Origin of the sequence: Streptomyces aureocirculatus (assembly GCF_000720475.1) — a bacterium.
GTDB lineage: Bacteria > Actinomycetota > Actinomycetes > Streptomycetales > Streptomycetaceae > Streptomyces > Streptomyces aureocirculatus.
In genome coordinates this window covers 1-49,404 of record NZ_JOAP01000055.1, presented here as the reverse complement: position 1 = coordinate 49,404, position 49,404 = coordinate 1, and the positions used below count along the sequence as shown (strand labels likewise).

Below are 49,404 nucleotides of genomic sequence, written 5' to 3'. Positions count from 1 at the left end.
GGGTGGCACAGGGCGCCGGAAACTGTTGGCGGGCTGGAAACGGGCGGGCGGGGGGGAGGGCTTTTCGCCGCGGTAGCGGCGGTGACGAGACGGCGGGGCGGCCGCCGAGGGACCGAGGGCGGCACAGGGCGCCAGAAGCCCACGCCGGGCTGGAAACGGGCGGGCGGGCGGGGAGGAACCCGGCGCGGTAGCGCCGGACCCCGCAAGCTAGCGCAAAGCGACCCGCATCATCGCCGAAGCAACAGGCGCCGCAAGCCCATTCCCGCTCACTTCGGACCGCGCCGCATCGGAAGACTCCACGATCACCGCGACAGCGACCTCCTTGCCGGACCCGCCCTTGGCGTAGGAAGTGAACCAGGCGTAGGGAGTCTGGGAGTTGTTCTCGCCGTGCTGGGCGGTACCGGTCTTGCCCCCCACCCGAGCCCCGCCGATCCGCGCATTGGCCCCCGTACCCTCCGCCACCACCGTCTCCATGGCCGACTGCAACCCCTCGGCGGTGGCGGCACCCACCACCCGCCGGGAGCCCCCGCCGTCGAAGTCGCGCAGCACGTTCCCGTCCGCGTCCGTGACCTTCGAGACCATGTGCGGCGCGGCCAGCTCCCCGCCGTTGGCGATCGCGGCGGACACCATGGCCATCTGCAGCGGCGTCGCCGTCACGTCGAACTGGCCGATGCCGGTCAGCGCGGTCTGCGCCTTGTCCATGCCCGAGGGGTAACCGCTCTTCGACGCGCGCACGGGCACGTCGAGCTTGTCGGCGTTGAAGCCGAACTTCTCCGCCTGCGCCTTCACCTTGTCCTGCCCGAGGTCGACGGCCATCTTGGCGAAGACGTTGTTGCAGGAGTACTGCAGGGCCGTGCGGATCGACGCGTCCTCGCAGGGCGCGGACGCGTTCTCGTTCTTGAGGACGGTCCGCGTCCCGGGCAGCGTGTACGGGTTCGGGCTCGTGGTCTTCTGGTCGACGGAGCCGTAGAGCCCGTCCTCCAGGGCGGCGGCGGCGACGACCAGCTTGAACGTGGAACCGGGCGGCAGCGGCTGACGCATCGCGCGGTTGACCATCGGCTTGTCCTCATCCGTGGTGAACGCCTGCCACGCCGCGGAATCGGTGGACCCGCTGATCTTCGACGGGTCGTACGACGGCGTGGACACCATGCCGAGGATCTTCCCGGTCTTCGGGTCGACGGCGACGGCCGCGCCCTTCTTGTCGCCGAGCGCCTCGTACGCGGCCTTCTGCACGGCCGGGTCGATGGTCGTCAGGACGTCACCGGGGTCGGCACGCTTGTTGGTCAGCGTGTCGAGCGGGCTCTTCAGCCGGTTGTCGGTGCCGTCGAGGAGGTCCTTGTAGATGCCCTCCAACTGTGTGGCGCCGTAGACCTGTGAGCTGTAGCCGGTGACGGCGGCGTACAGCGGCCCGTTCTTGTACGTGCGCTTGTACGCCAGGTCACCGCCCGCCGTCCGCTTCGAACCGGTGACGGCGTTCCCGCCCACGATGATGTCGCCCAGCGGATACGCGTACTGCTCGATAGCGTTGCGCCGGTTCAGCTTGTCGTCCGCGAGTGCCTTCGAGTCGTGGAACTGCACCCAGGTGGCCCGTACGAGAAGGGCGAGCACCAGGAGCAGCACGAAGACCGAGGTGTGCCTGATCGTCTTGTTCATCCCACAGGAGGACGAGCACCTCCCGGCATTCCGTTCCCCTCTTGCGCCGAAGTGTCCGTTTTCTCAGGAACTCCTCATGGATCCGGCACTTCATGAATTCCGCATGAATCCGGCCTCGTACGCCGCGATCACCGCCTGCGTACGGTCCCGCGCCCCCGTCTTCGCGAGGACCGCAGCGACATGCGTCTTCACCGTGGCAGGACCGACCTCCATCCGCCGGGCGATCTCCGCGTTGGTGAGACCCGCGGCCATCTGCCGCAGCACCTCGCTCTCACGTCCGGTGAGCCGCGCCACCCAGGGGGCCGTCGCGGTCTCGGCGCGCGCGTACTCGGCGGCGAGCGCCCGCACCGCCGCGGGGAAGAGCAGCGAGTCACTGCGCGCGACGAGCCGCACCGCCTGCACGAGCGCCTCGGCCTCGGCCCGCTTGAGCAGGAAGCCGGAGGCCCCGGCCCGCAGCGCCTCGTACACGTACGCGTCGTTCTCGAAGGTCGTGACGACGACGATGCGCGGCGGGTCGGCCATGCCCCGCAGGATCTGCTCGGTGGCGCGGATGCCGTCGATCTCCGGCATGCGTACGTCCATGAGCACCACGTCGGGGCGCAGCTCGCGCACGACGGACACGGCCTCCGCGCCGGTCGCCGCCTCGCCGACGATCTCCAGGTCGGGTTCGGCGGCGAGGATGGCGCGCAGCGCGGTAAGCACCATGCGCTCGTCGTCGGCGAGCACGATGCGCAGCGGAGCGGGGGAGTCGGTGCCGGTCATGGGGTGTCCTGCCTCTCAGGCGTGGGTATGGAGGGGCAGCCGCACGCGCAGCCTCCAGGTGCCGTACGGGTGGTGCGTGTCGTGCGAGCCGTCCGAGCCCTCCGGGTGGTGCGTGCGGTGCCTGTCGGGGAGGTCGTCGTGGGCGCCCGCCTCCGCCGTGCCGCCGAGGAGGCGGGCCCGGTCGGCGATGCCGCGCAGGCCGTGGCCGCCGCCGGGGCGGGTGGCGGGCGGCCGTGCCGTGTCCGGGAGCGGGTTCTCGGCGACGATCTCCAGGCCGGTGCCGTCGAGGCGGACGCACAGCGTGACCTCGGAGTCGGGGCCCGCGTGCTTGAGTACGTTGCTCAGGGCCTCCTGCACGATGCGGTAGCCCTCGCGGGAGACCATCGCGGGCAGCGCCGCCGCGCCCCCGGGCCCGCCGAGGTCGACGGTGGCGTCGACGCGCAGGCCGCCCGCGCGGGTGCGGCGAAGGAGCCCGTCCAGGTCGGCGTCGAGCGTGGGCGCGGGGGCCGCGTGGCCGTCGCGCCCGCGTTCACCGCCCTCACGCAGTACGCCGAGGACGGCGTCGAGCTCGCCGACCGTGCGGCGGGTGGTGTCCTCGATGGCGGCCAGGGCCTCGCGGACGAACTCCGGGTCCCGGTCCAGGAGTTTGCGGGCCGCGCTCGCTTGCAGTGTGACGGCGCTCAGGGCATGGCCCACCGAGTCGTGCAACTCCCTGGCCAGGCGGTTGCGGACCGCGAGGTCGGCGGCGCGCCGCTCGGCGTCGGCGAGCCGGTCGGCGGGCGTGGGCCCGAGCAGCGCGGGCGCCCACCGGGCGAGCAGTCCGCCCGCCCCCGCGGCGCACCCCGCGAGCGCGACCAGGGACACGGCGCCCACGACCGGCGCGAGCAGCGGCGTCCAGGCGTTGTGGAAGTGTTCGGGGAAGCCGATCCAGGAGTCGGCGAGGCCCACGGTCACGGGCAGCGCAAGCAGGAACAGGGCGAACGGCACCAGGGCCAGCGTCATCCCGCTGACGATCCCGCCGAAGCCGAGGTGCAGCGTGAACCAGGCCACGGTGCGACCGCGCGCGGCCCGCGACCGTGGCGGCCCGTCGGCGAGCGAGGCGTCCGGCACGTCGCACAGCGCCCGTACCGCCGCCACCGACATGGGCCGGGTCAGCGGGAACAGCGCGGTGACGGCGGCGAGCGGGAGCCCGAACGCGAAGGAGAGGAGCTGGGAGGCGAAGGAGCCGAGGATCACGCTGTCGCCGAGCAGCGGCCCGGCCAGGATCGAACCGACGAACACGTACGGCATGGAAACGGCGCCACCGAGGATCAGATGAACCCACCGCCGCCGCGCCCGCCGCCCGACAAGAACCCCCACGAACCGCCTCACGCCGCGCGTCGCGGGCCGTTCCTCGCCGGGCGTCGCGGACTGCCCCTCGCTGGGCGTCGCGGACCGCATCGCGCCGCGTGCCGTGGGCCGCCCCTCGCCGCGCGTCGCGGACCGTCGCAGGCCAGGCCTCGCGAACCGTCTCGCGCCCGGCGTCGCGGGCCGTTCCTCGCCAGGTGTCGCGGACCGTCTCACGACGGGCACCCATGCGCCCCGGCCGCACGCTCCTTGAGGAAGCGCACACCGATGGCGGCCACGAGCGTTCCGGTGATCATCTGCACAGCGTAGGCCAGGAGCAGCAGGGGCGTGGGCCGCTCGGCCACCCCCGTCGAGCTCGCGAACGACGTCGTGAACAGCCACGCGCCCCAGCACGCCACGGCCCCCGACCCGGCAGCGGCCAGCGCCAGCGGCACCTTCACCGGCAGTGCCCGCGGCCACCGGAACGCGAGCATCAGCGCACCGGCCGCGGCCGCCGTCAGGTAGCCGACTTCGAGGACCGACAGGACGGTGAAGTCGGCCGTGCGCTCCGCGGCCCGCGCCTCGTCGAGGCCGGACGACGATCCGGCCGCCCACAGCAGCCGCAGCCCCGCGGGGAACAGCGCGAGGACGGCCGCCACCACCGCGCACACTCGTGCCCCGCGCCCGCCGGACGGATCCCGCGGCAGGTCCCGCACCCGCCCCCGCCACACCTGCCCCCACCGGTCACGGGCGTACAGCGCGAACAGCAGCCCCAGACAGATGCCCTGCAGGATGAACCCGCCGTACACCACCCCGAAGACCCACTCGTCGAGGAACGGCTCACGCCCGGTGTCCTGCGCGCTGCGCGCCGATCCGCCGAGGGCCCGCACCGCGAGCTGCGCGGGGAACCCGGCCATGATCGGCAGGAGCAGCCCGGCGGCGGCCCACATGGGCGGGCCGAGCAGCCGGGCGGGGACGCGGCGCCCCCAGGGCCGGGTCAGCAGCAGTGCGAGGACGATGACGGCGCCGTCCATCAGGACGGTGAGGCTGTTGGCCGCAGCCATCAGACCGCGGTGCTCCAGGAGGGAACTGCCCTCGGGGATGCCGACGTGGCTTCCGGCGATCCAGGCGACCTTGAGGGAGAGGTACGGGAGGCAGGAGACGATGGCGACGGCACGCAGCAGCCGTCGCGGTCCGCCGAGGCGCCCGGGAGACCCGGGGAGCGGGCGTGTGGCGTTGCGCGCGGCGCGGCCTGCGGGCGGGGCGGGGACGTGTGCCTGGGTCATGCCTCCACGCTCGCGCGGCGCGGCCCCGCCCACCTCCTGCCTGCCGGTGAACCGCCTCCGCCGCGCGGGGGAGACGGTACCGGGACGTGACCGCACCGGGACGAGACCGCACCGGGGCGAGGCCGTACCGGGACGGGTCAGAGTCGACGAGTGGCCAGCGTCAGCCGGTCCCGCGCGTCGAACAGCGCGTCCTTGACCATCTGCTCGTGGGCGGGCGTGAGCCGCGCCACCGGCACCGAGCAACTGATGGCGTCGCGCGCGGGCGTGCGGTAGGGGATGGCCACGCCGAAGCAGCGCAGGCCCAGGGTGTTCTCCTCGCGGTCGATGGCGAAGCCCTGCTCGCGCACCGTGTGCAGCTCCTCGATGAGCTTCTCGCGGTCGGTGATGGTGTGCTCGGTCAGCGAGGGCAGGGTCTCCGGCAGCAGCTTGCGCACCTGCTCGTCGGTGTGGCTGGCGAGCAGCGCCTTGCCGAGCGACGTCGAGTGGGCGGGCAGCCGCCGTCCCACGCGGGTGAAGGGGCGCAGATAGTGCTGGGACTGACGGGTGGCGAGATACACCACGTTCGTCCCGTCGAGGCGGGCGAGGTGGATGGTCTCCGTGGTGTCGTCCGAGAGGCGGTCGAGGGTGGGGCGGGCCGCCGCGACGACCTCGTCGCCGTCGATGTACGACGTGCCGACGAGCAGCGCGCGCACCCCGATGCCGTACCGCGTCCCGGTCGCGTCCGTCTCGATCCAGCCCAGCTCGACGAGGGTGCGGAGCAGCATGTAGAGGCTGGACTTGGGGTACCCGACGGCCTCCTGGACGTCGGCGAGCGCGTGCATGCCGGGCCGGCCCGCGAAGAACTCCAGCAACTCCACCGTCCGCACCGCGGACTTGACCTGTGCGCCCCCGCCCGTCTCCCCAGCAGACATCGCCCTTGACCCCTCACGTCCGACGAGAAATAGTTCCACTGCCCCCGAAGATTCATCACCAGAGACAGCGTTCAGTATATCGAACGCCTCTCACGGGCGGCGGCAGATCAGGGCACACAGGCAAGTCGGACCAGCAGTCAGCAAGCCGGACCATCAGTCAGCAAGCCGGACCATCAGTCGGACGAGTCGGACCAGTGGAGGGACCCGCGGTGGCAGCAGCACCAGTCTGGAGTGTCGACCCCCGAACCGGAAAGCAGCGCGAGCAGGTCGGCGCGGAAGCCACCGTCCAGGACGTGGACCGGGCGGTCGGGGCCGCGCACTCCGCGCGTGCCGCGCTCGCGGACCGCACCGTCCGCGCGGCGTTCCTGCGCGGCGCAGCCGACCTCCTGGACGCCGCCAAGGACGACCTCGTGGCCGTGGCGGACGCGGAGACCGCCCTCGGCACCGCGCGGCTCACCGGCGAACTCGCCCGTACCTGCTACCAGTTGCGGGCCTTCGCGGACATCGTCGACGAGGGCGCGTTCCTCGGCGTCGTCATCGACCACCCCGATGACACGGCCACACCGCCCGTCCCCGACCTGCGCCGTTACAAGATCCCGCTCGGTGTCGTCGCCGTCTACGCCGCCTCCAACTTCCCCTTCGCCTTCTCCGTGCCCGGCGGTGACACCGCGAGCGCCCTGGCCGCGGGCTGCCCGGTCGTGGTCAAGGCGCACCCCGACCACCCCGCGACGTCCGAGCGCGTCGCCGCCGTGCTGCGCGCGGCGGCCGGGCGGCACGGGATCGCGGCGGACGTGGTCGGCCTGGTGCACGGCTTCGACGCGGGCGTGGAGCTCGTACGCCACCCGCTGGTCGCCGCGGCGGGCTTCACCGGTTCGGTACGGGGCGGCCGCGCCCTCTTCGACGCGGCGGCCGCACGCCCCGTACCGATCCCCTTCCACGGCGAACTCGGCTCCCTGAACCCGGTGGTCGTCACCGAGGCCGCGGCCGCCGAGCGCGGCGAGGAGATCGGCAGCGGACTCGCGGGCTCGATGACGCTCGGCGTCGGCCAGTTCTGTGTGAAGCCCGGCCTTGTCCTCGCACCCGTCGGCGCGGGCGGCGACCGTCTCCTGAAGGCCCTGACGGAGGCCGTCGGCGCCACCGGCGCCGGGGTGCTGCTCGACCACCGCATGCGGGACCACTTCGTCGCCGGGGTCGCCGAGCGCGCCCAACTGCCGGATGTGTCCGCCCCGGTGGAGCCGGGCGCGGGCGACGAGCACACGGTGACTGCGGGGTTCCTGACCGTCCCCGCCGCCAGGCTCGCCGCCGGGGGCGCCCACGACCTGCTCCTGGAGGAGTGCTTCGGGCCCGTCACCGTCGTCGCCCGGTACACGGACGACGCCGAGATCACGGCCGTGCTCTCCCGCCTCCCCGGAAACCTCACCGCGACCGTGCACCTGTCGGCCGCCGAGGCGGCAGGGACCGACAGGACCGACGGGGCCGACAGGACCGATGGGGCCAATGGGGCCGACGGGGCCAATGGGATCGGCGGTGCCGCCGGACACAGCAGGGGCACGCGGCTGCTCGCCGAACTGACCCCGCTGGCGGGGCGGGTCCTGGTCGACGGCTGGCCCACCGGTGTGGCGGTGGCCCCCGCCCAGCAGCACGGCGGCCCCTACCCGGCGACGACCAGCACCTCCACCTCCGTCGGCGGCACCGCGATCGAACGCTGGCTGCGCCCCGTCGTCTACCAGAACACCCCCGAGGCGCTGCTCCCGCCGGAGCTGCATGACGCCAATCCCCTCGGACTGCCCCGCCGCTACGACGGCCGCCTGGAACACTGACGGCATGAACGCCAAGCAGACCGGAAGCCTGACCCTGCCCGAACTCCCCTTCCCCCTGCGGTCGTACGGGCCCGAGGGGAACTGGTCGTACGACGACACCGAGGGCGTCCTCACCGGCTGGGCGGGACCCCGTCAGGACCGCTTCGTGCCGCCCACCGGCGAGGCCCTTGACCCGGCGTCGGACGCGCCCCGGCTGCTCGGCGCGCCGGAAGGTGACTTCCAGCTCATCGCACGCGTCACGGTCGGGTTCGCGGCCGCCTTCGACGCGGGCGTGCTCTATCTGCACGTGGGCGAGCGCGAGTGGGCCAAGCTGTGCTTCGAGCGCTCCCCGGACCGGCCAACGATCTGCACGGTCGTCACGCGCGGCCGCTCCGACGACGCCAACGCCTTCGTCGTGGACGGCTCGAGCGTCTGGCTGCGGATCAGCCGCACCGGTACGGCGTTCGCCTTCCACGCCTCGACGGACGGCGAGCGCTGGACGTTCGTGCGGATCTTCCAGCTCGGCGACGAGCAGGCTGCCGCCGCCGCGCTCGTCGGCTTCCTCGCGCAGTCCCCGCAGGGTGAGGGGTGCGTGGTGACGTTCGACGGGATCGAGTTCCGCCCGAACTGGCCGAAGGGCCTGCGCGACGGCTCGTGACCGGCAGACGTCGGGGCGCCCCGGCGCCGGACGTCCCGAGGTGGGGCGCCCCGTGCCGGACCGCCCCGCGTCACAGCGTCACGCGCGTGCCGGTAGCCGCGGCCCGCTCGACCGCGTCGAGCAGCCGCTGCCGCCGCGCGGCGTGCGCGAAGTCCGGGACGTCCCGCGTGCCCTCGCGCAGGTCGCGCAGGACGTGGGCGTACTGCACGCCGACGTTGTACGCGGCGGTGTCGCGCAGGTCGTCGAGCTCGGGCACGTCGAAGAGGCGCTCGGGGACCGGGAGTTCGGTGAGCCCGGTCGCCGAGCCGCGTCCGCCGCGTACGGTCAGCCGGGCCTGCTGGAGATGACCGTGGTCACCGGTGACGACGAGGTCGCCGTCGGTGCCGTTGATCTCCCAGTGGAAGTCGGTGCCCCGCGAGAGCCCGCCCCGGAAGTGCACGGAGGCGACGGCTCCGGACGCGAGCCTGCCGCTCACCGCGAGCTGGTCCTCGACGGTCATGGCGAGGGTGCGCCCGCCGCCCTCCTCCCGTACGAGCGGCCGCCGGGTCGCCGTCGTCGCCGACACCTCCGTGAACTCGCCGAGCACCATCGTGAGCGCGTCCACGGTGTGCCCGAACGGGATGGTGAGCATCGTGCCGCCGTTCCGCCGGTCGAGGAGATAGGCGCCCCCGGGCTCGAACGTGGGTCCCCAGCGGCGCCCGGACGCGATCAGGCTGGTGGCGAGGACCTCGCCCACATAGCCGTCGGCGACCAGGTCGCGCACGTGCCGCACCGCGGGCGCGGAGCGTGCCTGGAGCCCGGCGAAGGTCCGCACCCCGGCGCGTCCGGCGGCGGCCGCCAGCTCCTCGGCCTCGCCGAGGCCGTTGCCGAGCGGCCACTCCGACAGGACGTGCTTGCCCGCCGCGAGGGCCGCCAGGATCACCTCGCGGTGCAGGGGTACGCGGACGCTGACCACGACCAGGTCGACGGCCGGGTCGGCGGCGAGACCCGCGGCGCTGTGGTGGGCGCGGGCGACCCCGTACTTCTCGGCGGCCGCCCTGGCCGACTCCGGGGTGGAGGCGGCAAGGGCGCGCAGGTCGTAGCCGGGCAGGCGGGTGAGGGCCGGGAGGTGGGAGTGCGTGGCCCAACCCGAGCGGGCGGAGAGGCCGACGATGCCGGTACCGATGGTGCCGGTGCCGACGGTGCCGACGGTGCCGACGGTTCCGGCGCTGACGGTTCCGGTGCCGTGGGCGAGTGCGTTCTCGATCATGGCGAGAACGTAGGCCCCGAGGGCCGGTCACCCGCAAGGGCGGCAACTATATTCTGGAAACCATGACAGCTCAGCACGATATCTACGGCCTGCTGTGCCCCGGGCGGGAGGTGTTCGAGCTGCTCGCCAACAAGTGGACGGGCCTGGCGATCACCGCGCTCGCCGACGGACCGCGGCGCTTCGGGGAGCTGCGCGCGAAGCTGGAGGGGGTGAGCCCGAAGGTGCTCACGCAGACGCTGCGGCGGCTCGAGGAGTACGGGCTCGTACGGCGCACAGTCTTCGCGGAGGTCCCGCCCCGCGTCGAGTACGAGCTCACTCCCCTGGGCGAGGGGGCGCTGGAGCCCTTGGCCCACCTGCGCACATGGATCCGCACCAACACGCACCACTTCGGCTTGACCGGCCCGTGACGACCCGCAGACGCCATCCGGCCACGCGCGGCACAGGGAGCCGGAAGCCCGCGTCCGGCTGGAAACGGGCGGGGGGAGACCTTCCCCGGCGCGGAACGGCGGGGGAATGGATGACCTCAGGCACGGGTTGCACCAGGACGCGGAGGACGTCTCCGCTTCGTACGATCCGAGGAAGAAACAGATGCGCGTCGAGATCTGGAGCGACATCGCCTGCCCCTGGTGCTACGTGGGCAAGGCCCGCTTCGAGAAGGCCCTCGCGGCCTTCCCGCACCGCGACGCCGTGGAGGTGGTCCACCGCTCCTTCGAGCTGGACCCCGACCGCCCCAAGGGCGACACCGCCGCGGTGATCCCGATGCTGGCGCAGAAGTACGGCATGACCGAGGCACAGGCGAAGGACGCCGAGCGCCGCCTCGGCGACAACGCGGCGGCCGAGGGCCTCGCGTACCGCACCGAGGGCCGTGACCACGGCAACACCTTCGACATGCACCGCCTGCTGCACTTCGCGGCGGAGCGGGGCGGCAGGGAGCGGCAGGACGAGCTGATCGGCCTGCTCTACCGCGCCAACTTCGCCGAGGAGCGCTCGGTCTTCGACGACACCGAACGCCTGGTGGCCCTCGCCGCCGACGCGGGCCTGGACCCGGAGGCGGCCCGCGCGGTCCTTGACGACCCCACCGCGTACGCCGACGCCGTCCGCGCCGACGAGCGCGAGGCCGCGGAACTGGGGGCGAACGGCGTCCCGTTCTTCGTTCTCGACCGCAAGTACGGCGTCTCCGGCGCCCAGCCCGCCGAGGTCTTCACCCAGGCCCTGGAGCAGGCATGGGGAGCCCGGCCCCCGCTGACGGTCATCGGCGCGGACGGCCCTGAGAGCGCCGACGGCCCTGAGAGCGACGGCGCGGCCTGCGGCCCGGACGGCTGCGAGATCCCGCGCGCCTGACACCGCAGGGACGGGTGAAAGCCCTGTTCGGAGGCCATGCGTAAGCATCGCTGAGCAGTACGCCTCAGTCATGCGCAATGGACCCCGCCCGGTCGACGGGGCAGAGTGAGCCCATGGAGACCACCGGCCAGGGCCACGACAAGTCCGTCCCGACCCCTGAGGGCTTCACCGCCCTCGTACGCTCCGAGTTCGCCCCCCGAACCACCTACCTGAACAGCGCGAGCACCGGACTGCTGCCCGCCCGTGCCGTCAGCGCCATGCACCGCGCGGCCCTGTCCGTGGCGGCGGGCCGCCCCGAGAACATGTTCGCGGACGTGGAGGCGGCCCGGGCCTCCTTCGCGCGCCTGATGGGCGTGGCGCCGGAGCGGGTCGCGGCGGGCGCGTCGGTCGCCGTGTACTCGGGCCTGGTCGCCGCCTCCCTGCCCGCGGGCGCCGAAGTCCTCACCGCGGAGGGCGACTTCAGCTCGACGGTGAACCCCTTCCACATACGCGGCGACCTGAAGGTACGTACCGTGCCCCTTGAGCGGATCGCCGAGTCCGTGCGGCCGGGGACCACGCTGGTCGCGGTCAGCGCGGTGCAGTCGGCCGACGGCCGGGTCGTCGATCTGCCCGCGCTGCGCGCCGCGGTCCGCGCGCACGGCGCCCGTCTCTACCTGGACGCCTCACAGGGCGCCGGCTGGCTGGACCTCGCCGCTCACATGGCGGACGTGGACTATCTGGCGTCGGTCGCCTTCAAGTGGCTCACCTGCCCGCGCGGCGTCGCGTTCTTCGTCGTACCCGGAGAGCGGGAGGACTTCGGCGGTGTGCCCCCGCTGTTCGCGGGCTGGGTAGCGGGGGAGCGCCCCTGGGACAGTTGCTACGGCCCTGTCGCCGAACTCGCCCGCTCCGCGCGCCGGTTCGACGAGAGCCCGAGCCTGTTCGCGTACGCGGGCGCGCGGCACTCCCTCGACGTGATCGAGGAGCTGGGGGTGGCCGCGATCCGCGCCCACGACCTCGCGCTCGCGGACCGCTTCCGCGCCGGGCTCGCCGAGCTCGGCCACGAGCCGGTGCCCGCGCCGGGGTCGCCCATCGTGTCCGTGCCCGGCCTCGGCGGCTGGCAGCCGGAACTGAGCGCGTCCGGCATCGAGGTGTCTGACCGGGAGGGCAATCTGCGGGCCGCCTTCCATCTGTACAACACCGAGGCGGACGTGCGGCGCGCCCTGGACGCGCTGCGCACCGGCTGACCCAGCACCCGGCCGCCGCCGGGCATCCCCGCCACACTGCCGGGCATCCCCACCACGCCGCGGTGCGTCCCCACCACGCCGCCGGGCACCCTCACCACGCCGCGGTGCGTCCCCACCACGCCGCCGGGCACCCTCACCACGCCGCCGGGCACCCTCACCACGCCGCCGGGCACCCTCACCACGCGCCGTGCGCCCTCACCACGCGCCGTGCGCCCTCACCACGCGCCGTGCGCCCTCACCGCAGTGCCGCCCGGCGGGCCTCCTCCGGGCAGTCCGCCGTCTCCGTGCAGAGGTTGGCCTCGACGCGGGTGAGGAGGCGGGCGAGCTGGACGCGCTCGTCCGGGGTGAGGCCCGCGAGGGTCTGTTCCTCCAGCTCGCCCCAGGAGCGCTGGACCTCGGTGAGCAGGGCGCAGCTTGTCTCGGTGGACTCGACGAGTACCGCGCGCCGGTCCTCGGGGTCGGGGCGCCGTCGCACGTGGCCCGCCTGCTCAAGGCGCTGGAGCATCTTGGTGACCGTGGAAGGGTCGAGGTCGACCGCCTTGATCAGCTCCGACTGGCGCACCGGGCCCGTGTCCCACAGGTGCATCATCAGGAACTCCTGGCCGGGGTAGAGGCCGAGGCCCTTCAGGAGCTTGCCCGCCGCGATCCGGTGCAGCCTGGCGACACGGCTCACCAGCATCGAGACCGGGCCGTTCCGCGCTGCCAGGGGCAGCCGCGCACTACAGGCGGGGTCGTCCTGCGCGGCCCCCGCCGTGTTCGTCTCGGCCTTCATCCGGAACTCCTGCCCGCTCGGGTGGCGCGGCCCTGTCCGCCGCTGCCGTCGCCACCAGTGTCGTCCTGCAACTCCCACGAGATTAACTTGGTCGGCCAAGAAATGCGCTACAGTGACTCCCGGCTGGATTACTTGGCCGACCAATTGTATGGCCGTCCCCTCTTCCGGCGGCCCATCCTCATACGTCCTGGAGCCGTGATGACCACCGCGTTCGACCCGATCGACCTGTCAGGCCTCGCACTCCCCAACCGCATCGCCCTGGCGCCGATGACCCGCAGCCGGGCGGGTGCGGGCGGTGTGCCCACCGACCTCAGCGCCGAGTACTACGCCCAGCGCGCCGGTGCCGGGCTCGTGATCACCGAGGGCATTCAGCCCTCGCCGGTGGGCCAGGGCTACCCGGACACCCCGGGTCTGCACAGCGCCGAGCAGATCGCGGGCTGGCGCAAGGTGACCGACGCCGTGCACGCCGCGGGCGGCCGGATCTTCGCGCAGGTCATGCACACCGGCCGCGTCGGCCACCCCGTGCTGCTGCCCGAAGGCCTGGTCAACGTCGGCCCGTCCCCGGTCGCCGCGCAGGGTCAGGTGTACACGCACGAGGGACCGAAGGATTTCGTCACGCCCCGCGAGCTGACGGGTGACGAGGTGCGCGCCACCATCGGCGATTTCGTCACCGCCGCCCGCAACGCCGTCGACGCGGGCTTCGACGGTGTGGAGCTGCACGGCGCCAACGGCTACCTCATCCACCAGTTCCTCGCGCCTGGCTCCAACCGGCGCACCGACGAGTGGGGCGGCTCGCCGGAGAACCGCATCCGGTTCGCGGTGGAGGTCGTCAAGGCCGTCGCCGCCGAGATCGGGGCCGCGCGCACGGCCATCCGCCTCTCGCCCGGCAACCCCTTCAACGACATCGACGAGCCCGAGCCCGAGCAGACCTACCCGGCCCTGGTGCGCGAGCTCGACGCGCTCGGCCTCGCCTATCTGCACATCATGGAGGTGGGCCCGGTCCGCGACCTGGTCACCACCCTGCGCAAGAACTTCGAGGGCCCGTTCGTCCTCAACCCGCACACCGAGGGCCCCACCGGCCACGACGAACTCGCCCTGATCGAGGACGGCACCGCCGACATCCTCTCCTTCGGCGCCCTGTTCCTCGCCAACCCGGACCTGCCGGCCCGGCTGCGCACGCGTGGCCCGTACAACACCCCGGACCAGTCCACCTACTACGGCGGCGACGCCAAGGGCTACACGGACTACCCCGCGCTCTGACACCCCGGACGCACACACGCGCGGGCCCGGGACCTGACCAGGTCCCGGGCCCGCGCACGTCGGTGCCGCGTCACCGCACGGGGGTGAAGTCCCGCGCGCCGATGAACTCGGGGCGCCGGACCGGCGCCGCGAACGGCTCGACCGCCGTGTTCTCCACGCTGTTGAACACGAGGAAGACGTTCGAGCGCGGGTAGGGCGTGATGTTGTCCCCGGAGCCGTGCATGGCGTTGCAGTCGAACCACGTCGCCGAACCGGCCTCGCCCGTGAACAGGCGGATGCCGTGCTCGGACGCCAGCTTCGTGAGCGCCTCGTCCGACGGCGTGCCCGCGTCCTGCATCTGCAGCGACTTCTTGTAGTTGTCCTTCGGCGTCTCGCCCGCACAGCCGAGGAACGTCTTGTGCGAGCCGGGCATGATCATGAGCCCGCCGTTGGTGTCGTGGTTCTTGGTGAGCGCGATCGACACCGAGACGGTCCGCATGTTCGCGAGGCCGTCCTCCGCGTGCCAGGTCTCGAAGTCCGAGTGCCAGTAGAAGCCGGAGGCCCCGAAGCCGGGCTTCACATTGATACGGGACTGGTGGACGTACACGTCCGAGCCGAGGATCTGCCGGGCGCGGCCGACGACGCGCGGGTCGGCGGCGAGGCGCGCGAAGACCTCGCTGATCTTGTGCACCTCGAAGATCGACCGGATTTCCTGGGAGCGCGGCTCGACGATGGAGCGCTCGTCCGCACGCATCGCCGGGTCGTTGATCAGGCGCTCCAGCTCCGCGTGGTAGCCGGTCACCTCGTCCGGCGTGATGAGCTGCTCGATCGCCAGGAATCCGTCGCGTTCGAACCCCGCGAGTTCGTCGGCCGACGCCGGACCCGGTGTACCCGGCTCGGACCACACGACGGGGTCCTTGCGCTCGATGAGCACCTCCTCGGTGCCTCGGGTCGGGTACAGGTCGGCGGTGCGTTCGGGTGCGGTGGTCATGGTGGTGCCTGCCTCTCCTCTCGTACGGCCCTGGTGCGGGATGTCTGTGTGTGGGGGGTGCGGGTCTACTCGGCGTCCGGCTCGGTGAGCAGCGGGTAGACGCCGTTCTCGTCGTGGTCCTCACGGCCGGTCACCGGCGGGTTGAAGACGCACAGGCAGTGGAAGTCCTCCTTCACCCGCAGGGTGTGCTTCTCGTGCCCGTTCAGCAGGTACATGGTGCCGGGGGTGATGACGTGGGTCTCACCGTTGGTGTGGTCGGTGAGCTCCGCCTCGCCCTTGGTGCACACCACGGCCTCGATGTGGTTCGCGTACCACATGGAGGTCTCCGTACCCGCGTACAGGATGGTCTCGTGCAGCGAGAAGCCGACGCGCTCCTTGGCGAGCACGATGCGCTTGCTCTCCCAGGTGCCCGACGCGGCCTTGACGTGCCGGTCGGTGCCTTCAATGTCCTTGAACGAACGGACGATCACAGTGGGTGCTTCCTGTTCTGTGCTGGGTCTGTACGGTACGAGGGTCTCCGCGCGGCGCGCGGTCAGGCGGTCTCGCGGACCGCGCGGGCGAGCGTGCGCAGGCCCTCGTCGAGCTCGTCGGCCGTGATGGTCAGGGCCGGGAGCAGCTTGACGACCTCGCTCTCGGGGCCGGAGGTCTCGATGAGCAGGCCGAGCTCGAAGGCCCGCTTGGCGACGGCTCCCGCGCGCGCCTTGTCGCGGAACTCGATGCCCCACACCAGTCCGCGGCCGCGGTACTCGACGGTGGCCTCGGGGTGCTCGTCACGGATGGCGACGAGGGCCTGCTCGATCTGCTCGCCGCGGGCCCGGGTCTGCTTCTCCATGGCCGAGCCGTCGGCCCAGTACGTCTCCAGGGTCGCGGCGGCCGTCACGAACGCCGGGTTGTTGCCGCGGAACGTGCCGTTGTGCTCGCCGGGCTCCCACACGTCGAGCTCGGGCTTGAAGAGCGTGAGGGCCATGGGCATGCCGTAGCCGCTGATGGACTTCGAAACGGTGACGATGTCCGGTGTGATGCCCGCCTCCTCGAAGGAGAAGAAGGGGCCGGTGCGGCCGCAGCCCATCTGGATGTCGTCGACGATGAGCAGCATGTCCCAGCGCTTGCAGACGTCGGCGAGCTGCCGCAGCCACTCGGCGCGCGCGACGTTGATGCCGCCCTCGCCCTGCACCGTCTCCACGATCACGGCGGCGGGCTGATTCAGGCCGGACCCCGAGTCCTCCAGGAGGCGCTCGAACCAGATGAAGTCGGGGGTGCGGCCGTCCAGGTAGTTGTCGAACGGCATCGGCGTGCCGTGCACGAGCGGGATGCCGGCGCCCGCGCGCTTGAAGGCGTTGCCGGTCACGGCGAGCGAGCCGAGCGACATGCCGTGGAAGGCGTTGGTGAACGACACGATCGACTCGCGGCCCTTGACCTTGCGGGCCAGCTTCAGCGCGGACTCCACCGCGTTGGTGCCCGTCGGGCCCGGGAACATGACCTTGTACGGCAGGTCGCGCGGGCGCAGGATCAGGTTCTGGAAGGACTCCAGGAAGGCGCGCTTGGCCGTCGTCGACATGTCGAGGCCGTGGGTGACGCCGTCCCGCTCGATGTAGTCGATCAGGGCGCGTTTGAGGACCGGGTTGTTGTGGCCGTAGTTGAGCGAGCCGGCCCCCGCGAAGAAGTCGAGGTACTCATGACCGTCCTCGTCGAACATGCGGCTGCCCTGCGCGCGGTCGAAGACGGTGGGCCAACCGCGGCAGTAGCTGCGCACCTCCGACTCCAGGGTCTCGAAGACGCTCAGGTCGGGCTGGGTGATGGTCACAGCGAATCTCCTGGGAGATGGAATGTCGTGAGGGGTTTGAGTGGACGTGAGTCGCGCCACGGCTGATGACGGTGTGTCAGGACCGGGCCGCGGCAGCCGACCGGGGCGTCGTCGGCGCCCCGTCAGGCGAGGTCAGAAGGACAGCGGGGCGATGTCGTAGAGGACTTCGGGCTCGTGCCCGCCGTCGTCACCGGGAAACAGGGCCGCGTCGAACAGCACGGTCCGCTGGACGCCTGCCTCGTGCCGCTCGGCGAACGACAGGAACAGCCGCTCGGAGGCGGTGTTGCCCGGTGTGATGGTGGTCTCCAGGGCATCGAGGCCGCGGTCCGCGGCCACCTTCGCGGCAAGCCCGTCGAGCAGCGCACCGGCGAGGCCCCGGCCACGGTGTGCGTGGTCGACGGCCGCCTGCCAGACCACCAGGGTGCGCGGCTTGTCGGGGCGGATGTAACCGGTGATGAAGCCGGCGGGCGCGCCGTCGGCGTCCCTGGCCACCACGGATGTCGCCGCGAAGTCGCGGCACCACAGCAGGTAGCTGTACGACGAGTTGAGGTCGAGGACCTTCGAGTCGCGGGCGATCCGCCAGATCGCGGCGCCGTCGGCGACGCCCGGGGTGTCGAGTCGCAGCCCCTCGGGCATTCCAAGGAATTTCGCTTGCAGGTCGGTCGGTAGATCGGCTTGTGCAGCGGTCATGCGGATTGAATTTACCGAGCAATTTCTGGGATTGCATCGGGGGAAGGGGTTACGCCAGGCACTGTTGTCTGTTATCACGCATGCGCGTACGCCCGCATGAAAGGCAGGTACTTGATGGTGATTTGTCCAGTTTATTTCCGGCATTACGGGCGCTCTGTGGAGTACGTCACAGAGCCGCAATGCCGACGGATGTGACCGAATTGCGGCCTTTGGCTCTTACAAAACCTTAGTGTTTAGCCTTCCCGAAAGCGGGCAGAAGAATATGGGAAGCTGTTCGCATAAAGAATTCATTAAAGCGCGCGTGTGAATTCGCGCGTGAATTGCCGTGGAGGTTTGCGTGGCCGCGCACCACCGCCGCAGGAGGCGGCAGCACGCGGCCGTCCTGTCCTCGTACGTACCTACGCCCAGGCCGCCGTCACCGCACGCCGGGCCGCCTCCAGATCGACCGCGTGTCCCGTCCCGCCCGTCAGCTCGCCCAGCGCGGCGCCGAGGGCCGCCAGACAGTTGTGCACCACGCCGCGCGTGGCGTCCGGACCGTAGTGGTTGACGCGGATCATCTCCTTGGCCAGCGCGCCGCCGCCCGCGACCAGCGGCAGGACCGGGTCGGCAGCGAGCGCCCGGGCGACGAGAGCGGAGGCGTCGACCTCCTGCGGGACGCGCAGCGTCGTGGCGACGGGTGCGGCGTCCGACGCCTCGTACACATACGGCTCGATGCCGCCGCCGAGCGCCACCGCGCCCGCGCGCGTCGCCGTGGCGGCCGTGGCGTGCCGCCGCATGAGCGCGTCGAGGCCCTCCGCCTCGATGCGCTCCACGCACGCCTCGAGCGCCAGCATCTCCAGTTGTGCGGGCGCGTGCAGGAGCGCCTTGCGGCCGCCGTCGATCCACCGCTCCTTCCAGTCCAGGAGCGACAGGTAAGAGCGGCGCGGAGCCTGCGGGTTGGCGGCGAGCCGCTGCCAGGCGCGCTCGCTCACCGACACCGCGGAGACGCCCGCGGGCCCGCCCATGGCCTTCTGCGCGCCGATCACGCACAGGTCCACGCCCCAAGCGTCCGGGAGCAGCGGCTCGGCGGCCACCGACGCCACGGCGTCGAGCATGAACAGGGCGCCGTGCGCCCGCACGACCTCCCCGATCTCCGCGACGGGGTTGGTGTTGCCGGTGGCCGCCTCCGCGTGCACGAGCGACACGAAGTCGATCTCCGGGTTGCTGGCCAAGGCCGCCTCGACCTGCGCGGCGGTCACCGCGGTGTGGAACGGCACGGCGAGGTCGACGACCGTGGCGCCGCAGTCCCGCAGCCAGTTGCCGAAGGTCTGCCCGTACGGTCCCGTGATCACGTTCAGGGCGGTGGTGCCGGGCCGAGCGGCGCCGCGGATGCAGCCTTCGAGCGGCAGCAGCGCCTCGCCCTGCATGATCACGACGTCCTGCTCGGTGTCCAGGAGCCGGGCCACCCGGTCCTCGATGGCGGCGAAGTGCGCGGCGCCGAGCGGCGCCAGGTCAAGGAAGGGGTGGGTCACGCTGCTGCTCGCTTCGGTGAGGGGGCCTGTACGGCGGGTCGGTGCGGTGGCCGCGGGCTTGGGCCCTGGCCGTTCGCCGTCGAGCGTACCGACCGCCCAAGTCAGCCCTCTCGCCCGCCACGGTCCTGTCTAAGCTGCTGCCCATGAGCGATCGCGCGGTGCTGCACGTGCAGGGGCGGGTACTCGTCGGGCCCGAGGACGTACGGGACGAGCTGTGGGTGGTCGGCGGGCGGGTGACCTACCAGCGCCCCGCTGCCGCCGCGGACACCCTCACGGTCCGGGGCTGGGCACTGCCCGGCCTGGTCGACGCGCACTGCCACGTGGGCCTCGACGCGCACGGCCCGGTCCCGCCGGAGGAGGCCGAGAAGCAGGCGCTCACCGACCGCGACGCGGGCGCGCTGCTCCTTCGAGACGCGGGCTCGCCGTCCGACACCCGCTGGATCGACGACCGCGAGGACCTCCCGAAGATCATCCGCGCGGGGCGGCACATCGCCCGCACCCGCCGCTACATCCGCAACTACGCCCACGAGATCGAGCCGGACGACCTCGTCGCGTACGTCGCCCGAGAGGCCCGGCGCGGCGACGGCTGGGTCAAGCTCGTCGGCGACTGGATCGACCGCGAAGCGGGCGACCTCACCGCGTGCTGGCCGCGCGGCGCCGTCGAGGCGGCCATCGCCGAGGCCCACCGGCTCGGCGCCAGGGTCACCGCCCACTGCTTCGCCGAGGACTCGCTGCGCGACCTCGTCGAGGCGGGCATCGACTGTATCGAGCACGCCACCGGCCTCACCGAGGACACCATCCCGCTGTTCGCCGAGCGCGGCGTCGCGATCGTCCCGACGCTCGTCAACATCGCCACCTTCCCGCAGCTCGCCGCCGGCGGCGAGACGAAGTTCCCCCAGTGGTCCGCCCACATGCGCCGCCTGCACGCCCGCAGGTACGACACCGTCCGCGCCGCCTACGACGCCGGCGTCCCCGTGTACGCGGGCACCGACGCGGGCGGCTCCCTCGCCCACGGCCTGATCGCCGGCGAGGTCGCCGAACTCACCAAGGCGGGCATCCCCACCGTCGACGCGCTGTCCGCCGCCGTGTGGTCGGCCCGCACCTGGCTCGGCCGCCCCGGCCTGGTGGAGGGCGCACCGGCGGACCTCGTCGTGTACGGGGAGGATCCGCGGGCCGATGTACGGGTGTTGGGGGCGCCGGAGGCTGTGGTGGTGAATGGGTGGGTGGTGGGCTGAGAGGTCACCCCTGGTTGCGGTGAAGGGGCGGGGCTGGGGGGAGCCTCCGGCAGGACACCCGGCAACCCCCTCCCTGTTGACAAGGAGTTACCCGCAGCGCTCGGGCTCGTTATAACCGCCTCGCGGCCCCCGGGCGTCAACGCGACGAACCCGCAAGTCACCGGCACGGACGGGACCCGAGGGAACGCCCGTGCCGCCAGATTCGAATGCATCGACGGAAACCTCTCCTTGGAGTGAACTCACGCCAGGTTGCCGCCCGTTCACTCTCAGTGCGTAAAGATTCCCGGAGTCGGGACGCCGCAAGACGCGCCCCGGCATCCGCGGTGCCCCGCGCACGCGATGTCCCCGTGTGGCGTGCGCGGTCGGCACTTCCGTGACTCATGTGAGGTCCCACCACCTTGACCAGCAACGCCTTCCGCAGACTGCCCACCTGCCGCATCGGCGCGATCGCCGCCGCAACGGTCGTCGCCATGGGCTCCGCGGCGCTCGCCTCCGCGGGCACCGCCCACGCCACCGACGACGACCGCGGCGGCCGCGCGAGCGCCGTCGTGCTCCGCACCGGCCTCAACGTGTCCCTGCTCAACAAGACGGTGAACCTTCCGCTGAACACCGCGCTCAACGACGTGGCCGCGCCCGCGAACGCCACGAGGACCACGCTCACCGCGAAGCTCGACGGAGTCGAAGGCGGCCGCCCCTTCCACGTGCTGCGCGCGGACGTGGCCACCGCGCGGGCCACGGTGAAGGGCGGCACGGCGGAGGGGTACAGCAACCTCGTGCGCGCCAAGGTGCACCTGCCCGGGCTGCCGACGCTGCCCCTCGTCGCGGTGGACCAGGTGACGTCCAAGGCCGTGTGCGTGTCGGGCAAGCGGCCCGTGGCCGAGTCGGAACTGCTCGGCGGTGTGACCGTGCTCGGCAAGCGGGTCGCGCTGAAGGCCGCGGGCTCGACTCAGGTCGCCGTGCCCGGCGTCGGCGAGGTGCGGCTCGACCTGTCGTCGACGCGGACCACGTCCCGTACGGCGGCGGCGGTCGCCCTGCGGCTCAAGGTGTCCGTGGACCCGCTGAAGCTCGGGGTCGCGGCGGTGGAGGGGACCGTGACGCTGGCCGGGGCCGATTGCACCGTGCCCGGGCCCGGCGCCAAGCCGCTGCCGCGGCCGCAGAAGCAGGAGCCCGTCCCGCAGGGCAAGGCGGCGGAGCCGGTCGTCGCCGAGAAGGAGGCCCCCGACGACAACCTCGCCGAGACCGGCGGCAGTTCCGCCACCCCGTACGTGGCCGGAGGTGCCGTGGCTCTCCTCCTTGCCGGAGGGGGCGCTCTGGCCTACACCCGCCGCCGACGCTGACCGGCCCCCCCGGGCCGGGGCACCGTATCCCCGGCCCGGGGCAGGGGTGTCCCCCTCCGCCAGGCATAACGGCACCGGAAGCCGGGCTGTGCCCACCCGTTCCGCCCCTGGCGGACCAGTTGCCCACAGCAGGAGGGGGCACATCTCCCCTGTAAGCAGCGGGGCCGCCCACAGGGCGGAACGGGTGGGCACAGCCCACCGCCTACGGTGTGATGACGTGAGGGCTCAGGACGGGGGGTGCAAAGCCGCCCGCAGGGCGGTGAGGAAGGTGTCCGTGGTGGGGCGGTCGCGGACCGCGACGCGTACCCACTCAGGCCCCAGGCCAGGAAACGTGTCGCCGCGCCGCACAGCGAACCCCCGCTCCCGCAACCGCTCCCGCACCCCGAGCGCCCCGTCCACCCGCACCAGCACGAACGGCCCCTCCGCGGGCCCCGTCACCGTCACCCCGGGCACCTCGCCGAGCCCCGCCACCAGATGACTCCGCTCGGCGGCGACCCGGTGCGCCACATGCCCCGCCTCCGCGAGCGCGCGCGGCCCCACACACGCCTCCGCCGCGGCGAGGGCGGGCGACGACACCGGCCACAGCGGCTGGGCGCGGGCGAGTTCGGCGACGATGTCCGGGTCCGCCAGGACATAGCCGATGCGCAGCCCGGCGAGGCCCCACGTCTTCGTCAGGCTCCGCAGCACCACGAGCCCGGGCACGTCTACGCGCCCCGCGAGGGCCTCCCGCTCACCGGGGACCGCGTCCATGAACGCCTCGTCCACCACCAGGATTCGCCCGGGACGGGCGATCCTGACCAGGTCCGCCGCCGGGTGCAGGACCGACGTGGGGTTCGTCGGGTTGCCGACGACGACCAGGTCGGCGTCCGCGGGCACGGCGTCCGGATCGAGCCGGAAACCGTCATCGGCCCGCAACAGCACCCGCCCCACCCGGTGCCCGGCGGCACGCAGCGCGACCTCCGGCTCGGTGAACTGCGGATGCACGACCACCGGCCGCCGCACCCGCAGCGCCCGCGCGAGCAGCACGAACGCCTCCGCGGCCCCCGCCGTCAGGAGCACCCGCTCCGACGGAACCCCGTGCCGCGCCGCCACCGCCGCCCGCGCGGCCCGCCCGTCCGGATAGGCGGCGAGCCCGTCGAGCGACTCCGCGACACACTGCTTCAGCCACGCGGGCGGCGTACCCGCACGGACGTTGACAGCGAGGTCGACGAGCCCGTCCCCGCCGCGTACCTCGGCGTCCCCGTGATGCCGCAGATCGACCTCGGCCCCGGCCGGGACCTCGGCCTCCGGCTCCGCGTCAGTGGAAGTGCCCATGGCTGCCGCTGCTCCCATATCGTGCTCGTCTTCGTTCTCGTACGCGTACGTGGTCGTCACTGGTGCTCCTCGGGACGAGGGGGCGGGCGGTGGCCGCCGGGCGGCGTCACCATGCGGCCCGCCACCGTCCGGGTCACGGAGTTGCCGACGATCACCACGGCCGTGCGGTCCACGTCGTCCGGATCGAGCGCGGCCAGGGTCGTCAGGCGCACGCTTTCGTCGGGGCGCACCCTCGCGTCGGGGTGCGCGGCATCGCGTACGACGCCCACGGGGGTGGTCGGCGCGCGGTGTTCGGCAAGGAGCCGCAGAGCCATCGGCAGCCGCTGCCCGACGTCGCCCGGGACGTCACCGGGGCGTCCGGCACCGGAGGCGTACGGGGCGTGGAACGTCACCACCAGGTCCACCTCCGCCGCCGCCCGCACCCGGCGCTCCACGAGCTCCCACGGTGTGTGCGCGTCGGACCAGGCGATCGCGACGTGGTCGGCGCCGAGAGGAGCGCCGAGCAGCGCCGCGGCGGCGGCCGCGGCCGTCACCCCGGGCACGCCGACGACGTCGATGCCGTCCCCGGCGTCGGTGAGCGCGGGCGACGCCAGCGCGTGTCCGGCGTGCCCACCGGTGTCTCCCGGTTCGACGAGGGCGACGGCCCGCCCCGCCCGGGCCTCGGCCACGGCCGTGCGGACCCGCTCCTCCTCGGCGCCGGGGCCCGACGCGACGACCCGTGTACCCGGCCGCAGCAGGTCCCTGATCCGCTCGACGTACCCGTCGAGGCCCACCAGCACCCCGGCCCGCCGCAGTTCGTCCAGGGCGCGGGGCGTGAGCAGGTCCCGGTCGCCGGGGCCGAGGCCCACGACGGCGAGGCGCCCCCGCGCGGGCCGCCGCACCACGGCGCACGTGGCGCGCGCGGGCCCGCCGTCGGGGCGCTCCGACTTCCGCTTGGGCACGAGGAGTTCACCGCCGCCGCGCAGCGCCGCGGCCTCGGCGACCGATGGCGTCCCCACGGCGGTGAGCGGCGCCCGCGAGGGGTGGGGCACCTCCACGTCCGCCAACTCCTCGGCGGGGTACGTCACCAGCGGCACCCCGAGGCGCGCCGCAGCCCCGGCCACCCCGGCTTCGTCCCGCTTGCCCGCGACGGTGGCCAACTCCCGCACGCACAGGGCGGAGAGCCCCGCGGCCCGCAGCGAATCCCGTACGAGTTCGAGGACCTCGTCGACGGGCGCGCCGCTGCCCGCGCCGACGCCCACGACCAGGGAGGGCGGCCGGAGCGTGACCTCGCGCAGCGACGGCGTGCAGGTGCGGTCGGAGATCCGCACGGTCGCCAGGACCGGCCGTGGTCCTTCGCCGGATGCGGCGAGGGGAGTGACGTTGGGCGGCAGGGCGGGCAGCGGCCACGCAAGCTCCGCGTCCAGTGCCACGGGCTCCCCGCCGAGGATGGCCCGGGTCACCCCGGCGATGTCGCCCTCCACGGGGAACCCCAGCGTGTCGAACCCGGCGTCGCCGAATGCCGCCCTGCCGGTGGGCGCGACTTCGGCCATGGGGAGTACCTGATGTCTCTTGAGCGTGGCGGACAGCGGAACAGCGGACAACCGCCGAGAATAGATCGGGCACCGGGGGAGCGGTGCGGCCGGGGCCGGGCGAGTGGCTCACGGGGCCCGCGGGCGGGTGCGCGGTGCACGGACGGGATCAATCCGCTAGCAAGGGCGCATGGCGGTGTTCGTGGCACTCGGCGCGTTCCTGATGACCCTCGTCGGCGGCTGGACCGCGGGGCGGGTCACCGACCGGCGCCATCTGGTCCTGGGCCTCGCGGGTGGCCTGATGCTCGGTGTGGTCGGCCTCGACCTGCTCCCGGAGGCCCTCGACGCGGCCGGCGGGCCGGTCTTCGGTGTGCCCGCGGCGCTGCTGCTCGTCGTCGCGGGCTTTCTCTTCGCCCATGTGGTGGAACGGCTCCTCGCGCTGCGGCGGGCGGCGCACGGCGGGGCGGAGGCAGCAGGCGACCGGGTGCCGCAGGTGGGCCTGACGGCCGCCGCGGCGATGGTCGGCCACAGCGTGATGGACGGTGTCGCCATCGGCGCCGCCTTCCAGATCGGCGGCGGCATGGGCGCCGCGGTGGCGCTCGCCGTCATCGCCCACGACTTCGCGGACGGCTTCAACACGTACACGATCACCCGCCTTTACGGGAACGCGCGCCGCAAGGCCGTCCTGATGCTCCTCGCGGACGCCGTGGCCCCCGTCGTGGGCGCGGCGACCACGCTGGCCTTCACCATTCCCGAGCCGCTGCTCGGCGGCTATCTCGGCTTCTTCGGCGGCGCCCTGCTCTACCTCGCCGCCGCCGAGATCCTGCCCGAGGCGCACCACGACCACCCGGCGCGCTCGACGCTGCTGTGCACGGTGGCGGGCGCGGCGTTCATCTGGCTGGTGGTGGGCCTCGCCGAGTGAGCGGGCCGGGGCTGCGGGCGGCACACCGCTCACGCCGCGCACCGGGCCACGAACCGGCGGGCGACCCCGGGCTCGGCGGCCCAGTGGGTGTGCAGATAGCTGGCGTGCACCCCCCGCTCCACGAACCCCTCGACGCGCCGCTCCGGGGTGTGCATGCCCCAGGCGGGCACCGCCCCCGCGCCCGGCTCCACGACCGTGCGGTGGAACTCGTGCCCGCGCAGCCGGGTGCCCGCGGCCGCGAGCACGCTGTCCGACACGGCGACGGCCTCGCGGTAGCCGAGGGTCAGCCGCTCCGACATCCGGGCCCGCGCGTCCAGGACCCCGCACATCGGCTTGCCGTCGAGCTCCCGCGCCAGATACAGCAGCCCCGCGCACTCGGCGGCCACCGGGCGCCCGCTCGCGGCGAGGTCGGCCACGGCCTTGCGCAGCGGCTCGTTGGCGGACAGCTCCGGCGCGTACATCTCGGGGAACCCGCCGCCGATGACGAGGCCACGGGTGCCGGGCGGCAGCTCCTCGTCGTGCAGCGGGTCGAAGGGCACGACGTCGGCGCCCGCCGCGGTCAGGAGCTCGGCGTGTTCCGCGTACGAGAAGGTGAACGCGGCCCCGCCCGCGAGGGCCACGACGGGCGCCGCACCGGGCACCGGGGACGCGGCCCCCGTGGCGGTGGGCAGCCCCGCGGCGGAGGTCACGGCCTCGTGGGGGTCCCAGGCCGCCCCCGGAAGCTCCGGCGCGCTGCGGGCGAGGGCGAGCAGCGCGTCCATGTCGCAGCCCTGCCGCACCTGTTCGGCGGACGCTGCCACGGACTCCAGGGCCGCCGCGCCCCGCTCGGCCACCGGCACCAGACCCAGGTGCCGGGAGGGGGCCCGCACCTGCGGGGCCCGGCGCAGCGCGCCGAGCACCGGCACCCCGGAGGATCCGAGCGCGTCCCGGAGCAGCTCCTCGTGGCGCTGCGACCCCACCTTGTTCAGAATCACCCCGCCCATCCGGACCTCGGGGTCCCAGGACGCGAAGCCGTGCACGAGCGCCGCCACCGACCGCGACTGCGACGACGCGTCGACGACCAGGACCACGGGGGCCCGAAGGAGCTTCGCCACATGCGCCGTGGACGCGAGCTCGCCCTGCCCGGAGGCCCCGTCGTACAGGCCCATCACGCCTTCCACGACGGCGAGGTCGCACCCGCGCGCGCCGTGTGCGAACAGCGGCGCGACCAGGCCGGGCCCGCACATGAAGGCGTCCAGGTTCCGCCCGGGACGCCCGGTGGCGAGGGCGTGGTACCCGGGATCGATGTAGTCGGGGCCGACCTTGTGCGGGGACACGGCGAGCCCGGCCGCGGCGAAGGCGGCCATCAGACCGGTCGCGACCGTCGTCTTCCCGCTTCCGGACGACGGCGCCGCGACGACGAGACGTGCTACCACTCGATGCCCCGCTGCCCCTTCTGGCCCGCGTCCATCGGGTGCTTGACCTTGGACATGTCGGTGACGAGGTCGGCGAACTCCACCAACTGCTCCGGGGCGTTGCGCCCGGTGATCACCACATGCTGCGTACCCGGCCGGTCACGAAGCACCGAGACGACCTCCTCGACGTCGATCCAGCCCCAGTGCAGGGGGTAGGCGAACTCGTCGAGGACGTAAAGCCGGTAACGCTCCGCCGCGAGGTCCCGCTTGACCTGCTCCCAACCCTCACGGGCCTTGTCCTCGTTGGTCAACTCGCCCTCGGCGGGGGCGCGCTGGATCCACGACCAGCCCTCACCCATCTTGTGCCAGTCGACGGTGCCGCCCTGCTCGCTGGCACCGAGCACCCGCAGCGCGTTCTCCTCGCCGACCTTCCACTTCGCCGACTTCACGAACTGGAACACCCCGATCGGCCAGCCCTGGTTCCAGGCGCGCAGCGCGAGCCCGAACGCGGCCGTCGACTTGCCCTTGCCGATCCCCGTGTGGACGAACACCAGCGGGCGGTTGCGCCGCTGTCGCGTCGTCAGGCCGTCCTTCGGCACCACACTCGGCTGTCCCTGAGGCATCAGGCAACCCTCCTCTTCGCGCCGCGGGCACGGTGCCCGCCCTGTACACCGGCCGCACCAAGGGTGCCGCCCCGAACATCCTTGACGAGTCCGGCGATCGAGTCCGCCCGCAGTTCGTCGAGGGTCACCGCACTCCCGCCGAGCTCCCCGGCCAACTGCCCGGCGAGCCCGAGCCGCACCGGACCCGACTCGCAGTCCACGACGACCGAGGCATGTCCCTCGGCCGCGAAGAGCCGGGCGGCACGTCCCGCCCGCACCAGCGGCTCGACGCCGCCCGTCGCCCGCCCGTCGGTCACCACGACCACGAGGGCGCGCCGGGCGGGGTCCCGCAGCCGCTCGATCCGCAGTACGTCGTGCGCCCGCAGCAGGCCGGTCGCCAGCGGGGTGCGGCCGCCCGTCGGCAGCGACTCCAGGCGCACCGCGGCGGCGTCGACCGACGACGTCGGTGGCAGCGCCACCTCCGCCGCCGTCCCACGGAACGTCACCAGACCCACCTTGTCCCGCCGCTGGTAGGCGTCGAGAAGGAGCGAGAGCACCGCGCCCTTCACGGCGGTCATCCGCTGCCGCGCCGCCATCGAGCCGGACGCGTCCACGACGAAGAGCACGAGGTTGCCCTCGCGCCCCTCCCGGGTCGCCTGCCGCAGATCGTCCCTGCGCACCACGAGCCCACGCCCGGACCGCCCGCGTGCCCGCTGGTGCGGCGCCGCGGCCTGCACGGTCGCCGCCAGGTGCAGCTTCGTGAGGGCGCCGCGGGGCCGCCGCGCCCCCGTCGTCCTGCCGTGCTCGGTACGGGCCCGCGACCGCCGGCCCGCCGCGCCCTCGCCGAGCCCGGGCACGCTCAGGACCTTCGTGCGGAAGGGCTCTCCGGCGCGTACGGGCTGCTGCTCAGGGGCGGCGGCACGCTGGGGCTCGGGCTGCGGCTGCCGGTCGTCGGGGGACTCGGCGGGGTCGGTGGCGTCCCGGGCCTCGGGGGAATCGGGGGCCTCAGAAGTATCAGGGGCCTCAGGGGTCTCGGTGGTGCCGTCGCCGCCGGGGCGCTCGGGGCCGGGGTCCCGCGGGGGCTGCCCGCCACCGCCGTCCGGGCCGCCGTCGGGGCCGCCGTCCGGGTCCGGGTCGTCCTCGGGGCCCGTACCGGGGTCGTCGTCGCCGAACTCCTCAAGCGTCTCGTCGAGCTTGTCCTCGTCGAGGCCCGGCGCGTCGAAGGGGTTCCGGCGCCGCCGGTGCGGCAGCGCGAGCAGCGCCGCCTGCCGCACGTCGTCGGCGAGGACGTCCGCGCGCCCCGCCCACGCGGCGAGGGCGGTCGCCGTCCGCGCCATCACGATGTCGGCACGCATGCCGTCCACCTCGAAGGCCGCGCAGGTCGCCGCGATCTGGCGCAGCGCGCCGTCGCCGAGCCGCACCTTCGGCAGCAGCGCCCGGGCGGCGACGACACGCTCCCGCACCTCGGCCTCGTCCTCGGCCCAGCGCGCGGCGAACGCGTCCGGGTCGTCGTCGTACGCGAGCCTGCGCCGCACCACCTCCACGCGCTGGTCGGGCTCGCGTGAGGCGGCGACCTCGACGGTGAGCCCGAACCGGTCGAGCAACTGCGGCCGCAGCTCGCCCTCTTCGGGGTTCATCGTGCCCACCAGCAGGAACCGCGCCGCGTGCCGCACGGACACGCCCTCGCGCTCCACGTAACTGGCGCCCATGGCCGCCGCGTCGAGCAGCAGGTCGACCAGGTGGTCGTGGAGGAGGTTCACCTCGTCCACGTACAGGATCCCGCGGTGCGCGTCCGCGAGCAGCCCCGGCTCGAAGGCCTTCACACCGTCGGCCAGCGCCCGCTCGATGTCCAGGGCGCCCACCAGGCGGTCCTCGGAGGCACCCACGGGCAGCTCCACCATGCGTGCGGGCCGCGCCGTGCCGGTACCCGCCTCGTGCGGCCCGTCGGGGCACCCCGGGTCGGGTGCGCCCGGCGCGCACGAGAACCGGCAGTTGGGCACGACGTCCACCGCGGGCAGCAGCGCCGCGAGGGCACGCACGGCGGTGGACTTCGCGGTGCCCTTCTCGCCGCGCACCAGGACGCCGCCGACGGCGGGGGAGACGGCGTTGAGCAGCAGGGCGAGGCGCAGGTCGTCCTGGCCGACGAGGGCGGTGAAGGGGTACGGGGTGCTCACGCGGTGACCTCCTGAGTGTGCTGCGGTGACCGCTCGGCGCGCCCGGTGTTCGCGGACGTGGCCGAAGGCCGTGGGACGGGGTGGGGGTGCGGATCGACGGGGGTCACGGGCAGGGGTGGTGCGGTGGGGTGGTCACGACGGTGCTCCCGGTGGGACGAAGGGCAACCCGGCGGGCGCGCCGGACTCGATCAGGCGCAGCAGCGCCGCGGTGTCCGCGTGCTCCTCGACGAGGTCGCCGAGCAGATCGAGCTGCTGCTCGCGCAGCGCCTCGAAGCAGGTGTCGGGGGCGGGTACGAAGCGGCGGCCCGCGGCGCGGGCGACCTCGGTGAGGAAGCGGTGCCGGAACGCGTCGCACTCCAGCGAGCCGTGCCAGTGCGTGCCCCACACCGCGCCGACCCGGCACCCGTCCAGGAACGACTCACCGCCGAGGACGTCGGCGACGCCGTGGTGGATCTCGTACCCCTCGACGGGTGCGCCGAGCGCCTCACCGACGGGGCGCGCGAGGGTCTTCTCCCGCCGGAAGGTGACGCGTACGGGCAGCAGCCCGAGCCCGTCGACGGACCCGGCGCGCGACTCCACGTCGTCCTCGATGTGTTCGCCGAGCAACTGGAAGCCGCCGCAGATGCCGAGGACGGGGCGACCCTCGGCGGCCCTGCGGGCCAGCGCGTCCGCGAGGCCGCGCTCGCGCAGCCACCGCAGGGCGCCCACGGTGCCGCGGGTGCCGGGTACGACGACGAGGTCGGCGTCGACGAGCTCCTCGGCGCGGTCCACGAACCGCACGACGACGCCCGGTTCGGCGGCGAGCGCGTCGACGTCGGTGAAGTTGGACATCAGCGGTACGGCGCACACGGCGACGCGCAGCACGTCATCGCCGAGCGGCGGCGCCACGACGGACTCACGTACCGCACCGCGCAGCGACACCCGCAGGCCGTCCTCCTCGTCGATGCCGAGCCCGTGCCGGAACGGCAGCACACCGAACGTGGGCCGCCCGGTCAGGCCCCGCAGCATGTCGAGACCGGGTTCGAGCAGCGACACGTCACCGCGGAACTTGTTCACGAGGAAACCGGCGACGAGTTCCTGGTCGGCGGGCGCCAGCAGCGCCACGGTGCCGAAGAAGGACGCGAAGACGCCACCGCGGTCGATGTCGCCGACCACGACCACGGGGAAGCGCGCGGCGCGCGCGATGCCCATGTTCACGATGTCGGTGCGCCGCAGATTGATCTCGGCGGGGCTGCCCGCGCCTTCACAGATCACGGCGTCATAGGTGCCCCGAAGCTGTTCCAGGCATCCCACGACGGTGTCGAGCAGCGCCTGTTGCCGCCCGCCGTGGTAGCCGCGTGCGCTCATCTCGCCGACGGGCTTGCCCATGAGCACGACCTGGCTGGAGCGGTCGCTGCCAGGCTTGAGCAGCACGGGGTTCATCAGCGCCGAGGGCTCGACGCGCGCGGCCTGCGCCTGCATGGCCTGCGCCCGGCCGATCTCGGCGCCCTCGCGGGTGACGAAGGAGTTGAGCGACATGTTCTGCGCCTTGAACGGCGCGACGGAGATCCCCTTGCGCGTCAGCCACCGGCAGATGCCCGCGGTCACGACGCTCTTGCCCGCGTCGGAGGTGGTCCCCGCGACGAGCAGCCCTCCACTCATGTACGACCTCCGCGGCCCGGCAGCGCTGTGGCGGTCCCCGGCGCCGGGTGCCGCCGGGCCACTCGTGTGCCCCGGGCGGCCGTGCGGGCGCCCCGGGCGAGGTCGGCGGCCACGGCGACGCCGAGGGCGAGCAGACAGACCCGCCGGGACAGACGCACGGCCCGCTCGATGTCCGTCACGGCGACGGGACGCCCGCCGCCGTTCAGGACCGGCCGGTGCTCGACCCGTCCCGCATACGAGAGCGTCCCCCCGAGCCGTACGCCCAACGCCCCCGCGAAGGAGGCCTCCACGACACCCGCGTTGGGGCTCGGGTGGTGCGCGGCGTCGTCCCGCCAGGCCCGCGCCGCCGCGCCGGGGGAGCCGCCCGCGGCCACCGCCAGCACGCCGGTGAGCCGGGCGCCGGGCCAGCCGAGGACGTCGTCGAGGCGGGCGGAGGCCCAGCCGTAACGGCGGTGCCTGGGCGACTTGTGCCCGACCATGGCGTCGAGCGTGTTGACCGCGCGGAACCCGAGCAGCCCCGGCACGCCCGCGACGGCGCCCCACACCAGCGCTCCCACCACGGCGTCCGAGGTGTTCTCGGCGACGGACTCCACGACGGCACGGGCGATCCCGTCCGCGTCCAGGGCCTCGGGGTCGCGCCCGCACAGGTGCGGCAGCCGCTCCCGCGCCACGTCGATGTCACCGGCGGCCAGGGCGCCCGCGACGGCACGTGCCTCCCGGCCGAGCGAGGTCCCGCCGACGACGGCCCAGGTCGCGGCGGCCGTCAGCCCCACGGATGCGGCACGGGAGCGGCGTACGGCGAAGGAAGCGAGCGCACCGGCGCCCGCCGCGCCCCCGGCGCACACCACCGTGTGCAGCGCGCCCCAGCCGCGGTGGTCGCGCCACAGCACGCGTTCGACGGCCGCTGCCGCGCGCCCGAACGCGGCGACCGGGTGGCCGCGGCGGGGGTCGCCGAGCAACAGGTCACCGAGGAGACCCGCGGCGGCGCCGTACGCGAAGTCGCGATCGGCACGCACGGCTCAGCCCGCCGCTGCGTGCGGCGGTACGGTCGACGGCACCCGCAGGGGCAGGGGAAAGGGAACCGGCAACGGGCGCCCGCGCATGACGACATGTCCTCACTCAGGGTGTCCGCGCCCTGGTTCGACGAGACCGGCGGTGAGAGTTCCTGGCTCCCGGAGACCGCGTTCGGTCACCCGGTGACAGTGGCGGGACCGCGCCGGATTCGCACCGGCTTCCTCTCCTGCCGCCGTAAATTGGCTTCGGCAGTTCACCACGGCCCGCGACGCCCGTCAACTCGCTGTTGACCTGCGGTGGGAGAGTGTGCGGAGCTCCACACGGGGCCCGCGGGCCGGGGGGCCGGTTTGAGGCTAGGCATGCCTGTAAGCCCTCCGTACGCTTGCAGATGTCAGGCTCTCGCGCGGGCAAGTCAGGCTCTCGCGCGGGCAAGAGGGCAGGGGGCGGTGTGGCCGACGAGTACATACCGGCGGAGCGGTGGTTCAAGAGCAGTTACACGGCCACGGGCGGTGAGTGCGTGGAAGTGGCCCGCCCTGACGGGGCGATGTGGGTGCGTGACTCGAATCACCGCGACGAAGGACACATGAGCGTGACGCCGTGGGCGTGGCACGCGTTTGTCAGGGCGGTCGCCTCGGGGAGTGTCGGGGTGGAGTGAGCAGTCCCAGCGCGTGCACGGAAGGCTGGAGACCATGGAGGTCGAGAGCAAGCGGTTGCCGCTGAACAGGCACGCGCCGCACCCCGCCGGGCGCCTCGTCCTCGTGACGTACTGCGTGCTCTGCGGCGCCGTCGCCACACTCGCGGGCGCTGTCGCCTCCCTCCTCGTCGAGGGCCTGCCCGTCCGGCTCGCGATCTGGCTCGCGACCTCCGCGGCCGTGGCGACGGGGGCCGGGATCCTGTGGGGTCGCGCGCCGCTCATCCCGCGCCCGCCCGTGGCGCCGGGCCGTCCGCGGCGGCCCCCTCCGCCGGAGGGCCCGGCTCGTCCGTAGGCCCGGTCCGGGGACGCCCACGCCGCAGCGTCCGCACCAACCACCCCACACCACCGATGAGCAAGCCGCAGATTCCCGCCACGGCGGTGACGAAGTGCCAAGGATCGATGTCGTACTGCGCGACGACCCCCTTGGCGATGATCGCGGCCGGGACCAGCGCCGCGAGGACCGCGACGAGGCACACCGAGACGCAGCCCGCCTTCGCCAGGAAGCTGAGGGTCTGCTGTTCCTGGGAGTGCAGGCTGCGGCGGTGCTCGCTGTCGAGAAGGCGGTCGAGTTCGCGCGCGAAGGCGGGATCCTTCATGCCTTCCCGGATGAGGTCGTGCACCTGCGACGGAGCGGGATCCGGGGCGGCGGGCGCGCTGCCGTCCTGGGGGTCTCCCGAGGGATCGGTCGCGCCCGGCCCGCCGGCTGCCGTCCGGCAGGCGGGAGGTGTGTCTCCGGACGTGTCGGTGGACTGCGTGGCCGTCAGGTGACCCAACAGCCACCGTGCCAACGTGACGACCGGCATCGCGCCAGCCCTCCCCTCGTCCCGGAGCCATCGGCTCCAGGGGTCAGCCTGCGAAGCCTTCCCTGACCTCATGGATGAGGTCGATCGCGCGGCTGTCGCTGTAGGCGATCTGCCGCAACTGTTCGAAGCAGTCCTGGAAGTTTGCGACCAGCTCGTAGTCGTCCCGGGTGGCGATGACGGACTGGGCGCTCTCCAGGTAGATCAGGTCGTCGTCGTCCTTGAAGCCGAGCAGGACGAACGCCCTTTGCGTGCTCAAGAGTGAGCCTGCGGTGAAGGGCAGGACCTGGAGCGTGCAGTGGGGACGCTCGGCGACATCGATGAGCCGCTGGAGCTGGGCGCGCATCGCCGCGGGGCTCCCGATCTGCCGGCGCAGCGCCGACTCGTCGATCACGAAGTGGAGTTCGTCGATGCCGCTGTCCTCGAACACCCGCTCCTGCCGGGCCGTGCGGAACTCCACGAGACGGCGGCGTGTACCGGCGTCACTGATGTCCGGAAGAGCCAGGGCGTCCGCATACTCCTCGGTGTGCAGGAGGCCGGGGATGACGATGGGGTGGTAGGTACGCAGTGAGGCCGCGGCCGCCTCGAAGGGCAGGTACTCGGTGAAGCGGGGGTTGGCCACGTCCGCCCACTGCATCCACCACGACTGCCCCTTGGAGCCGCGGGCCGCGTCCACCAGCTCGGCGACGGTCTCCTCGGCCTCCACGCCGTACTGCCGCAGCAGCGCCCGCAGATCGGTCACCGAGACACTGACCGTGCCCTTCTCGATGCGGTTCAGCTTCGACAGTGACCATTCGAGGGCGGAGGCCGCCTCGCCCTGGGTCTGCTCCGCGTCCTCACGGGCCTTGCGCAGGGCGATGCGGAGTTTGCGGCGGCTCAGGCTCGGGTCCAGTTCGCTGGGCATGGGGCTCCTTCACGAAGACCAGGAGTCGACCTCGCCACACAGCCGTACGGATGACAGCGTTACGCAAGTATGCCTAACGAAGGCTGTCTCTCCGCCGTGGAGCGCAGCGCAGCCGCTCTGTCTGACATATGTGGGACCGACCCTAGCATGCTGCGGCTACCCATTATGACACATGTCTAATCGAACGAGAGCGAGCCGCCGTCCGGCAAGAGGAACGAAGAAGCCCCGGGGCGGCCGTGACGGCCGCCCCGGGGCTTCGGGGCTTCGGGAGTGTGGTGCGCGAGGGTCAGGCGACGATCAGATAGATGCCGTACGCCACCGCCGCGGCGCACAGCGCGAAGCACGCGTACGCCCCGACCTGCGTCGGCAGCGTGGCGGTGCCGCCGCCGGTGGCCCGGGCCTCGCGGGCCTGCTCCTGCTTGGAGAGGCCGATGACGCCGAGGGTGAACAGGCCCACGAGGGCGACGGTCACCAGGAGGCTGACTCCGAACACGGAGGCGAGGGCTGCCCAGTCGATCTTCATGCTGCTTCTTCCTCAGACCGTGGCGGGCCGGGCGGGATCCGCCACGGCCGTGGCGGACGCGGACGAGTGCGACACAGGGACGTCGGCCGAGAACGGCACGGTGTCCTTTGTGATCGCGAGGGAGGGACCCGCCGGGGGCGGCGAGACGGCCGCGATGGCGGTGGTCACGACGCCCGCGGGAGCGGCGGGCGTGCCGATCTCGTCGTCGGTGACGTTCGTGTGGTCGACCGGCTGGCGGCGCGACAGGACCCAGATGACGGCGGAGCCGCCGATGAGCAGCGCGGCCGTGGTGGCGATGCCCCACGCGCCCTGCTTGGTGAGCAGCTCGGCGCCCGCGCCGACCAGACCGGCGGCCGGCAGCGTCAGACCCCACGCCACGAACATCCGCGTCGCCGTGGACCAGCGGACCACACCGCCCTTGCGGCCGAGGCCCGCGCCCATCACGGCGCCGGAGCAGACCTGGGTGGTGGAGAGCGAGAAACCGATGTGCGAGGAGGCCAGGATGGCCGTCGCGGCGGACGTCTGCGCCGCGAAACCCTGCTTCGGGGCCAGCTCGGTGAGGCCCTTGCCCATGGTGCGGATGATGCGCCAGCCGCCCAGGTAGGTGCCGAGCGCGATGGCGAGACCGGCCGAGACGATGACCCACATGGGCGGGTTGGCGCCCGGGTTGAGCACACCGCCGGTGATCAGAGCCAGCGTGATGATGCCCATGGTCTTCTGCGCGTCGTTCGTGCCGTGGGCGAGCGAGACGAGACCCGCGGAGGCGATCTGGCCCGCGCGGAAGCCCTTGGCGGTGGACTTCTCGTCGGCGCGGCTGCTGATCCGGTACGTCAGGCGGGTCGCGAGCGTCGCGGCGATACCTGCGACGAGCGGGGCCGCGAGGGCGGGCAGCAGCACCTTGGTGACGACCGTGCCGCCGTTGACCGAGGACCAGCCCATGGACATCACGGCGGCACCGATGAGGCCGCCGAACAGGGCGTGCGAGGAGCTGGACGGCAGGCCGAGCAGCCAGGTCAGGAGATTCCAGAGGATCGCGCCCACCAGGGCCGCGAATATCACTTCGGTCTTCAGACCGTCCTCGTTGATGATGCCGCCGGAGATCGTCTTGGCGACTTCGACGGAGAGGAACGCTCCGACGAGGTTCAGCACGGCGGACATGGCCACCGCCGTCTTGGGCTTGAGAGCGCCGGTCGAGATGGTCGTAGCCATCGCGTTGGCTGTGTCGTGGAAACCGTTCGTGAAATCAAACACGAGAGCGGTGACGATCACGATCCCGAGGAGAAGCGTGATGTGTTCCATTTACCCAGGCTTCTGTTGGACGTCAGTGGCAAGTGGAACGTAAGCAAACTGAGTGAACGGAAAGTGAACTGGGTCGGGCCGTGCGGTGACCCATGGTTGCTTGTGGCCACGCGCCATTTTTCCGGCTCGCCCCGGCCCGGACGCCGCGGACTCGCCGCGGGCCCGCCGCAGGCCCGGAATTCCGCCGTCCGGGGGGCTTGTACGAGGTTCGCGCACCGGTTCGGTGACGTGCCCGCCGGCCTCCCGAGCCGGGTGCGGAAACCGGGAGGAGATACTGATCACGTGTCCCGGTCTGCCGCCCGCACGCGGTCTGCCCGCCCCTCCGGCCCTCTGGCAGGATCACCGCATGACTGAGCAGCGGCACACCGACGCGGGCCCGGGAAGCGTGGCGGTCACACGGGCCTGGGACGAGCTCGTCGCGACCGCCCGCAGGACCGTGACGGACGGCCTCGTCGTCGGGACCTCGGGAAACGTCTCCGTACGGGTGGGCGACACGGTCCTCGTCACACCGAGCGGCGTCGCCTACGACAAGCTGACGCCCGCGGACGTCCTCGGCGTCGGCCTGGACGGCGAACGGCTCTTCGGCACCCTCGCCCCGACCAGCGAACTGCCCATGCACCTGGCGATCTACCGGGCCACGGACGCCCGCGCCGTCGTCCACACCCACGCCGTGCACGCCACCGCGGTCTCCACCCTCGTACCGGAGCTCCCCGCCGTGCACTACATGACCGCCGCCCTCGGCGGCACCGTCCGCGTCGCCCCCTACGCGCTGTACGGCACGGACGAATTGGCCGAGAACATGCTGCACGCCCTGCGCGACCGCAATGCCTGCCTGCTGCAGAACCACGGAACGGTCGTCCACGGGGACACACTCGCCCAGGCCTTCGACCGCACCGCCCAACTGGAGTGGATGTGCCGCCTGTGGCTCACGGCCACCTCGGTCCCCGGCCACACGCCGAACATCCTGTCCGCGGCCCAGGTACGGGAGACGGGGGAGAAGCTGAAGGGGTACGGGCAGCGAAGCTGAAGGGGCGCCGGCAGCGGGGCTGAAGGGAGCGCCGGCAGCGGGGCTGGAGCGACACGGCAGCGGGGCTGGAGGGACACGGCAGCGGAGCTGGAGGGACACGGCAGCGGAGCTGACCCGACCGACCCGTCGGGTGCCGGGAATGCACTCTCGCGCGGTACGCCCACTGGCAGCGCCCCCCGACCGCGCGGACACTGGGTCCGTGCGCCCAGCCAAAGCGACGGCCACCGCAGCCGTCACCACCGTCACCGCCGTCCTAGGCGCCACCGCCCTGGCCGTCGCGGCGGGCCGCTACGCCAGTGACGCCGCCCTGAAGGCCCCCGCGGGCCGGCCCCTGCCGACCGAACCACGGCTCACCGTGCACGCCACGGCCGCGGGGCAGGTCACCCTCACCCGGGCCCTGGCCTCCCTGCGCCCCGGCCGCTACGGCCTGGGCGGCAACGGCTGTCACGCCGTGGTCGGCCCGGTCGTCGACGCCGCCCCGCACGGGGCCGACTCGGTCGTACGCCGCCTCGAACGCGTCACCCACGGCACCCTGGAGCCCGGCGACCGGGTCTGGCTCACGCCACAGGTGCACATCGGCGACCCGCACGCCGCGCTCGGCCTCGACCACGCCGACGTCGACATCCCGGGCGAACTCGGTCCGCTGCCCGCCTGGTTCGTGCCCGGCACCCGCGACACCTGGGTGATCACCGTGCACGGCCTCGGCACCACGCGCGAGCACCCGATGGTCGTCATGGGCTTCCTGCACCACCAGCAGCTCCCGGTGCTCTCCCTCGGCTACCGCGGCGACCTGGGCGCGCCCCGCTCACCGGACGGCCTCGGCCACCTCGGCGAGACCGAGTGGCGCGACCTCGACGCCGCCATCCGCTACGCCGTGCGGCACGGTGCCCGCGACGTCGTCCTGTACGGCTGGTCCACCGGCGCCACGATGGCCCTGCACGCCGCCGCCCACTCCGGGCTGCGCGACCGCGTCAGCGGGCTGATCCTGGACTCGCCGGTGCTCGACTGGGAGACCACGCTGCGCGCTCTCGCCACCGCCCGGCGCACCCCGGGGCCCCTGCTGCCGCTGGCCGTGCGCGCCGCGCAGGGCCGCACCGGCCTGCGCGGGGGCAGGATCGCGGAAGCCGCCGACCCCCGCGCCCTGAGGGTGCCGACCCTCATCCTGCACGGCCCCGGCGATGCCGTGGCCCCCTGGTCGCTGTCCCGTCGACTGGCTGGAAAGCGACCCGACCTCGTCACTCTGCACACCGTTCCGGATGCGCCCCACGGCGCCATGTGGAACGCCGACCCCGCACGGTACGAAGAGGCCCTGCGGCGCTTCCTCACCCCCCTGATGTAGCCGCTGTGAGCCCTTCGGTGCCCCGATGCCGGGCGGTGTGCGGCCCTCGCCCCGGCTCCGCGCGAGAGCGCCGCCGGGATTCCGTTTGGGTTTTCGGACCGTCAACAGGAAGACTGCTCCCGTGACGTCCCGTATCCCGCGCGACTCCCGGCTCCACCTCGTCCGCACACCGTCCTCGAAGGCCGAAAGGCGACCGGAGGCGGAGCGCGGCCGAAGCCGCAGCCCCCTCGGCGCCCCCGGCGCGGTGACCCAGCGCCGTTCGCGCCGGCCCGCGCCCCCGCCGCCGGAGGGCACGCCCGCGCCCGCCGAGCTGGCCCGGATGGCACGCGCGGGCCTGGCGGACGCGGTGCGCGTCGCCCGCTGGGCCGACCGCGCCCTGCGCCCCGGCACCGGCCCGCTGCGCGGCGTCGCAGGCGGCTCCGGCAAAGGCGCCGGTGGTGAGAACACCTCCGGTGGAGGCGCCGGTGGCGAGAACGGCTCCGGCCAAGGCACCGGCGGAGAGAACGCCTCCGGCCAAGGCACCGGCGGAGAGAACGCCTCCGGCCAAGGCACCGGTGGGGAGAACGGCTCCGGCAGGGCGGTCGGCGCGCTGTCCGACGCCGCCGCCGAACGCGCGGCCGCCGAACTGGGCGTGACGGTCCACCAGCTCCGCGCCGACTGGGACACCGCACGCCTGGCCGGACTCGTCGAGGTGCACGGTGCCGTCGCCCGGCCCGGCTGGCGGCTGCGCGCCTGGGACCGCGACGACGCCGCCGTGCTGCGCGGCTGGGTCGCCCTGTTCGACGCCTGGTCGCTCGTCCACCCGGCCCCCGTCGAACTGCCGCCCGCCACCGTCGCGGAGACCGTCGAGGCCGCCCCCCAGCTCCTCTCCTTCCTGCAGCTCTCCGCGGGCCCCGTGCCCGTGCCCCAGCTCCTCGACCTCCTGGACCAGCGCGTCCGCGAACTGCGCACCGAACGCTGCGAGATCCCGTACGACCCGCAAGCGGTCCCCGAGCCCCGGACACCCGACACCGCCGTCCCACCCGGCGCGGACCCCGGCGCGGACCACGCCGATGCCACGCCCCCGCTGCCCGCCCTGCTCGACTGGGCCCTGCGCTCCCTGGCCGCCGTCGGCGCCCTGACCTGTGACGACGGTCAGGCGACGCTCACCCCGCTGGGCAGTTGGGCGGTGTGGGTCAAGCTGGAGCAGATCTGTGTCGCCGCGCAGAGCCCCGCCGGGCACATCGAGCAGTCCGCCGAGGACATGCTGCGCGGCTGCGCCCGGCTGCGGCCCAACGCGGCCCGCTCCGAATACCGCGCCTGGCTCGCCGCCAGGGACGCGGGCAGCGCCATCACCGAACTCCTCGACGCCGCCCGCGGCGAGGACGCCCTGCTGCGCGGCCTCGCCTTCGAGGCCCTGCGGGTCGTCGGCGCCCCGGCCGAACCGGACGTGCGCGCCGTCGTGGACGAGACCTCGCTGCGGCCCTACGCCCTGCTGTGGCTCGCCGAGCACGAGGGCACCGACCCCGAGGACGTCCATCTCGTCCTCACCCGTGAGGAGTCCACCTGGCTGTGGGTCGACACCGCGGCCGCCGTCGCCGACCACGGCGAGGCCGAACTCCTCGTACGGCACCTGGACTCGGCGCCGCAGCCCACCGTGCCCGCACTCATCGACGAGGTGCGCACCGTCGGGCATCCGCGGACCGTGCAGGTGCTCGTGGCGCTCGCCGCGGCCCACCCCGACCCGGCGCTCGCCAAGGCCGTGCGCCGCGCCGCGTTCCAGGTGCACACCGGCGGCGTGTGACACCGGGCGGGGGGTGACGCAGGGCGGGGTGTGACGCCGACCGGCGGGTCGGCTCCCGGCTATCTCCCGGTTATGTCCGGGGCGTACGTACCGAAGCTCCAGATGTTGCCCTCCAGGTCCCGCGCCATGTAGTCACGGGAGCCGTAGTCCTGGTCCGTCGGGGGCATCACGATGTCCACGCCGTGCTCCACGGCACGCTGGTGGTGGGCGTCGACGTCGGCCACGACCAGATACGCCGCCGAGGGGCCCGCCTCCTCCATGATCTCGGAGAAGAGACCGCCGCGGCCCTTCGAACCGAGCATCACCGCGCCGTTGCCGTACGTGAGTTCGGCGTGCAGGATCTTGCCGTCCTCGCTCTCGTACACACTCGTCTCCGTGAAGCCGAAGGCCTCCGTGAGCTGCTTGATCGCGGCCTTGGCGTCCGCGTACAGCAGCGTCGGGAAGATGCTCGGACGCACCCTGGCGGTGTCCGCCATCCCGCTCACCCCTTCGTTCCTTCGTTTCTTCGTCCTTCGAACCGCTTGAACGTGACCTGCCCCACAAGTCTTGCACCGGGGTGTGACAACGACCCACCGTGCCCGCCTCGGCCGCGGCCCGGCCCTCAGCGGAAGGTGTCGCACTGCGCCATGTCGCCCGTACGAAGGCCCTGGCGGAACCAGTTCTGGCGCTGCTCGGCGGAGCCGTGCGTCCAGGACTCGGGGGTCACACGGCCCTGGAAGCGCTCCTGGATCCGGTCGTCGCCCACCGCGGCCGCCGCGTCCATGCCATCGCGGATGTCGGCCTCCGTGAGCCGGGTGACCAGCGGTCTGCCCGACTCGTCGGGCGTGCGCGTGGCGTGGTGCGCCCACACGCCCGCGTAGCAGTCGGCCTGGAGCTCGACCCGTACGGCGTTGCTGTTGCGGCCGGTACGCCCGTCCTGCGACCGGCCGAGCGTGCCCATCAGGTGCTGCACATGGTGCCCGTACTCGTGCGCCACGACGTACGCCTGCGCGAACGGGCCGCCGCTGGAGCCGAACTTGGTCCGCAGCTCGTCGAAGAACCCGAGGTCCAGATAGACCTTCCGGTCGCCGGGGCAGTAGAAGGGGCCGACCGCCGACGACGCGGCGCCGCAGGCGGTGCCGACCCGGGCGCTGTAGAACACGGTCGGCGCGGCCGTGTACCGGCCCTGGCGGCGCGGGAACTCCTGCCGCCAGTAGTCCTGGACGCTGTTCACGACCGCCACCGTGCGGCAGTCGTCTCGGGCGTTCGCGTCCTTGCCGGTACGGCAGCTCCGCTGGACCTCGGCGAGCGAGGACGACTGCGCAGTGGGCTCCTCGTCGCCGTCGGTCAGGCCGAGCTGGTCGGGGCCGACGCCGAAGAAGAGACCGAGCAGCAGCGCGATCAGGCCCGCGACGCCGCCGCCCACGGTCGCCTTGCCGCCGGGGATGCGGCTGCCGCGGACGTCCTGGACCTCCGAGGTGTCCAGGTTCGCGTCGTCGTCGAACTGCATGGGCGTACCACCTCCGCCTCCCGTGCGAGAGCCGCCGTCCCGCGCGCGGGCGGGCTGCCTCACCTGCGGGACGACGCTCCGCCGCCCTGCGCCGGACGCCCGGCCACCTCATCCTTCTACGCCACCCGCAGCCCGGCTCCGGACGGAGGTCCGAACGGGGGACGCCGCCGCCCGCCGCCCGCCGTGTCGCGCCCGCCCCGGGCCCCGCCCCCCGCGTCCGCGGCTACGCTCTGCGCCTGATCCGGCGGCCAGGGGTACCGGTGCCGCCGCCGGAGGGAGCGAAGGGGCGCCCATGACCGCTGGCCGGACCGACACCACCGGCACCCCGCAGCGACCCGGCCCCCGGGCCCCCACCGACCCGCTCCACCACACCACCCGCCCCCCGAACGTCCCGACGGCCCGCCCTGCCGACCACCCCGCGACGCGGCTCCCAGCCCACCCCGACCCGAAAGCCGAAGCCGGGGCGGCCCCCGAAGCCCCCACAGTCGGGACAGGCTCCGAAGCCCTCGCATCCGGGGCGGATTCCGAAGCCCCCGCAGTTGGGACAGGCCCCGAAGCCCTCGTAGCCGAGGTGGACCCCGAAGCCCCCGAAGCCGGGGCAATCCCGACAGCCCTCGCAGCCGGGGCAGTCCCTACAGTCCCCGCTGCCCCCACAGCCCCCACCGAAGCGACAGCCGAAGCCCGGCGCCCGCGCCGTCTGCTGTTCCTCGGGTCGGTCCTCGCCCTCGCCCTCCCGCTCCTCGCCGCCGCACACCACTCACGGCAGACGGCGCCCTACGGAGACCGCCTCACCGTCCACGCGCGCGTGGACGACGGTGCCGCCGCCCCGCCGACGGCGCTGCGGACGCGGGGCGGAGCCGTCGAGGCGTACGACGTGGAGAGCGGCCGGGCGCGGTGGACGTACGCGCGGGAGGGGCGGCGCGCTCTGCGCTCCATGGCGGCCCCGGGGCACGCCCTCGCGCTCTGGAGCGACGGTCTCGTCACGGACACCGCGTCCGGCGGAGTGCGCTGGCACCGGGCCGTTCCGGCCACCGCCCGCTGGCTCGGCACCGCGCGGGCGCGCGGCGGCGCGGGGGTGCTGCGGCCGCTGGACCGCGAAGGCCGCATGCTGGCCGTCGTCACCCCGCACCGCGTCGCCGCCTACCGCACGGCCGACGGAGACCTGCGCTGGACGCTGCCCGCGCGCGAGGGATGCGTCTTCGAGCCCGCCCGCTCCCTGTGGCGCGACGGCGCGCTCCTGATCGCCCAGCCCTGCCGTCCCTCGACGAGGGCGTGGACGGCGGAGCTGACCGCCGTGGACGACCTCGGCCGGATCACGCCGCACCGCACGCCCCTCGGCAACGATCCACCGGGCGCGCCCGCGGACCGGACGGCGGACCGGGCCCGCTGACCGCCGCCGGAAAAGCGGTTGCGCGGCACCGTTAGAATTGGCCCATGGCCATTCTCCTCCTGCATTAGACGGCTGAGCGGCGCGCTACCGCGCGGCATCGCATCGTGCATCGTCCTTGCATCCCTGCATATCTCCCGCCGTCCGTACCCTGTCCAGGAGTCTGACCGTGATCACCGCCTCCGGTATCGAGCTGCGCGCCGGCGCCCGCATCCTCATCGAGAACGCCTCGTTCCGCATCGCCAAGGGCGACCGCATCGGCCTCGTCGGCCGCAACGGCGCGGGCAAGACGACGCTCACCAAGTGCCTGGCGGGCCAGGGCACCCCGGCGGCGGGCACGATCAGCCGCTCCGGAGACGTCGGCTATCTCCCGCAGGACCCGCGCACCGGCGACCTCGACGTGCTCGCCCGCGACCGCATCCTGTCCGCGCGCGGACTCGACGTACTGATCCGCAAGATGCGCGAGAACGAACAGCGCATCGCGAGCGGCCAGGGCTCCACGCGCGACAAGGCCATGAAGCAGTACGAGCGCCAGGAGACGGAGTTCCTGACCAAGGGCGGGTACGCGGCCGAGGCCGAGGCCGCCACCATCGCCGCCGCCCTGAACCTCCCCGACCGTGTGCTCGGCCAGCCCCTGCACACGCTCTCCGGCGGACAGCGCCGCCGCATCGAGCTGGCCCGCATCCTGTTCTCGGACGCCGACACCCTCCTGCTCGACGAGCCGACGAACCACCTCGACGCCGACTCCATCGTCTGGCTGCGCGACTACCTGAAGACGTACCGGGGCGGTTTCATCGTCATCTCCCACGACGTCGACCTGGTCGAGACGGTCGTCAACAAGGTCTTCTACCTGGACGCCAACCGCTCCGCGATCGACGTCTACAACATGGGCTGGAAGCTCTACCAGCAGCAGCGCGAGTCCGACGAGAAGCGCCGCAAGCGCGAGCGCCAGAACGCCGAGAAGAAGGCCGCCGCCCTGCACTCGCAGGCCGACAAGATGCGCGCCAAGGCCACCAAGACCGTCGCCGCGCAGAACATGGCGCGCCGCGCCGACAAGCTCCTCGCCGGTCTTGAGGAGGTGCGCCAGTCCGACAAGGTCGCCAAGCTGCGCTTCCCCGAGCCGTCGCCGTGCGGCAAGACGCCGCTCATGGCCGAGGGCCTGTCGAAGTCGTACGGCTCCCTTGAGATCTTCACCGACGTCGACCTCGCCATCGACAAGGGCTCGCGCGTCGTCATCCTCGGCCTCAACGGCGCGGGCAAGACCACCCTCCTACGGCTCCTCGGCGGCGCCGAGAAGCCCGACACCGGCCAGGTCATCGAGGGCCACGGCCTCAAGCTCGGCTACTACGCCCAGGAGCACGAGACGCTCGACCCGGACCGCACGGTCCTGGAGAACATGCGCTCGGCCGCCCCCGACCTCGATCTCGTCGAGGTGCGCAAGACGCTCGGTTCGTTCCTCTTCTCCGGGGACGACGTCGACAAGCCCGCCGGTGTGCTCTCCGGCGGGGAGAAGACCCGGCTCGCCCTCGCGACGCTCGTCGTCTCCTCCGCCAACGTGCTGCTCCTCGACGAGCCCACCAACAACCTCGACCCGGCGAGCCGCGAGGAGATCCTCGGCGCCCTTCGCACCTACAAGGGCGCCGTCGTCCTCGTCACCCACGACGAGGGCGCCGTCGAGGCGCTGCAGCCGGAGCGGATCATTCTGCTTCCGGACGGGGTCGAGGACCTGTGGGGCCAGGACTACGCCGACCTGGTCGCCCTGGCCTGACGGGCCCCCGGGGTGCCCTGGGAGTGGCGTCCAGTTCGCTTGATCGAATGACTGATCCACTGCCTATGGATCATTCGGCCGATCCGTGATCCTTCATCTGTGTGAGACGTCCTCGTACCGAGGTGTGCGATACACGCATTTCGGTGCCCGTTGGTCCCGGCAGTCCCGTGTTTCCCCGCACGTCGCTGACCTGCCGGTTCCTCGGGAAACTCATTCGGCTGCACGGATCACAACGTGCGGAATCGTTAATTCCACTCGTGTCGTCCGCTGAATGTGCGGCGAATCAAGTCGCACGGACCTTGCCGAATGGGTGGCCAGGAGGCTCGGTAGGGGTGATCATGAGAAGTCCAGAGCGCACTTCCCACGAGGAGGCACGGGTGGCCGAGACTCTGAAGAAGGGCAGCCGGGTTACCGGCGCCGCGCGCGACAAGCTCGCGGCAGACCTGAAGAAGAAGTACGACGGTGGAGCGAGCATCCGGGCGCTGGCCGAAGAGACCGGCCGGAGCTACGGGTTCGTGCACCGCATGCTCAGTGAGTCCGGAGTCACGCTGCGGGGACGTGGCGGGGCGACGCGAGGCAAGAGGGCCGCTACCGGCTGACCTGCTTCTCGCGGCCGTCCGGCTCCGGTGGGCCGGTGTGCCACCCGGTCGATCGTCTGATCGGCCGGGTGGTTACTGTGCAGTCACTTGTGGGCGCGGCATCGCGCCCACAGCGCGCGCCGACACGCGTCCGCACGGGCGCAGGTGGGCGTGCGTCCACCTGACTGCACCCATCCGGAGGCACTGATGGCTTCGTCCGACAGCGGTTCGCCCACGCGTGCTCCCAGCGGAGCGGCACCGGGCGCGGCAACGGTCCTCGACCGTGACGGCGTACGCCTCACGGTCGACGATGCCGTGGCCACGGTCACGCTGACCAACCCGGCCAAGCGCAACGCCCAGTTTCCCGCGCTGTGGCGGGCGTTGACGGAGGCCGGCCGGGCGCTGCCCGGAAGCGTCCGCGTGGTGCTGCTGCGCGGGGAGGGCAAGTCCTTCTCCGCGGGCCTCGACCGGCAGGCGTTCACGCCCGAGGGCTTCGACGGCGAGCCGTCCTTCCTGGACCTCGCGCGCGGCGATGACGACGCCCTCGACGCGACCATCGCCGAGTACCAGGAGGCGTTCACCTGGTGGCGGCGCGGTGACCTCGTGTCCATCGCCGCCGTCCAGGGCCATGCGATCGGTGCCGGGTTCCAGCTCGCCCTCGCCTGCGATCTGCGGGTCGCCGCGGACGACGCGCAGTTCGCCATGCGCGAGACCAGCCTCGGCCTGGTGCCCGACCTCACCGGCACGCACCCGCTCGTCTCCCTGGTCGGGTACGCGCGCGCCCTGGAGATCTGCGCCACCGGCCGCCTCGTGCAGGCCGCCGAGGCCGAGCGCATCGGCCTCGCCAACCTCGTCGTGCCCGGCGACCAGCTCGACGCCGCCGCCCAGGACCTGGCCGGGGCCCTGCTCGCCGCCCCGCGCGACGCGGTGATCGAGACCAAGGCCCTGCTGCAGGGCGTGGCGGGGCGCTCGTACGAGGACCAGCGCCACGCCGAACGCGCCGCACAGGCCCGCAGGCTCCGGGACCTGGCGGGCCTCGGCGACTGAATCCCTGCGGGCGCGGCTGCTCGCTCGGCGGGACACCCGGGGGCGGCTTCCGCTCGCGCGGCGGGGTGACTCCCGCCGGCGCGGCGGGGGCGGGCTTCCGGGCGGCCCCGCCCCCCTGCGGGCGCGGGCTGCCCGGTGGCTCCTGTTCTCGCCGTCAGCTCGACTTCGCCTGCGGCCGTTCCAGGGACGTGATCAGTACCGCGACCGTCGGGTGGTCCGGCAAGGCTTCGGTGACGGCCGTGCGGACCGCGCGGGCCACGTCCAGGGTGCGATGATCGGTGTCCGCCGCCAGTTCCACGCGGACATGGCGGCGCGGCAGCGCGTGCGGCGCCGACTGCTCCGTGACATGGACGGCGCGGCCAAGCCCGCCGAGGGTGCCCGCCATACGGGTCACGCCCGGCACCGCGAGGCAGGCCCGCGTCACGCGCCCCTCGTCGGAGTCGGGGGCGGACGCCAGGCCCTCGGGATCGCCGAGCGAGGGCACGGCTTCGCCAGGGAGCGCGTCCTCGCCGGAGGTACCCGCGGTGAGCGTGGCGGCGGGTTCATCCGTGAGCGGCGTGGGCGGCTTGGGCGGCGTGGACGGCGTGGGAGGGGCGCCCGGTCGCGTGGCCGGTGCCCCGGCATCCTCGGCGGACGGCTCGGACAACCCCGTCACCCGTAGGTCCACCTCCGCCACCTCAAGGCCCAGCCGTTCCACGGCGGCCGTGCCCAGGGCCGTGCGCAGTCGGGCGGCGACGGCGGGCAGCGGCTCGTCCGTGCCCGCCGTGAAGTCCGCGCTGATCCGCAGCGGCCCGGGCGGCAGCGCGCTCGGCGGTGCCGGTACCGCGGCGACGTACCCCTTCGCGGGAGCCCGCCCGTCCGCAGACCCGGCCGGGCCCACGCGCAGCCCGGTCACCCGCGCGCCCGCCACCCGCTCGGCCGGGCCGAGCAGCGCCACCCGCGCCGCCGACTCCGTGAGCCACGCACCGTCACCCGCTCCGCCCAGCGGCAGCACCCGGCCGAGGCCCAACTGGCGCCGCACCGCAGAGGTCCATAGGTCACCCGTCATGGCTCAAGACTGCCCCATCCCGGGCGCGCGAGTACGAGGCCGCGCTTAATGTGGAGGAAAGAGCAGATCCCCTGCTGAAAAGGACCAACGCGATGACCGACACCGGAGAGCGCACGACGTCCCAGACGCTCACGAAGGAGTCGCCCGGCCAGGACGCCGAGCAGGGTGGCACGGCGCGACGCGGCGGGGGAGACCCCGCGACGCGCGGGCGGACCAGCATCGCGGACGGGGTCGTGGAGAAGATCGCGGGGCTCGCCGCGCGGGACGTGGACGGCGTCCACGCCATGGGCGGCGGGCTCGCCCGGACCTTCGGGGCCGTGCGGGACCGGGTGCCCGGCAGTTCCAAGTCCGTCACGCGCGGCGTGAAGGTCGAGGTCGGCGAGGTACAGACGGCCCTCGACCTGGAGATCGTCGTCGAGTACGGCGTCCCGATCGCCGACGTCGCCCAGGACGTACGGGAGAACGTCGTCACGGCGGTCGAACGCATGACGGGCCTTGAGGTCGTCGAGGTGAACATCGCCGTGAGCGACGTGAAGCTGCCGGACGACGAGGACGACGAGCAGCCTTCGCGGCTCCAGTAACGGGTACGGCAAGGGCAGACGTCGGCAGACGGCAAGGGCAGGCAACGGCAGCAACGAAGGAGCGCACGATGAGCTATGCCGTGATCGGCATGATCGCCGGTATGGCCCTCGGCTTCGCCGGGTACTTCGGCGGATTCGGGGCCTTCCTGCTGGTGGCCGCCCTCGGCGCCATCGGCTTCGTGGCGGGGCGGTTCCTGGAGGGGGACCTGGAACCCGGCGACTTCTTCCGTACGCGCGGCGACCGGCGGCGGTGAGCGGTGGCGGCCGAGGTCGTGGGACAGGTCGCGCCCGGCGAGCGCGGCGCGACCCGGATCGCCGACCGCGTCGTCGCGAAGATCGCGGCCCGCGCGGCACGTGAGGCGCTGCCCGCGCTGCCCGCCGAGGCGGCCCCGCCGCATGCGACGGTGGGCGTCCGGCACAACAGCGCGCGGGTGCGCGTCAGCCTCGAACTGGACTACCCCAGCGACATCGGCCGCCAGTGCGGTGCCGTGCGTCGCCAAGTCGCCGAGCGGGTAAGGGCGTTGGCGGGCATGGAAGTGCCCGAGGTGGCGGTCCAGGTCGAACGGCTGCACTCGGCGCAGGCACGGGCCGCGGCGCAGGGGAGGATCCGATGAGCGAGCCCCGGCAGACCGACGCGACCGATCAGACCGAGACGGTACCGGTCACCGAGAACGCCCCCGCCCCCGACTCCGCCCCCGACTCCGCCCCCGACTCCGGCCCCGGCTTCGGCTTCGGCTCCGCCCCCGACTCCGGCTCCGCCCCCGACCCCGGCTTCGGT

45 protein-coding genes, 1 pseudogene and 1 riboswitch are annotated in these 49,404 nt (G+C 73.3%); of the genes and pseudogenes, 20 read left to right on the top strand and 26 right to left on the bottom strand.

Features of this window, described 5'->3' with window-relative positions:
* Positions 1-207 precede the first annotated feature (207 nt).
* The 5 genes from IG78_RS0135405 to IG78_RS0135385 form a co-directional block, all read right to left on the bottom strand.
* Complete coding sequence (locus IG78_RS0135405; protein WP_030571779.1) at positions 208-1,653, bottom strand: peptidoglycan D,D-transpeptidase FtsI family protein; 1,446 nt, start codon at positions 1,651-1,653, stop codon at positions 208-210.
* Positions 1,654-1,743: 90 nt separating this feature from the next.
* Positions 1,744-2,415: a response regulator transcription factor gene (locus tag IG78_RS0135400; RefSeq protein WP_030571776.1), complete on the bottom strand. Its 672-nt coding sequence runs from the start codon at positions 2,413-2,415 to the stop codon at positions 1,744-1,746.
* A gap of 15 nt (positions 2,416-2,430) precedes the next feature.
* Positions 2,431-3,786, bottom strand: coding sequence for a sensor histidine kinase (locus IG78_RS0135395; protein ID WP_037686749.1), 1,356 nt, complete (start codon positions 3,784-3,786; stop codon positions 2,431-2,433).
* A 188-nt stretch (positions 3,787-3,974) separates the two neighbouring features.
* Complete coding sequence (locus IG78_RS0135390; RefSeq protein WP_225882279.1) at positions 3,975-5,027, bottom strand: hypothetical protein; 1,053 nt, start codon at positions 5,025-5,027, stop codon at positions 3,975-3,977.
* 137 nt (positions 5,028-5,164) lie between these two features.
* The gene (locus tag IG78_RS0135385; protein WP_030571767.1) at positions 5,165-5,938 is read right to left on the bottom strand and encodes an IclR family transcriptional regulator; all 774 of its coding nucleotides are present in this window, start codon (positions 5,936-5,938) and stop codon (positions 5,165-5,167) included.
* Positions 5,939-6,147: 209 nt separating this feature from the next.
* On the opposite strand from IG78_RS0135385, the gene IG78_RS0135375 reads away from it, so the two are divergent.
* Entirely contained in the window at positions 6,148-7,758 is a 1,611-nt protein-coding gene (locus tag IG78_RS0135375) for an aldehyde dehydrogenase (NADP(+)) (protein ID WP_037686736.1), read from the top strand.
* Between the two features lie 4 nt (positions 7,759-7,762).
* Positions 7,763-8,395 (top strand): DUF1349 domain-containing protein, encoded by a 633-nt coding sequence (locus IG78_RS0135370; RefSeq protein ID WP_030571761.1) that lies wholly within the window; start codon positions 7,763-7,765, stop codon positions 8,393-8,395.
* Between the two features lie 70 nt (positions 8,396-8,465).
* Here the strand turns inward: IG78_RS0135370 and IG78_RS0135365 are convergent, their stop codons facing one another.
* On the bottom strand, positions 8,466-9,644 hold the full coding sequence (locus tag IG78_RS0135365) for a Gfo/Idh/MocA family protein (RefSeq protein WP_078965705.1): 1,179 nt from the start codon (positions 9,642-9,644) through the stop codon (positions 8,466-8,468).
* Between the two features lie 62 nt (positions 9,645-9,706).
* Between IG78_RS0135365 and IG78_RS0135360 the strand changes: the two genes are divergently transcribed.
* The 3 genes from IG78_RS0135360 to IG78_RS0135350 all read left to right on the top strand — a co-directional run bounded on the left by IG78_RS0135360 (position 9,707) and on the right by IG78_RS0135350 (position 12,208).
* Positions 9,707-10,051, top strand: coding sequence for a winged helix-turn-helix transcriptional regulator (locus IG78_RS0135360; RefSeq protein ID WP_030571755.1), 345 nt, complete (start codon positions 9,707-9,709; stop codon positions 10,049-10,051).
* A gap of 181 nt (positions 10,052-10,232) precedes the next feature.
* Positions 10,233-10,985, top strand: coding sequence for a DsbA family oxidoreductase (locus IG78_RS0135355; RefSeq protein WP_030571752.1), 753 nt, complete (start codon positions 10,233-10,235; stop codon positions 10,983-10,985).
* 113 nt (positions 10,986-11,098) lie between these two features.
* Positions 11,099-12,208 carry an aminotransferase class V-fold PLP-dependent enzyme gene (locus IG78_RS0135350; protein WP_051853243.1) on the top strand — a complete coding sequence of 370 codons (1,110 nt, stop codon included), beginning with the start codon at positions 11,099-11,101 and terminating at the stop codon, positions 12,206-12,208.
* A gap of 235 nt (positions 12,209-12,443) precedes the next feature.
* Here the strand turns inward: IG78_RS0135350 and IG78_RS0135345 are convergent, their stop codons facing one another.
* Complete coding sequence (locus IG78_RS0135345; RefSeq protein WP_030571747.1) at positions 12,444-12,980, bottom strand: MarR family winged helix-turn-helix transcriptional regulator; 537 nt, start codon at positions 12,978-12,980, stop codon at positions 12,444-12,446.
* Positions 12,981-13,178: 198 nt separating this feature from the next.
* Here IG78_RS0135345 and IG78_RS0135340 point away from each other — a divergent pair, with 198 nt between their 5' ends.
* Positions 13,179-14,240, top strand: a complete 1,062-nt coding sequence (locus tag IG78_RS0135340) for an alkene reductase (RefSeq protein WP_030571744.1) — start codon at positions 13,179-13,181, stop codon at positions 14,238-14,240.
* Positions 14,241-14,310: 70 nt separating this feature from the next.
* On the opposite strand, the gene thpD is transcribed toward IG78_RS0135340, so the two are convergent.
* From thpD to IG78_RS0135315, 5 genes are all read right to left on the bottom strand, one after another.
* Positions 14,311-15,210, bottom strand: a complete 900-nt coding sequence (gene thpD / locus IG78_RS0135335; protein ID WP_030571741.1) for an ectoine hydroxylase — start codon at positions 15,208-15,210, stop codon at positions 14,311-14,313.
* Between the two features lie 65 nt (positions 15,211-15,275).
* Positions 15,276-15,680, bottom strand: a complete 405-nt coding sequence (locus IG78_RS0135330) for an ectoine synthase (RefSeq protein ID WP_030571738.1) — start codon at positions 15,678-15,680, stop codon at positions 15,276-15,278.
* Positions 15,681-15,742: 62 nt separating this feature from the next.
* A complete protein-coding gene (gene ectB / locus IG78_RS0135325) occupies positions 15,743-17,014 on the bottom strand; it encodes a diaminobutyrate--2-oxoglutarate transaminase (RefSeq protein ID WP_030571735.1) in 1,272 nt (423 codons plus the stop codon).
* A gap of 132 nt (positions 17,015-17,146) precedes the next feature.
* Positions 17,147-17,704, bottom strand: coding sequence for a diaminobutyrate acetyltransferase (gene ectA, locus IG78_RS0135320; protein WP_199813326.1), 558 nt, complete (start codon positions 17,702-17,704; stop codon positions 17,147-17,149).
* A 398-nt stretch (positions 17,705-18,102) separates the two neighbouring features.
* The gene (locus IG78_RS0135315) at positions 18,103-19,215 is read right to left on the bottom strand and encodes a pyridoxal-phosphate-dependent aminotransferase family protein (protein ID WP_030571729.1); all 1,113 of its coding nucleotides are present in this window, start codon (positions 19,213-19,215) and stop codon (positions 18,103-18,105) included.
* A 143-nt stretch (positions 19,216-19,358) separates the two neighbouring features.
* Here IG78_RS0135315 and IG78_RS0135310 point away from each other — a divergent pair, with 143 nt between their 5' ends.
* On the top strand, positions 19,359-20,450 hold the full coding sequence (locus tag IG78_RS0135310) for an amidohydrolase family protein (protein ID WP_030571725.1): 1,092 nt from the start codon (positions 19,359-19,361) through the stop codon (positions 20,448-20,450).
* Between the two features lie 398 nt (positions 20,451-20,848).
* Positions 20,849-21,787 carry an SCO1860 family LAETG-anchored protein gene (locus IG78_RS0135305; RefSeq protein WP_225882278.1) on the top strand — a complete coding sequence of 313 codons (939 nt, stop codon included), beginning with the start codon at positions 20,849-20,851 and terminating at the stop codon, positions 21,785-21,787.
* Between the two features lie 225 nt (positions 21,788-22,012).
* On the opposite strand, the gene cobC is transcribed toward IG78_RS0135305, so the two are convergent.
* Positions 22,013-23,101, bottom strand: a complete 1,089-nt coding sequence (gene cobC / locus IG78_RS0135300) for an Rv2231c family histidinol phosphate aminotransferase CobC (RefSeq protein ID WP_078968726.1) — start codon at positions 23,099-23,101, stop codon at positions 22,013-22,015.
* A 56-nt stretch (positions 23,102-23,157) separates the two neighbouring features.
* Positions 23,158-24,645, bottom strand: a pseudogene (locus IG78_RS0135295) (cobalamin biosynthesis protein); the annotation flags it as partial.
* A gap of 157 nt (positions 24,646-24,802) precedes the next feature.
* Between IG78_RS0135295 and IG78_RS0135290 the strand changes: the two are divergent.
* On the top strand, positions 24,803-25,534 hold the full coding sequence (locus tag IG78_RS0135290; protein ID WP_030571713.1) for a ZIP family metal transporter: 732 nt from the start codon (positions 24,803-24,805) through the stop codon (positions 25,532-25,534).
* Positions 25,535-25,563: 29 nt separating this feature from the next.
* Here the strand turns inward: IG78_RS0135290 and IG78_RS0135285 are convergent, their stop codons facing one another.
* From IG78_RS0135285 to IG78_RS0135265, 5 genes are all read right to left on the bottom strand, one after another.
* Positions 25,564-26,949, bottom strand: coding sequence for a cobyrinic acid a,c-diamide synthase CobB (locus IG78_RS0135285; protein ID WP_030571710.1), 1,386 nt, complete (start codon positions 26,947-26,949; stop codon positions 25,564-25,566).
* Positions 26,943-27,551: a cob(I)yrinic acid a,c-diamide adenosyltransferase gene (cobO, locus tag IG78_RS0135280; protein WP_030571707.1), complete on the bottom strand. Its 609-nt coding sequence runs from the start codon at positions 27,549-27,551 to the stop codon at positions 26,943-26,945. Before cobO ends, IG78_RS0135285 begins: the two co-directional genes overlap by 7 nt.
* Positions 27,551-29,704 (bottom strand): putative cobaltochelatase, encoded by a 2,154-nt coding sequence (locus tag IG78_RS0135275; protein ID WP_051853240.1) that lies wholly within the window; start codon positions 29,702-29,704, stop codon positions 27,551-27,553. Before IG78_RS0135275 ends, cobO begins: the two co-directional genes overlap by 1 nt.
* A 132-nt stretch (positions 29,705-29,836) precedes the next feature.
* Complete coding sequence (locus IG78_RS0135270) at positions 29,837-31,345, bottom strand: cobyric acid synthase (protein ID WP_030571701.1); 1,509 nt, start codon at positions 31,343-31,345, stop codon at positions 29,837-29,839.
* The gene (locus IG78_RS0135265) at positions 31,342-32,361 is read right to left on the bottom strand and encodes a cobalamin biosynthesis protein (protein WP_051853238.1); all 1,020 of its coding nucleotides are present in this window, start codon (positions 32,359-32,361) and stop codon (positions 31,342-31,344) included. Before IG78_RS0135265 ends, IG78_RS0135270 begins: the two co-directional genes overlap by 4 nt.
* Before the next feature lie 124 nt (positions 32,362-32,485).
* A riboswitch (cobalamin riboswitch) is annotated at positions 32,486-32,632 on the bottom strand.
* Positions 32,633-32,747: 115 nt separating this feature from the next.
* On the opposite strand from IG78_RS0135265, the gene IG78_RS0135260 reads away from it, so the two are divergent.
* Positions 32,748-33,014, top strand: coding sequence for a DUF397 domain-containing protein (locus IG78_RS0135260; protein WP_078965711.1), 267 nt, complete (start codon positions 32,748-32,750; stop codon positions 33,012-33,014).
* A gap of 257 nt (positions 33,015-33,271) precedes the next feature.
* On the opposite strand, the gene IG78_RS49710 is transcribed toward IG78_RS0135260, so the two are convergent.
* From IG78_RS49710 to IG78_RS0135240, 4 genes are all read right to left on the bottom strand, one after another.
* Complete coding sequence (locus tag IG78_RS49710) at positions 33,272-33,649, bottom strand: hypothetical protein (RefSeq protein WP_157855988.1); 378 nt, start codon at positions 33,647-33,649, stop codon at positions 33,272-33,274.
* Between the two features lie 250 nt (positions 33,650-33,899).
* Entirely contained in the window at positions 33,900-34,757 is an 858-nt protein-coding gene (locus tag IG78_RS0135250) for a helix-turn-helix domain-containing protein (RefSeq protein WP_030571689.1), read from the bottom strand.
* Positions 34,758-35,043: 286 nt separating this feature from the next.
* Positions 35,044-35,280, bottom strand: a complete 237-nt coding sequence (locus IG78_RS0135245; protein WP_030571686.1) for a hypothetical protein — start codon at positions 35,278-35,280, stop codon at positions 35,044-35,046.
* A gap of 12 nt (positions 35,281-35,292) precedes the next feature.
* Positions 35,293-36,579, bottom strand: coding sequence for an inorganic phosphate transporter (locus tag IG78_RS0135240; protein ID WP_030571683.1), 1,287 nt, complete (start codon positions 36,577-36,579; stop codon positions 35,293-35,295).
* 346 nt (positions 36,580-36,925) lie between these two features.
* Here IG78_RS0135240 and IG78_RS0135235 point away from each other — a divergent pair, with 346 nt between their 5' ends.
* The 3 genes from IG78_RS0135235 (at position 36,926) to IG78_RS0135225 (ending at position 40,728) form a co-directional block, all read left to right on the top strand.
* Complete coding sequence (locus IG78_RS0135235) at positions 36,926-37,606, top strand: class II aldolase/adducin family protein (protein ID WP_030571680.1); 681 nt, start codon at positions 36,926-36,928, stop codon at positions 37,604-37,606.
* Positions 37,607-37,805: 199 nt separating this feature from the next.
* Positions 37,806-38,945 (top strand): alpha/beta hydrolase family protein, encoded by a 1,140-nt coding sequence (locus IG78_RS0135230; protein ID WP_030571676.1) that lies wholly within the window; start codon positions 37,806-37,808, stop codon positions 38,943-38,945.
* A 121-nt stretch (positions 38,946-39,066) separates the two neighbouring features.
* Positions 39,067-40,728: a hypothetical protein gene (locus IG78_RS0135225; protein WP_263972740.1), complete on the top strand. Its 1,662-nt coding sequence runs from the start codon at positions 39,067-39,069 to the stop codon at positions 40,726-40,728.
* Between the two features lie 59 nt (positions 40,729-40,787).
* Here IG78_RS0135225 and IG78_RS0135220 read toward each other — a convergent pair whose 3' ends face one another.
* Both IG78_RS0135220 and ypfJ read right to left on the bottom strand, forming a co-directional pair.
* On the bottom strand, positions 40,788-41,204 hold the full coding sequence (locus IG78_RS0135220) for a VOC family protein (protein ID WP_030571672.1): 417 nt from the start codon (positions 41,202-41,204) through the stop codon (positions 40,788-40,790).
* Between the two features lie 125 nt (positions 41,205-41,329).
* Entirely contained in the window at positions 41,330-42,217 is an 888-nt protein-coding gene (gene ypfJ / locus IG78_RS0135215; RefSeq protein WP_030571669.1) for a KPN_02809 family neutral zinc metallopeptidase, read from the bottom strand.
* Between the two features lie 292 nt (positions 42,218-42,509).
* Between ypfJ and IG78_RS51850 the strand changes: the two genes are divergently transcribed.
* From IG78_RS51850 to IG78_RS0135195, 4 genes are all read left to right on the top strand, one after another.
* Positions 42,510-43,607 (top strand): outer membrane protein assembly factor BamB family protein, encoded by a 1,098-nt coding sequence (locus IG78_RS51850; protein WP_225882277.1) that lies wholly within the window; start codon positions 42,510-42,512, stop codon positions 43,605-43,607.
* 166 nt (positions 43,608-43,773) lie between these two features.
* On the top strand, positions 43,774-45,372 hold the full coding sequence (locus IG78_RS0135205) for an ABC-F family ATP-binding cassette domain-containing protein (protein WP_030571663.1): 1,599 nt from the start codon (positions 43,774-43,776) through the stop codon (positions 45,370-45,372).
* Between the two features lie 377 nt (positions 45,373-45,749).
* Complete coding sequence (locus IG78_RS0135200; protein WP_030571659.1) at positions 45,750-45,971, top strand: helix-turn-helix domain-containing protein; 222 nt, start codon at positions 45,750-45,752, stop codon at positions 45,969-45,971.
* Between the two features lie 186 nt (positions 45,972-46,157).
* Positions 46,158-46,997, top strand: coding sequence for an enoyl-CoA hydratase/isomerase family protein (locus tag IG78_RS0135195; RefSeq protein ID WP_030571656.1), 840 nt, complete (start codon positions 46,158-46,160; stop codon positions 46,995-46,997).
* 154 nt (positions 46,998-47,151) lie between these two features.
* Here IG78_RS0135195 and IG78_RS0135190 read toward each other — a convergent pair whose 3' ends face one another.
* Positions 47,152-48,045 (bottom strand): hypothetical protein, encoded by an 894-nt coding sequence (locus IG78_RS0135190; RefSeq protein ID WP_030571653.1) that lies wholly within the window; start codon positions 48,043-48,045, stop codon positions 47,152-47,154.
* 92 nt (positions 48,046-48,137) lie between these two features.
* On the opposite strand from IG78_RS0135190, the gene IG78_RS0135185 reads away from it, so the two are divergent.
* The 3 genes from IG78_RS0135185 to IG78_RS0135175 all read left to right on the top strand — a co-directional run bounded on the left by IG78_RS0135185 (position 48,138) and on the right by IG78_RS0135175 (position 49,240).
* Positions 48,138-48,626 (top strand): Asp23/Gls24 family envelope stress response protein, encoded by a 489-nt coding sequence (locus tag IG78_RS0135185; RefSeq protein WP_030571650.1) that lies wholly within the window; start codon positions 48,138-48,140, stop codon positions 48,624-48,626.
* A 68-nt stretch (positions 48,627-48,694) separates the two neighbouring features.
* Positions 48,695-48,880 (top strand): hypothetical protein, encoded by a 186-nt coding sequence (locus IG78_RS0135180; protein WP_030571647.1) that lies wholly within the window; start codon positions 48,695-48,697, stop codon positions 48,878-48,880.
* Positions 48,881-48,883: 3 nt separating this feature from the next.
* Positions 48,884-49,240, top strand: a complete 357-nt coding sequence (locus IG78_RS0135175) for an Asp23/Gls24 family envelope stress response protein (RefSeq protein WP_030571644.1) — start codon at positions 48,884-48,886, stop codon at positions 49,238-49,240.
* The last annotated feature ends 164 nt before the right edge of the window (positions 49,241-49,404 follow it).

Coding starts and splice junctions, on each gene's coding strand:
- IG78_RS0135405 (WP_030571779.1), bottom strand. CDS start 1,653: ATGAACAAGACGATCAGGCACACCTCGGTCTTCGTGCTGCTCCTGGTG.
- IG78_RS0135400 (WP_030571776.1), bottom strand. CDS start 2,415: ATGACCGGCACCGACTCCCCCGCTCCGCTGCGCATCGTGCTCGCCGAC.
- IG78_RS0135390 (WP_225882279.1), bottom strand. CDS start 5,027: ATGACCCAGGCACACGTCCCCGCCCCGCCCGCAGGCCGCGCCGCGCGC.
- IG78_RS0135385 (WP_030571767.1), bottom strand. CDS start 5,938: ATGTCTGCTGGGGAGACGGGCGGGGGCGCACAGGTCAAGTCCGCGGTG.
- IG78_RS0135370 (WP_030571761.1), top strand. CDS start 7,763: ATGAACGCCAAGCAGACCGGAAGCCTGACCCTGCCCGAACTCCCCTTC.
- IG78_RS0135365 (WP_078965705.1), bottom strand. CDS start 9,644: ATGATCGAGAACGCACTCGCCCACGGCACCGGAACCGTCAGCGCCGGA.
- IG78_RS0135360 (WP_030571755.1), top strand. CDS start 9,707: ATGACAGCTCAGCACGATATCTACGGCCTGCTGTGCCCCGGGCGGGAG.
- IG78_RS0135355 (WP_030571752.1), top strand. CDS start 10,233: ATGCGCGTCGAGATCTGGAGCGACATCGCCTGCCCCTGGTGCTACGTG.
- IG78_RS0135350 (WP_051853243.1), top strand. CDS start 11,099: ATGGAGACCACCGGCCAGGGCCACGACAAGTCCGTCCCGACCCCTGAG.
- IG78_RS0135345 (WP_030571747.1), bottom strand. CDS start 12,980: ATGAAGGCCGAGACGAACACGGCGGGGGCCGCGCAGGACGACCCCGCC.
- IG78_RS0135340 (WP_030571744.1), top strand. CDS start 13,179: ATGACCACCGCGTTCGACCCGATCGACCTGTCAGGCCTCGCACTCCCC.
- thpD (WP_030571741.1), bottom strand. CDS start 15,210: ATGACCACCGCACCCGAACGCACCGCCGACCTGTACCCGACCCGAGGC.
- ectA (WP_199813326.1), bottom strand. CDS start 17,704: ATGACCGCTGCACAAGCCGATCTACCGACCGACCTGCAAGCGAAATTC.
- IG78_RS0135310 (WP_030571725.1), top strand. CDS start 19,359: ATGAGCGATCGCGCGGTGCTGCACGTGCAGGGGCGGGTACTCGTCGGG.
- cobC (WP_078968726.1), bottom strand. CDS start 23,101: ATGGGCACTTCCACTGACGCGGAGCCGGAGGCCGAGGTCCCGGCCGGG.
- IG78_RS0135290 (WP_030571713.1), top strand. CDS start 24,803: ATGGCGGTGTTCGTGGCACTCGGCGCGTTCCTGATGACCCTCGTCGGC.
- cobO (WP_030571707.1), bottom strand. CDS start 27,551: ATGCCTCAGGGACAGCCGAGTGTGGTGCCGAAGGACGGCCTGACGACG.
- IG78_RS0135270 (WP_030571701.1), bottom strand. CDS start 31,345: ATGAGTGGAGGGCTGCTCGTCGCGGGGACCACCTCCGACGCGGGCAAG.
- IG78_RS0135260 (WP_078965711.1), top strand. CDS start 32,748: ATGTCAGGCTCTCGCGCGGGCAAGTCAGGCTCTCGCGCGGGCAAGAGG.
- IG78_RS49710 (WP_157855988.1), bottom strand. CDS start 33,649: ATGAAGGATCCCGCCTTCGCGCGCGAACTCGACCGCCTTCTCGACAGC.
- IG78_RS0135250 (WP_030571689.1), bottom strand. CDS start 34,757: ATGCCCAGCGAACTGGACCCGAGCCTGAGCCGCCGCAAACTCCGCATC.
- IG78_RS0135245 (WP_030571686.1), bottom strand. CDS start 35,280: ATGAAGATCGACTGGGCAGCCCTCGCCTCCGTGTTCGGAGTCAGCCTC.
- IG78_RS0135240 (WP_030571683.1), bottom strand. CDS start 36,579: ATGGAACACATCACGCTTCTCCTCGGGATCGTGATCGTCACCGCTCTC.
- IG78_RS0135235 (WP_030571680.1), top strand. CDS start 36,926: ATGACTGAGCAGCGGCACACCGACGCGGGCCCGGGAAGCGTGGCGGTC.
- IG78_RS0135220 (WP_030571672.1), bottom strand. CDS start 41,204: ATGGCGGACACCGCCAGGGTGCGTCCGAGCATCTTCCCGACGCTGCTG.
- ypfJ (WP_030571669.1), bottom strand. CDS start 42,217: ATGCAGTTCGACGACGACGCGAACCTGGACACCTCGGAGGTCCAGGAC.
- IG78_RS51850 (WP_225882277.1), top strand. CDS start 42,510: ATGACCGCTGGCCGGACCGACACCACCGGCACCCCGCAGCGACCCGGC.
- IG78_RS0135195 (WP_030571656.1), top strand. CDS start 46,158: ATGGCTTCGTCCGACAGCGGTTCGCCCACGCGTGCTCCCAGCGGAGCG.
- IG78_RS0135190 (WP_030571653.1), bottom strand. CDS start 48,045: ATGACGGGTGACCTATGGACCTCTGCGGTGCGGCGCCAGTTGGGCCTC.
- IG78_RS0135185 (WP_030571650.1), top strand. CDS start 48,138: ATGACCGACACCGGAGAGCGCACGACGTCCCAGACGCTCACGAAGGAG.
- IG78_RS0135180 (WP_030571647.1), top strand. CDS start 48,695: ATGAGCTATGCCGTGATCGGCATGATCGCCGGTATGGCCCTCGGCTTC.